General features: G+C 36.7%; 48 protein-coding genes, 3 tRNA genes and 1 pseudogene. 27 read left to right on the top strand and 25 right to left on the bottom strand.

The window, feature by feature from the left end:
* The 6 genes and pseudogenes from ACEYOS_RS06255 to ACEYOS_RS06230 form a co-directional block, all read right to left on the bottom strand.
* Positions 1-117 (bottom strand): annotated as a pseudogene (locus ACEYOS_RS06255) (class II fructose-bisphosphate aldolase); the annotation flags it as partial.
* Between the two features lie 71 nt (positions 118-188).
* Positions 189-1,055, bottom strand: a complete 867-nt coding sequence (locus ACEYOS_RS06250) for an NAD kinase (protein ID WP_373708477.1) — start codon at positions 1,053-1,055, stop codon at positions 189-191.
* 5 nt (positions 1,056-1,060) lie between these two features.
* Entirely contained in the window at positions 1,061-1,714 is a 654-nt protein-coding gene (locus tag ACEYOS_RS06245) for a CBS domain-containing protein (protein ID WP_373708478.1), read from the bottom strand.
* A 136-nt stretch (positions 1,715-1,850) separates the two neighbouring features.
* Positions 1,851-2,765, bottom strand: a complete 915-nt coding sequence (locus ACEYOS_RS06240) for a DMT family transporter (protein ID WP_373708479.1) — start codon at positions 2,763-2,765, stop codon at positions 1,851-1,853.
* Positions 2,755-3,411, bottom strand: coding sequence for a leucyl/phenylalanyl-tRNA--protein transferase (gene aat, locus ACEYOS_RS06235; RefSeq protein WP_373708480.1), 657 nt, complete (start codon positions 3,409-3,411; stop codon positions 2,755-2,757). Before aat ends, ACEYOS_RS06240 begins: the two co-directional genes overlap by 11 nt.
* Before the next feature lie 55 nt (positions 3,412-3,466).
* On the bottom strand, positions 3,467-3,847 hold the full coding sequence (locus ACEYOS_RS06230) for a DUF3127 domain-containing protein (RefSeq protein WP_373708481.1): 381 nt from the start codon (positions 3,845-3,847) through the stop codon (positions 3,467-3,469).
* Positions 3,848-4,006: 159 nt separating this feature from the next.
* Between ACEYOS_RS06230 and ACEYOS_RS06225 the strand changes: the two genes are divergently transcribed.
* From ACEYOS_RS06225 to ACEYOS_RS06210, 4 genes are all read left to right on the top strand, one after another.
* Positions 4,007-4,091: transfer RNA gene (locus ACEYOS_RS06225), tRNA-Leu, on the top strand.
* A gap of 52 nt (positions 4,092-4,143) precedes the next feature.
* A tRNA-Gly gene (locus ACEYOS_RS06220) sits at positions 4,144-4,219 on the top strand.
* A gap of 5 nt (positions 4,220-4,224) precedes the next feature.
* Positions 4,225-4,308 (top strand) — tRNA-Leu (locus ACEYOS_RS06215).
* A gap of 174 nt (positions 4,309-4,482) precedes the next feature.
* Entirely contained in the window at positions 4,483-4,824 is a 342-nt protein-coding gene (locus ACEYOS_RS06210) for a hypothetical protein (protein WP_373707355.1), read from the top strand.
* A gap of 18 nt (positions 4,825-4,842) precedes the next feature.
* Here the strand turns inward: ACEYOS_RS06210 and ACEYOS_RS06205 are convergent, their stop codons facing one another.
* The 4 genes from ACEYOS_RS06205 to ACEYOS_RS06190 all read right to left on the bottom strand — a co-directional run bounded on the left by ACEYOS_RS06205 (position 4,843) and on the right by ACEYOS_RS06190 (position 10,407).
* On the bottom strand, positions 4,843-7,428 hold the full coding sequence (locus tag ACEYOS_RS06205) for a hypothetical protein (protein ID WP_373707354.1): 2,586 nt from the start codon (positions 7,426-7,428) through the stop codon (positions 4,843-4,845).
* Positions 7,429-7,616: 188 nt separating this feature from the next.
* Positions 7,617-9,344 (bottom strand): WG repeat-containing protein, encoded by a 1,728-nt coding sequence (locus ACEYOS_RS06200; protein ID WP_373707353.1) that lies wholly within the window; start codon positions 9,342-9,344, stop codon positions 7,617-7,619.
* Positions 9,345-9,373: 29 nt separating this feature from the next.
* Positions 9,374-10,168 carry a DUF2797 domain-containing protein gene (locus ACEYOS_RS06195; RefSeq protein WP_373707352.1) on the bottom strand — a complete coding sequence of 265 codons (795 nt, stop codon included), beginning with the start codon at positions 10,166-10,168 and terminating at the stop codon, positions 9,374-9,376.
* 74 nt (positions 10,169-10,242) lie between these two features.
* Positions 10,243-10,407, bottom strand: coding sequence for a hypothetical protein (locus ACEYOS_RS06190; protein ID WP_373707351.1), 165 nt, complete (start codon positions 10,405-10,407; stop codon positions 10,243-10,245).
* 321 nt (positions 10,408-10,728) lie between these two features.
* On the opposite strand from ACEYOS_RS06190, the gene ACEYOS_RS06185 reads away from it, so the two are divergent.
* From ACEYOS_RS06185 to msrA, 5 genes are all read left to right on the top strand, one after another.
* Positions 10,729-11,757 carry a GDP-mannose 4,6-dehydratase gene (locus tag ACEYOS_RS06185; protein WP_373707350.1) on the top strand — a complete coding sequence of 343 codons (1,029 nt, stop codon included), beginning with the start codon at positions 10,729-10,731 and terminating at the stop codon, positions 11,755-11,757.
* Positions 11,758-11,853: 96 nt separating this feature from the next.
* Entirely contained in the window at positions 11,854-12,075 is a 222-nt protein-coding gene (locus ACEYOS_RS06180) for a DUF2795 domain-containing protein (protein ID WP_015807225.1), read from the top strand.
* 114 nt (positions 12,076-12,189) lie between these two features.
* Positions 12,190-15,261, top strand: coding sequence for a preprotein translocase subunit SecA (gene secA / locus ACEYOS_RS06175; RefSeq protein WP_373707349.1), 3,072 nt, complete (start codon positions 12,190-12,192; stop codon positions 15,259-15,261).
* 103 nt (positions 15,262-15,364) lie between these two features.
* On the top strand, positions 15,365-16,333 hold the full coding sequence (locus ACEYOS_RS06170) for an ROK family protein (protein ID WP_373707348.1): 969 nt from the start codon (positions 15,365-15,367) through the stop codon (positions 16,331-16,333).
* A 154-nt stretch (positions 16,334-16,487) separates the two neighbouring features.
* Positions 16,488-17,048: a peptide-methionine (S)-S-oxide reductase MsrA gene (gene msrA, locus ACEYOS_RS06165; RefSeq protein ID WP_373707347.1), complete on the top strand. Its 561-nt coding sequence runs from the start codon at positions 16,488-16,490 to the stop codon at positions 17,046-17,048.
* 26 nt (positions 17,049-17,074) lie between these two features.
* On the opposite strand, the gene ACEYOS_RS06160 is transcribed toward msrA, so the two are convergent.
* From ACEYOS_RS06160 to ACEYOS_RS06135, 6 genes are all read right to left on the bottom strand, one after another.
* The gene (locus ACEYOS_RS06160) at positions 17,075-17,635 is read right to left on the bottom strand and encodes a DUF3267 domain-containing protein (protein WP_373707346.1); all 561 of its coding nucleotides are present in this window, start codon (positions 17,633-17,635) and stop codon (positions 17,075-17,077) included.
* Between the two features lie 116 nt (positions 17,636-17,751).
* The gene (locus ACEYOS_RS06155; protein ID WP_373707345.1) at positions 17,752-19,890 is read right to left on the bottom strand and encodes a S46 family peptidase; all 2,139 of its coding nucleotides are present in this window, start codon (positions 19,888-19,890) and stop codon (positions 17,752-17,754) included.
* A 109-nt stretch (positions 19,891-19,999) separates the two neighbouring features.
* Positions 20,000-21,349, bottom strand: a complete 1,350-nt coding sequence (locus ACEYOS_RS06150) for a T9SS type A sorting domain-containing protein (RefSeq protein WP_373707344.1) — start codon at positions 21,347-21,349, stop codon at positions 20,000-20,002.
* Between the two features lie 144 nt (positions 21,350-21,493).
* Complete coding sequence (locus tag ACEYOS_RS06145; protein ID WP_373707343.1) at positions 21,494-21,961, bottom strand: GNAT family N-acetyltransferase; 468 nt, start codon at positions 21,959-21,961, stop codon at positions 21,494-21,496.
* Between the two features lie 25 nt (positions 21,962-21,986).
* Positions 21,987-22,604: a ribosome biogenesis GTP-binding protein YihA/YsxC gene (yihA, locus tag ACEYOS_RS06140; RefSeq protein ID WP_373707342.1), complete on the bottom strand. Its 618-nt coding sequence runs from the start codon at positions 22,602-22,604 to the stop codon at positions 21,987-21,989.
* A gap of 60 nt (positions 22,605-22,664) precedes the next feature.
* Positions 22,665-23,429 carry an alpha/beta fold hydrolase gene (locus ACEYOS_RS06135; protein WP_373707341.1) on the bottom strand — a complete coding sequence of 255 codons (765 nt, stop codon included), beginning with the start codon at positions 23,427-23,429 and terminating at the stop codon, positions 22,665-22,667.
* A 247-nt stretch (positions 23,430-23,676) separates the two neighbouring features.
* On the opposite strand from ACEYOS_RS06135, the gene mraZ reads away from it, so the two are divergent.
* The 17 genes from mraZ to ACEYOS_RS06050 all read left to right on the top strand — a co-directional run bounded on the left by mraZ (position 23,677) and on the right by ACEYOS_RS06050 (position 43,703).
* Entirely contained in the window at positions 23,677-24,147 is a 471-nt protein-coding gene (gene mraZ, locus ACEYOS_RS06130) for a division/cell wall cluster transcriptional repressor MraZ (protein WP_373707340.1), read from the top strand.
* A 43-nt stretch (positions 24,148-24,190) separates the two neighbouring features.
* Positions 24,191-25,084 (top strand): 16S rRNA (cytosine(1402)-N(4))-methyltransferase RsmH, encoded by an 894-nt coding sequence (gene rsmH, locus ACEYOS_RS06125; RefSeq protein ID WP_373707339.1) that lies wholly within the window; start codon positions 24,191-24,193, stop codon positions 25,082-25,084.
* 68 nt (positions 25,085-25,152) lie between these two features.
* Entirely contained in the window at positions 25,153-25,518 is a 366-nt protein-coding gene (locus tag ACEYOS_RS06120) for an FtsL-like putative cell division protein (protein WP_373707338.1), read from the top strand.
* Entirely contained in the window at positions 25,502-27,493 is a 1,992-nt protein-coding gene (locus ACEYOS_RS06115) for a penicillin-binding transpeptidase domain-containing protein (RefSeq protein WP_373707337.1), read from the top strand. The genes ACEYOS_RS06120 and ACEYOS_RS06115 overlap by 17 nt, the downstream gene beginning before the upstream one ends.
* Before the next feature lie 53 nt (positions 27,494-27,546).
* Positions 27,547-29,007, top strand: a complete 1,461-nt coding sequence (locus ACEYOS_RS06110; protein ID WP_373707336.1) for a UDP-N-acetylmuramoyl-L-alanyl-D-glutamate--2,6-diaminopimelate ligase — start codon at positions 27,547-27,549, stop codon at positions 29,005-29,007.
* Between the two features lie 27 nt (positions 29,008-29,034).
* On the top strand, positions 29,035-30,276 hold the full coding sequence (gene mraY, locus ACEYOS_RS06105) for a phospho-N-acetylmuramoyl-pentapeptide-transferase (protein ID WP_373707335.1): 1,242 nt from the start codon (positions 29,035-29,037) through the stop codon (positions 30,274-30,276).
* A gap of 92 nt (positions 30,277-30,368) precedes the next feature.
* Positions 30,369-31,706: a UDP-N-acetylmuramoyl-L-alanine--D-glutamate ligase gene (gene murD, locus ACEYOS_RS06100; protein WP_373707334.1), complete on the top strand. Its 1,338-nt coding sequence runs from the start codon at positions 30,369-30,371 to the stop codon at positions 31,704-31,706.
* Positions 31,707-31,718: 12 nt separating this feature from the next.
* Entirely contained in the window at positions 31,719-32,942 is a 1,224-nt protein-coding gene (locus ACEYOS_RS06095) for an FtsW/RodA/SpoVE family cell cycle protein (RefSeq protein WP_373707333.1), read from the top strand.
* A gap of 58 nt (positions 32,943-33,000) precedes the next feature.
* On the top strand, positions 33,001-34,113 hold the full coding sequence (murG, locus tag ACEYOS_RS06090; RefSeq protein ID WP_373707332.1) for an undecaprenyldiphospho-muramoylpentapeptide beta-N-acetylglucosaminyltransferase: 1,113 nt from the start codon (positions 33,001-33,003) through the stop codon (positions 34,111-34,113).
* Between the two features lies 1 nt (position 34,114).
* Positions 34,115-35,476 (top strand): UDP-N-acetylmuramate--L-alanine ligase, encoded by a 1,362-nt coding sequence (gene murC / locus ACEYOS_RS06085; RefSeq protein WP_373707331.1) that lies wholly within the window; start codon positions 34,115-34,117, stop codon positions 35,474-35,476.
* Entirely contained in the window at positions 35,473-36,426 is a 954-nt protein-coding gene (locus ACEYOS_RS06080; RefSeq protein ID WP_373707330.1) for a cell division protein FtsQ/DivIB, read from the top strand. Before murC ends, ACEYOS_RS06080 begins: the two co-directional genes overlap by 4 nt.
* Before the next feature lie 50 nt (positions 36,427-36,476).
* Positions 36,477-37,850 (top strand): cell division protein FtsA, encoded by a 1,374-nt coding sequence (gene ftsA / locus ACEYOS_RS06075; RefSeq protein WP_373707329.1) that lies wholly within the window; start codon positions 36,477-36,479, stop codon positions 37,848-37,850.
* A 16-nt stretch (positions 37,851-37,866) separates the two neighbouring features.
* Positions 37,867-39,690, top strand: coding sequence for a cell division protein FtsZ (gene ftsZ, locus ACEYOS_RS06070; protein ID WP_373707328.1), 1,824 nt, complete (start codon positions 37,867-37,869; stop codon positions 39,688-39,690).
* A gap of 77 nt (positions 39,691-39,767) precedes the next feature.
* Entirely contained in the window at positions 39,768-40,214 is a 447-nt protein-coding gene (locus ACEYOS_RS06065) for a GatB/YqeY domain-containing protein (protein ID WP_373707327.1), read from the top strand.
* Between the two features lie 104 nt (positions 40,215-40,318).
* On the top strand, positions 40,319-41,575 hold the full coding sequence (locus ACEYOS_RS06060; RefSeq protein ID WP_373707326.1) for a cation:proton antiporter: 1,257 nt from the start codon (positions 40,319-40,321) through the stop codon (positions 41,573-41,575).
* A gap of 97 nt (positions 41,576-41,672) precedes the next feature.
* Entirely contained in the window at positions 41,673-42,083 is a 411-nt protein-coding gene (locus ACEYOS_RS06055; protein ID WP_373707325.1) for a BrxA/BrxB family bacilliredoxin, read from the top strand.
* Between the two features lie 105 nt (positions 42,084-42,188).
* Positions 42,189-43,703, top strand: coding sequence for a GH3 auxin-responsive promoter family protein (locus ACEYOS_RS06050; RefSeq protein WP_373707324.1), 1,515 nt, complete (start codon positions 42,189-42,191; stop codon positions 43,701-43,703).
* 31 nt (positions 43,704-43,734) lie between these two features.
* On the opposite strand, the gene ACEYOS_RS06045 is transcribed toward ACEYOS_RS06050, so the two are convergent.
* The 8 genes from ACEYOS_RS06045 to ACEYOS_RS06010 form a co-directional block, all read right to left on the bottom strand.
* Positions 43,735-44,058: a hypothetical protein gene (locus ACEYOS_RS06045; protein WP_373707323.1), complete on the bottom strand. Its 324-nt coding sequence runs from the start codon at positions 44,056-44,058 to the stop codon at positions 43,735-43,737.
* Positions 44,059-44,096: 38 nt separating this feature from the next.
* Positions 44,097-44,462 (bottom strand): hypothetical protein, encoded by a 366-nt coding sequence (locus ACEYOS_RS06040; RefSeq protein WP_373707322.1) that lies wholly within the window; start codon positions 44,460-44,462, stop codon positions 44,097-44,099.
* 1 nt (position 44,463) lies between these two features.
* On the bottom strand, positions 44,464-45,441 hold the full coding sequence (locus tag ACEYOS_RS06035; protein WP_373707321.1) for an endonuclease/exonuclease/phosphatase family protein: 978 nt from the start codon (positions 45,439-45,441) through the stop codon (positions 44,464-44,466).
* Positions 45,442-45,453: 12 nt separating this feature from the next.
* Complete coding sequence (locus ACEYOS_RS06030) at positions 45,454-46,191, bottom strand: rhomboid family intramembrane serine protease (protein ID WP_373707320.1); 738 nt, start codon at positions 46,189-46,191, stop codon at positions 45,454-45,456.
* A gap of 3 nt (positions 46,192-46,194) precedes the next feature.
* The gene (mutL, locus tag ACEYOS_RS06025; protein WP_373707319.1) at positions 46,195-47,955 is read right to left on the bottom strand and encodes a DNA mismatch repair endonuclease MutL; all 1,761 of its coding nucleotides are present in this window, start codon (positions 47,953-47,955) and stop codon (positions 46,195-46,197) included.
* 36 nt (positions 47,956-47,991) lie between these two features.
* Entirely contained in the window at positions 47,992-48,711 is a 720-nt protein-coding gene (locus ACEYOS_RS06020; RefSeq protein ID WP_373707318.1) for a class I SAM-dependent methyltransferase, read from the bottom strand.
* An 85-nt stretch (positions 48,712-48,796) separates the two neighbouring features.
* The gene (locus tag ACEYOS_RS06015) at positions 48,797-49,438 is read right to left on the bottom strand and encodes a hypothetical protein (protein WP_373707317.1); all 642 of its coding nucleotides are present in this window, start codon (positions 49,436-49,438) and stop codon (positions 48,797-48,799) included.
* 112 nt (positions 49,439-49,550) lie between these two features.
* Positions 49,551-51,770, bottom strand: a complete 2,220-nt coding sequence (locus ACEYOS_RS06010) for a carboxypeptidase-like regulatory domain-containing protein (RefSeq protein WP_373707316.1) — start codon at positions 51,768-51,770, stop codon at positions 49,551-49,553.
* A 151-nt stretch (positions 51,771-51,921) separates the two neighbouring features.
* On the opposite strand from ACEYOS_RS06010, the gene ACEYOS_RS06005 reads away from it, so the two are divergent.
* Positions 51,922-52,425 (top strand): superoxide dismutase family protein, encoded by a 504-nt coding sequence (locus ACEYOS_RS06005; RefSeq protein ID WP_373707315.1) that lies wholly within the window; start codon positions 51,922-51,924, stop codon positions 52,423-52,425.
* Between the two features lie 81 nt (positions 52,426-52,506).
* Here the strand turns inward: ACEYOS_RS06005 and ACEYOS_RS06000 are convergent, their stop codons facing one another.
* Complete coding sequence (locus tag ACEYOS_RS06000; RefSeq protein WP_373707314.1) at positions 52,507-55,026, bottom strand: ATP-dependent Clp protease ATP-binding subunit; 2,520 nt, start codon at positions 55,024-55,026, stop codon at positions 52,507-52,509.
* Between the last annotated feature and the right edge of the window lie 48 nt (positions 55,027-55,074).

Genomic DNA, 55,074 nt, shown 5'->3' with positions numbered 1-55,074 from the left:
ATTGCTTGAACCAATCACATTCACTGCGGGAAGTGCAAATTTATTTTCCTTTGCGTATTGGAAAATGTCTGTAACCATTTGCCCTGTGGCAACTCCTGCTGGAAATTTCTTGCTCATAACTGATATTTTTATAGATTTATTATTTGCTGTTTTAGGAACAGTAAAGTTAAGGATTTTAAGTGAAATATTTAATTTCTTTTATCATTACCCCAAAGCAGTTTTTGACGGATTGTTTCGTAGAAACTCAGGTTAGTCGGATGAATGAGGAGTATTTTAAAATGGGCTTTGCGCAAGATGATTTGTACATCTGTTTCCATGTGAAACAGTCTGGAATCCAGCGAAAGCGAATATTGTGGAACGCGACTCTTTACCTTTAAATGAATTTCTACATCATCATTGACAATGAGTGGACGAACATTTAAATTGTGTGGTGCAATTGGCGTAATAACGAACGTATTGTTACTTGGTGTGATAATCGGACCGCCGCAACTAAGAGAATAAGCGGTAGAACCAGTCGGGGTAGAAATGATAATTCCGTCGCCCCAGAAAGTATTTAAAAATTCACCATTAATATAGGACTCCACCGTAATCATCGCGGTTGTTTCCTTTCTGGAAATGGTGAGGTCATTTAAAGCAAAAGGAAAAAACATCGAATTGTTCGGCGAGATAATTTCAATCACCGATCGTTCACTAATTTTCATGTCTCCTTTAATAATTCCATCGAGTTCTAAAAAAACTTCATCTTTCGTAAAACTTGCTAAGAAACCAAGTCTTCCCGTATTTACACCGACCACAGGAATTTGTAAATCCTGAACAAAAAGCAGGGAATTAACAATCGTTCCATCGCCACCGAAGGTGAAAAACAAATCTACTTTCATTTCGCGCAAATCTTCTTTATGCGCAAAGGTTTCGAAGTTTTTCGAGAACTGCATTGCATTGGCCATTTCCTCATACAACACTGCCTGAACTCCTCTTTTCTCGAGTTCGGAAACAAATTTACTTAGATACAAAAAGGTATCTAAATCATTTTTTTGAGAGTAAATGGCTGCCTTCATCTTTATTAAAATTCCATATATTTTTGAAAAAATCCAAAACGATCTTTCAATAATTCTTCTTTTTCGTCGTCATAATATTTTAGAACGACGTTGTAACCGTATCTTTCAAAGGTTTCATCAATTGAACTTAGGTTTTCGCTGCTTATTTTTAAAGTAATCTGTACATCATCTTCAACAAAAGCACTGATATAACATCCGTAAATCTTTCCATTATTTGACTCGACAATCTTACAGACATCGGTCATCGAATAACTTCTTTTATTAATCTGAACAACCAACAACGCTCCGTTTTCTGAGAACAAAGGATATTTCGCAAACTCGCAGAAAACATCATCGCAGGAAAGATATCCCTGGTATTTTTCCAGTTTAGTAATAATCGGAACGACGTTGCTGTTGAAAGTATGAAAGAGTTTGATTGAATCTAAAATATTTCCATCATCCAGCAAAGCGAATTTTTCAAAATGATGTTCTAAGGTTGCCAAAGTTCCTTCAGCACTTTCCTCTAAGAATTGCTGACTTAACGCGCCCAGATAAAAACCTTTCTTTTTGATAAAGATATGAGAATAACCAAATTCTTTAGCTACCTCATTTGCCTCTTCAATGGAAGCACTGGTATTGAACGCCGGATAGTCTTTAGAAATGTAATCTTTGATAAACATTAGCCAAATTTAGCAAAATATTAAAAGAGAAAGGGTCTTTTTAAAATAAAATAAGATTTACGAAAATAAATTTGGAAACTATAATATTAATTATATATCTTTGTCGCCTTTCATTTTTACTTTTTATTAGATTTATTTAAAACCGCACGACTTTCGGGTCTTGCGGTTTTTCTTTTTTCTCCACTTTCGCTCTTAAGAAAATCAGTCCTGCAAGAATGACAAATGCGCCTACAAACTGCATCGGCGTCAAGGTTTCACCATCTAACATCCCCCAGATTACTGCAACAACAGGCATTAATAAAGTTACCGTAGATGCAAACAATGGCGTAGATATATTAAGCAACCGATAATTCAATATCATCGCTAAGCCAGTTCCGAAGATCGAAAGTAAACTCACAAAGCCTAATCCAATGAATAAATCTTTGTTAGGTTGTAGATCATTAAAGAATCCTGCGATCACCAAAGAGATGAGCGACGGGACAATTAAAACAAATGAAAATACGAAAGCAGAAAGTATTTTTGCAGGAATATCACTGAGTTTAGACTTTACAGTCGTCATTGAAATCGCATAGCCTAAAGTTGCCACGAGAAGTAAAACGATTGGAATTAACTTTAGGTCTCCACCTTCACCACCAGAAAGCGCCAAGATGCAGGCACCCGAAAAACTGATCGCTACGCCGATCAATTGTCTTTTTGTAGTTGAAAATTTCCAAAATAAAAATCCGACAATAATAACAAAAATCGGCATCATCGAATTGACGATACCTGCAATACTACTGCTAACGGCAGTTTCGGCAATCGGAAACAAAAACATCGGAATAAAATTACCGGTGATTGCCGCGAGAATAAGCCACTTCAAATGTTTTTTAGGAAATTTTTTAATGTTACTGATTGCCAGTGGAAGTAAAAGAATTCCGGCAATTAAAACGCGCAAAGCACCCACTTCGTAAGGATTAAAGTGCTCCAGTGATTTTTTAATAAGTATAAATGAAGAACCCCAAATAATGGAGAGCGTTATCAGCAAAACCCATTTTTCTTTTTCAGGATTCATGATTGTTATTGTTTTTTAATCGGTTTAAGTAGTCCTTTTTTGAAATCATGGTTGCCCCTAAACTTTCTAAATGTTCGGAGTGAATCTGACAATCTATTAATTCTAAATTTTCTGTTTGACTTTGGATAAAATGAATAAATCCAGCTTTGGAAGCGTTGCTCACCTTTGCAAACATACTTTCGCCACAAAATATTTTTCCTATTTGAATGCCGTAGAATCCACCAACCAGTTTATTATTTTGCCAAACCTCAATGCTTTTTGCGATTCCTGCTTCGTTAAGTTTTACAATTGAATTTACTAGTTCTTCAGAAAGCCAGGTTCCGTCCTGATCTTTTCGAAACATATCTTTGCATTCTTCGATGACTTCCCGGAAACATTTATTTTCGGTAAAAGTAAAAACCTCATCCCGCATAATTTTCCGCATTGACTTAGAGATTTTTAAATGTTTAGGGAAAAGAACGAATCTGGGATCGGGACACCACCAAAGAATTTCTTCGCCCGGATTATACCATGGAAATAATCCCAGTCGATAAGCGAAATATAATCTTTCGGGTGACAAATCGCCACCAATCGCCATAATGCCCGATTCTGACTCTAACAGATTGGGATCAGGAAAAGAAATTTCGTTGGAGTCCAGCAGTATCATGTGAAAATTAAATCCCGCCGTAAAAGCAGGATTTTATTAATTTTAAATTTCAATATTAGAAAGGTAAATCATCTTCGTCTTCTTCAAAAACATTAGATCCTTGCGCAGGAGCTGCAGTTGAAGATGAAGGAGTGGCTTGAGTTGGCTCATGACCAGTCATTGAATCTACTTTTTCTATTTTCCAACCTGTGATTGAGTTGAAATACTTCACATCTCCTTGTGGAGAAGTCCATTCTCTACCCCCAATATTGATTGAAACCTTCACTTTATCACCTTCATTAAGTTGATTTAGCAAATCTCCTTTATCTTTTAAAAACTCGATGCTAATCGGTTGAGGATACTGTTCTTCGGTCACAATAACCATTTCTCTTTTTTGAAAACCGCTCGGAAACGTCTGAACCTCACCTACTTTCTTTATTATTCCTTGTAATTCCATATATAAATTCGTTAAAGGTGTAAAAGTAATAAAAAGGAACTTAAAAAGAAAGTTCTGGGTCTATTTTTGAAAAATTAAAAAAATTAAAAAAAATAGTTGCTTTAGAAAGAAATTTTCTTTTATATTTGCACTCACAAAAAAAGAGAAGAAGTTCAGTTAGCGGATGTGATGTAATTGGTAGCCATGCCAGACTTAGGATCTGGTGCTGTGAGGCGTGGGGGTTCGAGTCCCTTCATCCGCACCATTTTTTAGAAATATTTGTAGCTTTTACCAGCACGTTTCTAAAAAATATTATTGCGAAAATAGCTCAGCTGGTAGAGCACGACCTTGCCAAGGTCGGGGTCGCGGGTTCGAATCCCGTTTTTCGCTCCACTTTTGCCTTGGTGGTGGAATTGGTAGACACGCAGGACTTAAAATCCTGTGTCCGTAAGGATGTACGGGTTCAAGTCCCGTCCGAGGTACTTTAAACGCTGTTAATCATTTGATTAGCAGCGTTTTTTTTGTTTAATACTTCCGATTTTATTTCAAATTTTATTTTCTTTAAATCTTTTCAGGAAATACAATCATCTTGCTGTAAAGTCCTTTCAATAAATCGATGGTCCTTTTTTTGTTACTCTATTTTCAAATATACTATCATGGACAATCACAATTTAAAGACTTTATCTCAAGTTCTAAACACTTTAATTAAAAGAGGTATTACCAAGGAAATTTGTATGAATGACCAAAATCAGATGATTCTGGGAGACGGTGAGAAAATATATCAGCCAGATGATTTGATTATTGTAAAATCTTATCGTTTTGAAGGAGACAGCAATCCTGACGATAATGCTGTCCTTTATTTATTGCAAGATAAGGATGGAGAATTGGCAACAATTTTAGATTCGTACGGTGCAGAAAGTAATTACAGCGGCGAGGAGTTCGATTTATTTCTGCGTAAAATACCCATACAGGAGAACGACGAACATAATATAGACTAATTCAAAATCCGACTCCTATTAAATGGAGTCGGATTTTTTCTTAAAAAGATTTCTAAAAATCCCTTTCTCTTTTACAACCTCTTTCTTTTCCTGAATTTTCCCCTTCACTGTTTTCACTTTTTCTTTCACTTCGGACTTGGTTTGCTGCAATTCCACTTTGTTTTGTTCCAAGGCAGACTTGGTATTTTCTACAGTGTTTTTAATGGATTGTTCCGTTTTCGGCGCATTCTTTCCAATGAGCGTTTTCTTCAAACCTTGCTCAATTCCTTTCCAAAATAAATTAAAGAATGATTTTGTTTTATCGCGCTGCACTTCTTCAACGATAACTGACTCTGGATAATTCCCCGAATCTGTTTTGACAAATATATTAGCAACTGCTGACAGAATTTTATCTTTTTCGCCCGTTTGTTTCAGAATAGCGATTTTTAGATTTTGATGAACCATTTTCAAAGTTCCATTGATTCCGTGCTGCGTTCCTTTAAAATTGAAAATCAAATCAGATATTAATCCAGTAGCCTGAATTTTTAAATAAGGTTCTATAAAAGGATTAATCCTCGAGGCTGGCAAATCGGCAATATTTCCTGAGATCGTGAATGCATCATTCCTATTCGCTGTATCAAAACTCCATTTAACATTCATGGGTGATGCGTTCATAAATTTACACGTTATCGAAATCGGAACGACCGTTGGTTTGCCTTTCATCTTTCCGGAATTGACATTTTTTACATTCATATTCAAATCGTTGAAGATGAGTTTTCCTGGACCATCACTTTTCTTAGTATCTTCTTCATACTCTAAAACTGAATTCTTAATATCTAAATTCCGGACATACATTGGAAACTTGATGGACCTCAACAATTGAGAATACATCGGCTTATCTGTCAAATCATCTTTAGGAATTTTACTACGGAAAACATTCGCTTCCACATTATTTAAAGTAACATTTTCAACCTCCAGAAATTTCTTTTCCGAAACCAGATCCCATTTACCAGTGGCATTTACCTGATTAATTTTTAAATCATATAAATCCTTTTCCGACGGAATCATTCGAATATATTGTGCTCGTGAAACAGTTGGCTTCATCGCAAAATTAGAGATATGAACCGTATTTTTATTCAATTTTAAAAGCGAGGCGGAGAGATTGTAAAATTTAGTTTTATAATTAAAATTTCTGGTGGTTAAACTATAATTACCGGTTTTGAATGGAATTCCATCTTTGATGGTTTGGTCGTTCATTTCGATTTGCTGAATATTCGCATTCAAATCTTTAAAAACCAAGGGTTGATTTTTACTGTCGATTTCTATATTGGAATTTTTAACAACTACATTTTTTATCTTCAACGGAAATTGAATTCCCTCAAAAGTTGGTTTCTTTTTCTTTGGATTATTAGCGCTTTTAATCTTTCCATTTAACTGATTCACTAAAACCGTTTCAATATCTAAGTTCAATTTATTCTTGAGAAACTCCCATTTATTAATGTTGAGTTGAAGCCGTTGGGCCGTTACATCCAAACTCGTTTTTCCTGGATGAATTGATGTTGGTTTTACCGAAACATTCAGCAAATCTGCAGATTTTGGATTAATTGTTAAACTGGCTACTTTTACATGTTGACTTGCCGAACCATAATTAATATTCTTTCCCTGAATGTCGAAATTTTCATACTGGAAAGGAATATTTCCCTTCGCTGTTTCATCATTCATCACCAACCGCGTAATTTTCATTGTCAGCTGCTCCGCGCCAAACAATGATGTTCCATTGGATTTTAAAATATTGATCTTCGCATTATTAAGTAGTACATTTTCCAGATTGACATCGTAAGTGAAACTCTTTTTCTTTTCATCTGATTTCACATCAGTCGTAAACATCTTAATTTCTGGATTCTCAAATTTTACGTTGGTGAGTGATAGCTTATTTTTTTTAATAAGAATATCTTTAAAGCTCATTTCAGTCGCCTTTACATCAAACAGATTTCGCTTTTTCGGATAATATTTTAGAAAATTCTGATAGGATAAAAGTGGGATCATTGCGAAATTCTTCACGCTCATTTGTCCATCTTCAGTGTAGATCGACTGAGCCGTGAACGCGTAAACATTATCTGGACGGAAAAAGAAATTATTGCCTTTCAGATGATACTTTTCAAAAGCGATTGGCAACTGATCATTCAGAGAATTTTCTTTCATTTGAAGATTTTCAACCGACAAATCCAGGGCTTTCACTGACAAAATTTTCTGTTGCGTATGACGAAATATTTGAATATTTCCGTTGGTGATTACAATGCTTTTAAATTTGGGTGGATCTGCTTTTTTGCCCGTTTTTGTATCAATTGGTTTGGCGAGAATTACATTAAGGTTTGGATTCTTAAGCGTTACATCATCTGTTGTAATGCTTTTTGAAAAAATCAAATCATAAATTCCCAACCTGGAAATAGAGAGCGTATCAACCGTTCCCTGCAAACCTAATTTATCCGTACGATCTGGATTTTGATTATTAACCGTAACGCCTGTCGAGATAATGTTTCCCGTTCCAGCATCTACGTCCAGGGTTTTGTAAGTAATAATATATTCAGAATTATTCTTAATGTATCGTGGCAAGTTACTTTTCAACCAAAAATTAAGGCCAAAATTAACAAGGAGAAAAAGCAACAGCAGAATCCCAAAAATTATTGAAAATAAGCGGATATATTTTTTCTTCATCTATTGTAAAAATTGTATTTCTATCTATTCTTTTGGCGGTGGAGGAGGCGGTATATTTTGACGATTCTCTATCACGAATCTTTCAGATAAACCTGATTTTAAAACTTTTCCTTTGGCATCGATCTGAAAATAAGAATTTCCCTTTCTTGCATAAATTCTGGGTTCATTTTTAGCATATCCATAAAAATCAGTTTCATTAGGATAAACTTCATCATAATAAAATCACAGAGAACCTTTCCGTCTTCAGTTATAATTCCAACCTTATCATTTCTCTTAGCGAAAATCAAACCATTTAAATATCTGAATTGATCATAAATAGGTGGAATTGTGATCTTAAAAGATTCATGGTCAATTAATCCAGTTTTTCCATTCTTTACGATAAATTTAGAATGTCTTGGTCCATATTCTGTCCAGTTTGAAATTTCATCGTATTCTACTGGAAGAATAATCTTATTTTTTAAATCTACAATTCCGAATTTTTTGTTTTTCTGAACGATAAGTTTAAAATGGTCATTAAAAATAGGATCAATTGATTCGTAACCCGACAGCATTGTTTTGTTATTAAGGTCTAAAATTTTTGCTCCATATTCAGTTTTTGCAACAAAGTAATTGGGTGAACTTTTTGGCTTTTCATCCCACTGATCAAAAACAGGATCTAGGGACTGATAAATTATTGGTACTAATTCTACATTATTGAGGTTAATAATCCCAAATCGGTTATTTTTCTTCGCAATTGAATAATCATCTCTATCAAAGTATAAACCTTCATCATAAATAAATGGAATTTTCTCATCTCCTTCTGCGTCAATTAAACCATACTTTCCTTTAAAATTCTGCGACGAAATATAATCTCCCTGAAGAGAAAATGAACTGGAATAATCATCTCTTTTAGCTTCGGCGATCTTCTTCAAATTCTTATTAAATAATCCCTCGATATTTCCTTTTTCAAAAAAATAAAATTCCGGATTAGGATTTCCATTAGAATTAAAATTTTCAATTAAATCATATTGAAGCGAAACACTATATTGACCATCATCTTTGATCATTCCAAATTTCCCCTTATTCATTACAATAGCATTTCTGTTAGAATCAAAAGAAGTTGCAGAATCAAAAACCACATTCGAAAAAGCAGGCTTTAAATCTCTGTTGAGGAAAGAATATTTCCCATTTTGTTTTACAGACGCGGGACCATTTTCAAAAAAAGTAGTTCGGTCATTTTTCCAGGCACGTTGAACGTCGTGATATAAAAAGTCAGAAAGCTGTTTTCCTTTTTTGTCGAAAAAAGCCCATTTATAATTTTTGCGAACAATGACTAAATCATCAAGCTGTTCGCTTTTTACCATTTCATAAATTATCGGAATCACTTCCTGACCTTGCTGGTTAATGAAACCATATTTTTTACCGAGAGAAACTTCGGCTAATCCATTTTTATTAAAATATCCGCCAGTGTCATATTTCAATGGAATTATTAATTCTCCTTTCGGATTGATGTAACCAACTTTATTATTCTTTTCAACACTTGCTAATCCGTTTGAGAAAATATCCATCTTGTAGTAATCACCTTTGATGACGATCTCATTTTTAGAATTGACAAAGAATTCATTATTCCCATTTTTAGAATATGCAATTCCATTCTCAAACGGATTTATAAAATCATAAACAAACGGAATTTTTATTTCTCCTTTATCATCAATGAAGCCCCATTTATTTGGTTGGATCAGTAATACTCTTTTCCAACCGGTTTCTTTATCAATTTCCTGGTATGAAATATTTGCTTTCGACAAATCAACTTTAGATTCCTGCGATTTGGACTCGCAAGAAATCATTAGAAAAGTTAATAAGCACAACAAGTATTTCATCCGATTTCCAATTCAACTACATAACCTTCATGTCCTCTTACATTAATAAAGTTTCCACCTTCGAAAGAAAGGTACTGCCCTTTAATACCATTTAGTATTCCTTCGAATTCAGGTTTCTTATCTAAAGTAAAAGAAGTTATTTTTTCTGGTGCTTCATAAGGATAATCTAACCTTGTAACGTCAGCATTTTCTGAATAGAAATTTTTGAAATCATCTGGAAAATAATTTTTTACTTTTTCCCGAAAATCGGCCAGATCCAAATCATCTTCGAAATCGTCTTCCAGCATTTTTCGCCAGTTGGTTTTATCGTTAAGATGCTCTTTCATGGCAACTTCAATCATTCCGGCTTCATAGCGATTTTCAGTTCTGGCAATTGGCAGCGCAAAAGTGGCTCCTTGGTCGATCCATCTGGTCGGGATTTGAGATTCTCTGGTTACCCCCACTTTTACATCACCAGTGTAAGCAAGATAAACGATATGTGGTTTTAATTGTATGGATTCTTCTACTGCCAGGTCACGTTCACCTACACCTAAATGAGCCGTTGACAATTCCGGGCGAATAATCGATTCACTGGCAAAAGGACTTTCGAAAAAGCATTTTTTGCAAAAACCCATTCGGTAGATCTTCTCATCATTACTGCAACTTACGCACTCGTAGCCAATATGCTTTAATTTAATATTTTTACCAATTAACTGATTCATATTAATTAAATCGTGTGAAAGGTTAAGAAAGTATTGAATAGGCTGCCCGTTTTGCGTCGCCATTTTAAGAATTTGTCCCGTGAATTTCATGCGTAAATATTTGAGTCAAATATAGAAAAAACATCCTGGATGAGGATGTTTTTAAGATGATAAAAGAAAAAATGCTACTTCATCATTTCTTTGTCTTTATTCAGTTTTTCAGCATCTGCTTTTTCAGCTTTGATGGCATTTTGCTCTTCGTCCTGAACTCCAACGGCTGTTTTTACGGTAGCAGAATCATAGCTTAAGTTGGTAGAATCATTCTCTAATAATGGATCTGGAGTTGTCAAACCACTTCGGGATTATCCATTTGGGGCGTTTCAGTTTCGTTCTTACTACATGATGTAATCATAAGAACTGTAGCGGTAATAGCTAGCGCATAATTGATGATTTGGTGTTTCATAACTTTGGTTTTTAGGATAACAAAATTACAAAAAAAACAAACAGAAATAGTATTTAAGTCTATTATAATGAATGACTTAGTTTAATTTAATATCATTCTATCTCGGTATTAAAAGATCAATTTTGATTTTAAAAAAACAGAAAAGATTTAAAAGTTGTACGAACAGATTTTTTATTAAATCCATACCTTAGCGTTTTAAATATACAGAATGAATTATCTTGTCACAGGCGGGTCGGGTTTTATAGGTTCCCATTTGGTAGAACACTTATTGAAAAATGGACATTCTGTCATTAACATTGACAATTTTGATGATTTTTACGATTATCAAATTAAAATTAAGAACACTTTAGAATCTGTTGGTAAAACGCTTGAGTTTTCTTTCCACGAGAAAGAGTTGGATATCCAGAAACTCATCTTTGAAACCTCCTCAAAAAAATACCAACTTTATTACCAGGACATTAGAGATAAAGAGGGTTTACAGACGATTTTTCAAAAACATAAGATCGATTTAATCATTCACCTGGCTGCTTTAGCGGGCGTACGTCCTTCCATTGAGCGTCCCTTAGAATACGAGGAAGTGAATATCAAAGGAACCATGAATCTTTGGGAATTGTGTAAAGATTTTGAAGTTAAAAAATTCATCAACGCTTCCAGCTCCAGCGTGTATGGCAATAATGAGAAAACGCCTTTTTCAGAAGATGATTCCGTCGACCAACCCATCTCACCTTACGCTGCTACAAAGAAATGCGGCGAAATTCTCGGACATGTTTATCATCATTTATATGGAGTTGACATGATCCATTTACGTTTTTTCACTGTTTACGGACCACGACAAAGACCCGATTTAGCGATCCATAAATTCACGAAACTCATTTCTTCAAAACAGGAAATTCCATTTTACGGCGATGGTTCTACGGCGAGAGATTACACTTTCATCGATGATATTATTGAGGGAATGCATAAATCGATCTGCTATATTGAAACTCATGACCAGGTTTATGAAATTATCAATTTAGGCGAAAATGAAGTCATCAATTTGAATGAAATGGTAATGGTTATTGAAAATGAATTAGAAAAAAAATCAGTCAAAAAAAATCTGCCACTCCAAGCCGGGGATGTCCAGAAAACCAATGCAAACATCCACAAAGCCAAAACGTTAATCGGTTATCAGCCACGAACCCATTTCCAAAATGGCATAAAAAAGTTTGTGGAATGGTTTTTGAGAAATGGTTCATGAAAAAAAATTAACAATTAATCAAAGTTTGTTGAAAATCAAAGACAAAAACATCTTTTATGTCGTTGATTTTTATATTTTTGCAAAAAATTATATTATATGTATTGGACATTAGAATTAGCTTCTTACTTAAGCGACGCACCTTGGCCTATGACGAAGGCGGAACTTATTGATTACGCAATTAGAACAGGTGCACCAATGGAGGTGGTAGAAAATCTTCAAGCCATCGAAGACGAAGGAGAGATCTATGAGTCTATTGAAGAGGTTTGGAGTGATTATCCAACCGATGATGATTTCCTCTGGAATGAAGATGAATATTAAAAAACACAGTCGATCGTCGTTTCGACAATCGACTTTTACATTTTAGAAAAATTCTAAAAATTTAAATTTAAAAATGGCCGCATGCTCCCGCGCATAAAGCCTAAAGCAAATACTATGGGATTTATAGACAATGTTCTTAAAGGCTTCCTTGGTGACAAAAATGTAACCGACCTCAAGGAAACAAAAAAAGTTTTAAATAAAATAAAAGCAGTAGAACCGAAAATTGGAGAATTATCCGACGATGGACTAAGGGCTAAGACTGCTGAGTTTAAAGAGAAATTAAAAACTGCAACTGCGAGTATTACGTCACAGATAGAGGAAACCAAAGAACAGATCAAGAATTCTACGAACGTTGATGAGAAAGAAACACTCTTTACAAAAATTGAAGCTTTGAAAAAAGACTCTTATCAAATTGAAGAGAAAGTTCTGAATGAAATTCTCCCTGAAGCATTTGCGCTGATCAAAGAAACCGCTCGCAGACTTGCACAAAACGGAGAAATTCGTGTTACCGCAACTGAGTTAGACCGGGAATTTGCAGCAACCAAAGATTTTATTGAATTAGATGGTGATACTGCCGTTTGGAAAAACCATTGGGATGCAGCTGGAACACCAATTAAATGGGACATGGTTCACTACGATGTTCAGTTCATTGGTGGTGTAGTTTTGCACAGCGGTAAAATTGCGGAGATGGCAACTGGTGAAGGTAAAACTTTAGTAGGAACCTTACCAATTTATTTGAACGCTCTTCCGGGAAGAGGTGTTCACGTAGTAACCGTAAATGATTATCTGGCAAAACGTGACTCCCTTTGGATGGGTCCAATTTATCAGTTTCATGGGATGACGATCGATTGTATTGATAATCACCAACCGAATTCTGACGCCAGAAGAAAAGCATACCAGTCAAGCATTACTTACGGAACCAACAACGAATTTGGTTTTGATTACCTGAGAGACAATATGGTTACTTCACCTTCTGAATTGGTTCAGGGTGAATTAAACTTTGCCATTGTCGATGAGGTAGATTCAGTTTTAGTAGATGATGCAAGAACACCGTTGATTATTTCTGGTCCGGTTCCGCAAGGAGACCGTCAGGAATTTGATACGTTGAAACCTTCCATTGACCGAATTGTAGAAATTCAGAAAAAGACCGTAAGTGCAATTTTCCATGAAGCGAAAAAACTGATCACCAACGGAAATACAAAAGAAGGAGGATTCAAACTTCTTCAAGCATATAGAGGTTTGCCGAAAAACAGACAGCTCATTAAATTCCTTTCTGAAAGTGGGCACAAAGCACTTCTTCAAAAAGTGGAGGGACAATATATGCAGGACAATAACAAAGACATGCCCCTTGCTGACAAGGATCTGTATTTTGTTATTGATGAAAAAAACAATCAGATTGAACTGACCGATAAAGGAGTAGAGTACATGTCTGCTGGAAATGAAGATAAAGATTTCTTCGTTTTAAACGATATCGGAACAGAGATCGCAGAAATAGAAAGACAGAACTTATCGAAAGAAGAAGAGTTCGAAGCGAAAGAAAAAATCTTCAGTGATTTCGCTGTTAAATCAGAACGAATTCATACGCTTAGTCAGTTGTTAAAAGCCTATACATTATTTGAGAAAGATGACGAATATGTAGTGATCGATGGTGAAGTGAAGATCGTAGACGAGCAAACCGGTCGTATCATGGAAGGAAGACGTTATTCTGACGGACTTCACCAGGCGATCGAAGCGAAAGAAAATGTAAAAATTGAAGCTGCTACCCAAACTTTTGCAACCGTTACCCTACAGAACTATTTCCGTATGTATAACAAGTTGGCAGGGATGACAGGTACGGCAGAAACTGAAGCAGGTGAGCTTTGGGAAATTTATAAATTGGATGTAGTGGTAATTCCTACCAACAGACCGATTAGTAGAGATGACAGACAGGATTTAGTTTACAAAACGAATCGTGAAAAATATAACGCAGTTATCGAAGAAGTTGAAAGATTAACCTCTGCCGGAAGACCAGTTTTAGTGGGAACAACCTCAGTAGAAATTTCTCAACTATTATCGAAAGCATTACAGTTGAGAAAAATTCAGCATAATGTATTGAATGCGAAACTTCACGCAAGAGAGGCAGAAATCGTAGCAATGGCTGGTGGTCCTGGAGTGGTAACCATTGCAACCAATATGGCTGGTCGTGGTACGGATATTAAATTGCAAGGAGAAGTTAAGAAAAACGGAGGTTTGGCAATTGTTGGTACAGAAAGACATGACTCGAGACGTGTTGACAGACAGTTAAGAGGTCGTGCCGGAAGACAGGGAGATCCAGGAAGCTCACAGTTCTATGTTTCATTGGAAGACAACTTGATGCGTCTTTTCGGTTCGGAAAGAATCGCGAAAATGATGGACAGAATGGGTCATAAAGAAGGTGAAGTAATTCAACACGGAATGATCTCTAAGTCTATCGAAAGAGCACAGAAAAAAGTTGAGGAGAATAACTTCGGGATCAGAAAAAAATTGTTGGAATATGACGATGTGATGAACAAACAGCGTGATGTTATCTACAAAAGAAGAAAAAACGCCTTGTTCGGTGATCACTTGAAGTATGATATTTCAAATATGATTTTTGACGTATCGGAATCATTGGTTACGAGAGGAAAATTAGAAGGAGACTTTAAAGATTTCGAACATGAGATCATTAAATATTTCACCATGGAAGCTCCGTTTACTGAAAGTGAGTTCAAAACCAAACAGGTTCCAGAATTAACGGATATTCTTTTCAAAGCAGCAACTGAAGATTACAAAATGAAGTTGAATCTCTTGAAAGAAAAGTCATTCCCAATTATAGAGAATGTATTCCAAAACCAAGGTTCAATGTTTAAAATGATTCAGGTTCCTTTCACCGATGGAATTAAAACCATGACCATCGTTACTGACTTGAAAGAAGCTCACGATACTCAATGTGATTCATTGATCAATGATTTCGAGAAAAATATTTCTCTGGCAATTATCGATGAAAACTGGAAATTACACTTACGAGAAATGGATGATCTAAGACGTTCTTCTCAAGGTGCAGTTTACGAGCAGAAAGATCCATTGGTTATTTACAAGCAAGAATCTTTTTACCTTTTCACCGAAATGGTAGAAAAAGTGAACAAAGAAATTATTTCATTCTTGTACAAAGGAGAAATCCCAGCGTAAGAATTCACAAATTATATTTTAAACTTCTTCAATTCGATTGAAGAAGTTTTTTTATTTTATTCCTTATATTTTTTGTAATTTTAGTGACTAAATAATTTCATTAATGGCATTAATAGACCTATCCAAGCAAGTAGCACTCGGCGTTGATATTGGTGGAACCAATACCAAATACGGACTCGTAAATCACCGTGGCGAAATTTTAGAAAAAGGAAAACTCAAAACTGATGATTATCCTCTTGTAGATGATTTTATAAATGCATTGTACGATGAAGTCTCTCCTTTGATCATGAAGCATTGCGGCCAAAGACAATTCGATGGAATTGGAGTCGGTGCACCCAATGCTAATTACTATACAGGAACTATTGAACAAGCTCCAAACCTTCACTGGAAAGGAATTATACCGTTTGCAAAGCTAATGACGGAGAAGTTTGAAGTTCCTTGTAAAATGACCAATGACGCCAATGCTGCAGCTTTAGGAGAAATGATGTTTGGCGCCGCCAGAGGAATGAAAGATTTTATCATGATCACTTTAGGAACCGGCGTTGGTAGTGGAATCATCGCTAACGGCCAATTAATTTACGGACATGATGGCTTTGCTGGAGAGTTGGGCCATACCATCGTAAAACCTGGTGGTAGAAAACATTGGAGCACAGGCTCAGAAGGTTCTTTAGAAGCTTACGCCTCAGCCACTGGAATCACGATCACGGCAAAAAAGATGCGTGCAGAATTTCCGCATTCAATGCTGAACGATTATCCAGAACCAGAGATCGATTCGAAGGTGGTTTATGAATGTGCCATGAAAGGAGATCCTACGGCGATAGAAGTTTTCAGATATACAGGTCAGAAATTAGGAGAAGCTTTGGCCAATTTCGTGATGTTCTCTTCACCTGAAGCGATCTTGCTTTTCGGCGGCGTCATCAAAGCTGGCGATCTTATCATGAAACCAACTAAGCTTCACATGGAAAGAAATCTTTTACCCATCTTTCGAGATAAGGTTAAATTGGTCTTCAGCGAACTCGATGAAGCTGATGCTGCAATTCTCGGAGCAAGCGCTTTGGTTTGGGAAAAGTGACTGGCTTGGTATTCCTAAAAATATAGAACTAAGAAATATTTTTAATCGTCAATGATTTTAAATATAATTTAGTTTTAATCAATTAAAAAGTATTAATTCTTACTCTCATAAATTGATCAATTTCAAGAGAGAAAACTTTAATTAAATATAAAAAATGGACAATCAAAATTTAGAATATATGACTTTCGGTGGCGGATGCTTTTGGTGCGTTGACAGCGTACTTGATCTATTGAAAGGCGTAGAATCGACGACGTCAGGATACGCCGGTGGACATAAAGACAATCCAACTTACGAGGAGGTTTGCACCGGAGAAACAGGTCACGCAGAAGTCGTACAAATGGCTTACGACCCCAAGATCATTTCTTACGAGCAGATGATGGACGTCTTTTATTTCTTACACGATCCGACGCAATTAAACAGACAGGGAAATGATATCGGAACTCAGTATCGCTCAGCTATTTTTTACAAAGATGAAGCTGAAAAAAAGAGAGCCGAAGAAGCGCTGAAACTTTCTGAAGCTTCTGGAAAATACAGTGGGAAATACGTAACTGAAATCACAAAACTGGAGAAATTCTGGCCTGCTGAACAATATCACCAAGGATATTTCGAGGCGAATCCTTCTCAGCCTTTCTGCAGCGCAGTTGTAGGACCGAAGGTTGCCAAATTCAAAAAACATTTTGGAGATTTGGGAATGCTCAGACCCGAAGTTAACTAACATAAAAGCGAAGATTTAACTTCGCTTTATTTTTTTCTAAAAATATAATAACCGGCTTCCGACGGATGATCCTGAACATAATCTTCAGGATTTTCTTTCTTAATAAGCAGGTAAATCATAAGATCTCCGGCTGCTGCGGCGGAAAATATAATTCCCAGTACTAGTAAAAATAAATTACCATTCATCAAACTGATAACCGCAGGAACAATTCCTAAGATAAGTAATGGAGCAAGCAAGGCAATGATGTAATGCTTGATTTTCAAAGGCTCTTTACAGTGACAGTAAGGCGTCAACGTCTTCCAGAGAATCCCAAACTTTATGGGCTTCATTCCTGTGGAAGCATACAGCGCAAAGAAAAACCCATGGATCAGTTCGTGAACGATAATTCCAACCAGCAATGCAAACAAAGGAGTCAACGCTTGTAGAATTAAATTTTCCGAGTCTAATTCTGGAATTTTAAAACCCCAGATCAAAAAATAAGGCACGGCGAAAATCACTAGAAAAAACACCAAATATTTCAAGGCATCAACATTTGCTTTCGCTAAGTCTATTGTTTTTTTCTCCTTAATAAAATCATCAAATTCCATGAATCACTTTAAGTATTTGTTATTACAATCTAATTATGAATAATATAAATCACTTTTAATAAAGATGAAAAAAGGCCGCTGAAAAACTTCAGCGGCCTTTACAATTCTTAATTGAATTATTTTACCAAAACCATTTCACTGATTAAGTGACCTGCATTTCCGTATTTTTCAATAGTCCAAAGAACCATTCTTACATCTACGTTAATTGTTTTCTGCAATTTCGGATCAAAAATAATATCACCGCTCAAAGCTTCGCTATTTCCGTCGAATGCTAATCCTAATAAGTTTCCGTCACCATCAAGAACTGGCGAACCAGAATTTCCTCCTGTGATGTCATTATCAGACAAGAAGTTGACAGGCATGAAGCCTTTTTTATCTTTGTATTGTCCGAAATCTTTTTTCTTAACTAAGTCAAGAAATCTTTGAGGCAATTCAAATTCCTCATCACCTTTTTTATGCTTCGCTACCATTCCGTTGATTTCGGTATAGTAATTATCCTTTTCTTTGATTCCAGCATAATTTCTATCTGTTCTCTCCGGAAGTGTCGTAATCTTACCCGTAGTCAATCTCATGGTAGAGTTTGCATCTGGATAAAACATTGTTTCTGGCTGAGATTTTCTAAGACCATCTAAAAAGATTCTGCTATTTTTAGCTAAAGCGTCATCAATTTTTGAATATTTCTCACCGCTCAATTTCTGATCTTCAACAAAAGCATTGGCCATTTTCATTAAAGGATCTGCATCAATTTTCAATCGGTCAGGATTGTTTACAAAATTCATTACAGATTCTTTGTTAGCAAAAATAGATGCGAACGCCATCGTTGAAAGATTTTTGGCATCTGCAGCAAGTAAGGTTGGAGACCCAACATCTTTACCCACTCTTTGCTGATAAAGCTGAACCATAGAATTCAACATTTCGCCTTCCAGTTTAACGTTTAATTTATCATATACTCTATCAATTTGGTCAGTTACTTTGGTTTTCATTGCAACTTTTCCTGCATCATCCTGATCAGCATACGTTTTCAAAACAGAACCTAATTGATAAGCAATCGGGATATATTTTGCATTTCTCTGCAATTGAGAAGAATAATTTCTTTCTTTATTTCGCTCAGAAGTCTGGCTGATATTCGATTTGATCTCTTGCAAGACCGCTCCGTACATTGCTTCGTTCTCTGGCAATAAAGCCCAGGTTTCAAATTTTCCTTCCAGTTTTCTCTTGTCAGCGATTGTTCCGTTCTTGTTCACGGCATCAATTGTTCCTTGTCTGTTTTTCCAGTAGTTGGCTACTGAAGCGTACTGTGAAGCATAATCAATCTTGGTAGCTTGATCTTTGTCCATGTATTTCTTCATCACATCCATCGCCATTTTTGAAGCTTCTACCCAAGCCGGATAATCCTTAGTAACCATTTGCTCAATTCCGTAAGAAGTTAAAAAACGGTTTGTTCTTCCTGGAAATCCTAAAATCATTGCAAAGTCTCCCGGTTTGTAACCTTTTAAAGAAATAGGAAGAGAATGCTTAGGTTTCATTGGAACGTTGCTTGGGGAATATTCTGCTGGATTACCATTGGCATCTGCGTATACTCTGAACACAGAAAAATCTACAGTATGTCTTGGCCATTCCCAGTTATCTGTATCGCCACCAAATTTCCCTAATGCGTTTGGAGGAGTACCTACCAATCTTACATCTTTAAAATCCTGATATACAAAATAGTAAAATTCATTTCCGTTATAGAAATCTCTTACTACGACCGTATATTTTCCGTTCTCTGAATTTTCAGCCTGGATCAATTTATATTCTGCACTGATGATGTCATTTCTTTCTTCAGCAAACATGTTGTTGTTCAGTTTGGCGTTGATTCTTTTAGAAACATCATCCATTCTCACCATAAATCTTACAGAAAGTCCTTTTGAAGGAAGTTCTTCACTTTTTTTCATTGCCCAGAAACCATTGGTTAAATGATCTTTTTCTGGAGTAGAAAGTGCTGCAATATTACCGTAACCACAGTGGTGGTTGGTGAATAACAAACCTTCTTTAGAAACCATTTCTGCCGTACAGCCGCCACCGAATTGTACGATCGCATCTTTTAAACTGGAATTGTTGACCGAGTAGATTTCTTCGGGTGTTAATTTTAAACCGTCTTTTTTAAGATCGACGCCGTTCAATCTTTTAATCATGCTTAAAAGCCACATTCCCTCATCTGCTTTCAATTGCAGGAAACTCAACATAAACGTGAGTAATAAAAAAATTCTTTTCATTTAATAATTTATTTAAGTTGCTAATTTAAGAAATTCATTTTACTTCTGTCATATCAAAAAAAAATGGATGAGAAAGTTCTCATCCATTCAATAGAAAATAATATGAAGATTATTTTTTCATTAATTTAGTATTCTCAACAGATCCATTTGTATAAAGAACCTGTACGATATAAGTTCCTTTTGCTAAAGAAGATACATTGATTTGTTTTGCTGGTTTTAAGCTCTGCACTCTTTTACCAGAAAGGTCGATAATAGTAATCGCTTGGATTTCTTGTTTAGCAGAAATATTTACAACGTCGCCCGCAGGGTTTGGATAAATTTGTAATCCGGCTTTTACTGCATTGTTTGAAACGCCTAAACTTAGATTACCATTGAATTTTAAAATTCCTTCCAGTCCTGAAGGTCCATCGCTAAACTGTCCTGCCCAACCTGTGGTAGCATTTAAAAAAGCAACTTTTCCTCTTTGCTGTCCAGCGTCGATTGCAGTCCAGGTTAATCCACCATCAGTAGAATATGATGATCCCATCCATTCAGGTTTTCCTGAATTAATACCTGTAGACACGTAGGTATTTGCTGTTCCGGGAACATAAGTGATATCACCAAAATACCAAGGTCCAGTTGGAGTTATTGGATCGAAAGTTGCACCACCATCAGATGTTGAATACAAAGCTGCCTGTGTAGTTAAAACGGCATCTGCACCGTCTACTGTAACTAGAAGACCATTTGTTCCATTCTTAAAGGCAAACGCGCCAGAAGAACCTGAAGTAATTACCCCACCAAAGTCTAACGCTGGACTATAACTTGCTGTCCAGGATGTTCCTCTATCGGTAGAACGTAAAATTTTCCCTAAACTCGTTCCAACCCAAATATTATCACCCACTACTTCTTTCAAACCTACGTAAGTAAAGTCATCGCCATTGTCAGGCGCTGGTGCTCCTGGAACCAATGTCCAAGAACTTCCACCATTGCTGGTTTTATACATTTCGAATTTCCCGTTTAAAGGATCTCCACTTGTCCAGCCATTGTTTGCATCCCAGAAATAAACATGGTTTGCAAATGATCCGGCAACATAACCAATAGTTTGCTGTGTCCATGTAGAACCGCCGTTGGTTGTTTTCCACATTCTATTTGCATTCGTTCCAGCTGCAAATGGTGCAGTTACAACCCAAGCCGTATTTGCATCAAGTGCATCAAGATCTGAAATTAAAGCATTTGATCCAGGACCATTAATTGTAGAAGCGGTCCAGCTTGTCCCACCGTTTGTTGTTCTGGAAACAATCTTCGGATAAGTGCCACCACCTGATCCGTCATAAGCAAATGTCCAAACTGTATTTGCATCCACTAAAGAAATCTCATCAACACCAAAATTTTCAGGAAAATTTGTAGCTTGATCCACCCATGTTTGCGCTTGAGACACCATTGAAACCAGTGCAAAACCCGTTAGTAAAATTTTTTTCATAATATTAAAAGTTAATTGATTTTTTGTAAAAGTATATAATTTACAAATGAAAACCAAAAATAATTGACACTTTTTTAATGAAACGAAGAAAACAATAGGGATCTAGTATTTGAAAGTTTGGAGTTTTTAAAGGAAATTGAGCGATTAATCAGCAGAGCATATTAACGACCTCAGCATTTCAGAATGAGGGATTTCATCCTCCAGATAACTTTTTCCTGTTGCGACAAAACCCAATTCAGTATAAAAGGATAGAAGATAATCTTGCGCGGATATTCTTATAGAATTTGTTCGAAATCTTGCCTCGACTGTAGCGATGGCAAATTTCATCAAGGTTTTTCCTAAATTGATATTTCGGTATTTTTGAGTAGTTAAAACTCTACCGATAGAACTTTCATCATATTTAATTCCTGGCTGAAATATTCTGCAATAAGCTGCAACATTACCATTATGTTCCGCCCATAGATGAACAGCTTTTGGATCATCACCATCAACTTCTGGATAAGGACAGTTTTGCTCTACCACAAAAACATCAATTCTTGCTTTTAGAACAGCGTGCAATTCGTGAGCTGACTGTTCATCAAAGGTTTTAATTTTCCAAATGAAATTTTCCATTTTTAAAAAAGATAAAGAAGGTGCGTTAGAATTTAACGTGATTGTGCATTAAGAATTCATTGGTCTTGGTAATAAAGTCCAGAATTCCCTCGCCCCCGGTTTTCTTCTCGGCAGAAGTAACATAGATTTCAGGTAGATCTTCCCATGTTTTCAAAAGTTCTGTTTTGTAATTTTCAACGTTTGCCGCAATGACAGTAGGCTTCAACTTATCTGCTTTGGTAAACACAATTGAAAAAGGAATACCGTTTTCACCACACCATTCAATAAATTCAATATCGATGGTTTGTGGTGTGTGGCGCGAATCAATTAAAATAAAAAGATTGACCAGGTTTTTTCTGTTGAGAATATAGTTGGTAATTAACTTTTCAAAATCGCGACGCATTGTTTTTGAAACTCTTGCATATCCGTAACCTGGTAAATCGGTTAGAGACCAACTTCCATTAATAACGAAATTATTGATCAATTGGGTTTTCCCAGGAGTTCCAGAAGTTTTCGCCAAATATTTATGATTCATCAAAGCATTGATCAATGATGATTTCCCAACATTTGATCTTCCTATAAATGCATATTCTGGCATCGTTGGTTCAGGACAATCCTGCCATTTATCACTGCTTTTTACAAATTCTGCTGTCTTGATAACCATAATCGGTGTCTTTTTAAAAATATAATTAAATGAAAAATGGAAGGTTAAACTTCCACTCCACTATTTTTTCTGTTTCTTCAGCCAAGAATATAAGAGATCATTAAATTCGGCTGGCTTTTCCATCATCGCTGCATGACCACAATTTTCAATCCAGAACAATTCTGAGTTAGGCAAAGATTTATGCATATCAACGGCTACTTCTGGAGGCGTTACATTATCCTGCTTTCCCCAAATCAAACAAACTGGAATGGTAATTTTAGGTAAATCATTCAACATATTATGTTTAATGGCGCTTCTCGCTAACATTACCGTTTTAATTCCTTTCATTCTATCATTCACCACCGCGAAAACTTCTTCCACCAATTCGTTGGTTGCCACTTTCGGATCAAAGAAAACCTCTTCTGTTTTCTTTCTGATATATTCTTTATCGCTTTTTCTTGGGAAACTGTCGCCAAAAGATTTTTCGTATAAACCGGAGCTACCGGTGAGACATAAATTCGTAACCAAATCAGGTCTTGCCAGTGTGAGAATTAAACCAACATGACCGCCCATAGAATTTCCTACGATCGTTGAAGGTCCACCAACTTTTTCCTCAATAAACTTTGCAACATATTTTGCAATGGTAGTAAGATTGGTGTTTAGGACTGGTAAATCATATATAGGAAGCACAGGAACAAAAACCTTAAATCCTTTTTCTGCAAAGTAATTAACGGTATCATCAAAATTACTTAAACCACCCATTAAACCATGCAATAAAATCACAGGGTTACCTTCTCCAGCTTCTATATAAGCGAACTTCTTGTCCTTTTTTGTTTTAAATATCATAAATAATACGCGATAAGCGTTTGCAAAAATACAAATTAAACGCCAAATGAAATTGATTCGGCATCTTTTATAAAATAAATTTAGGTTTTTTCAACCGAACTACCAACTTCTCTAGCTTAAAATTAAATTCAATTTTTAACTACTTTTTAATCAATACTTTAATATAAAATTCAAAACTTATTAACATTAAGTCAAAAAGTGGGAAAAAGTGGGAGCTTTTGGAAATTTTTATATAAATTTGTCCCAAATGAAGAATTTCATCGGGACATACGAATGCAGAATAGACGATAAAGGTCGGCTGAAACTCCCCTCATCTTTGGTAAAACAGATGGGAGATTTCGGCGATGAATCTTTTGTAGTTAAACGTGCTGTGTTTCAACCATGTCTGGAGGTTTACCCAATGCAAGCGTGGGAACAGTTGATGAGTAAACTCAATAGGCTCAACCGTTTCATCAAGAAAAATGCAGATTTCATTCGAATGTTTACGGCGGGCGTTAAGATCGTAGAACCTGATAATGCAGGACGATTACAAATATCGAAAGACCTTACGCTTTTTGCTCATCTTCGAAAAGAAGTGGTGATCACCAGCGCTGGAGAACTTTTTGAGATTTGGAATAAAGACGAATATGAGAAGGTTATCGCAACCTCCGAAGAGGATTTCGCGAAACTTGCTGAAGAAGTGATGGGTTCCATCAGCTTTGATGAAGAGGAATTATAGACCGTTCGAAGAAATTTAAAACAATATACTAGTACTAATAAAAATGTATCACAATCCTGTTTTGCTGAAGAAGAGTGTCGATGATTTGGTGACAAATCCAGACGGAATCTACATCGACTGTACTTTCGGAGGTGGCGGTCACTCTCGTGAAATACTGAGCAGACTTTCTGAAAAAGGAAAACTGTATGGTTTCGATCAAGATCTGGATGCACTGAAAAATAATATTGACGACCCAAGATTTACGCTTATCAATCAAAACTTTAGATTTTTAGAAAATGCGTTGATGATGTACGGAGTTTCTAAAGCTGATGGAGTCTTAGCTGATTTCGGAGTTTCTTCTCATCAGTTCGATGAAGCAGCACGTGGTTTTTCAACAAGAAGCAATGCGCCGTTAGATATGAGAATGAACGTGATGCAAATGTTGGATGCGAAAAAAGTCATCAATGAATATGAAGAAGATCATATCGCAGATATTTTGTTTCAATATGGTGAAATCAGAGAGTCAAGAAAATTAGCAAGAGAAATCGTTGCTCACAGAAAAGACAAACCAATTGAGACTACTGAAGATCTGAAAAAACTGTTCAGCTACATACCGCAGTTTAAGCAGAATAAAGTCTACGCGCAAATTTTTCAGGCGATTAGAATTGAGGTTAATCAGGAATTAGAAGTGATCAAAGAACTATTAGTTCAGGCACATCGAATCTTAAAACCAGGTGGACGATTGGTTGCCATTTCTTACCATTCTTTAGAAGACCGATTGGTCAAAAGATTTTTAAAAAATGGCATGTTTGAAGGCGAACCAGCAAGAGACATCTATGGAAATTACGCCAAGACATTTGACCTTTTACAAACAAAAGCAGTAGTTCCGGATGGTGAAGAAATAAAAGAAAACTCCCGAGCCAGAAGTGCAAAATTAAGAACAGGAATAAAATTATAAAGGACTGGTAATAAGCAATCAGCAATATAATTACCCATTGCTAATTATTTATTACTCATTTAGAATTTATGGCAAAAAGACCAGCAAACCGCCCACAAAAGAGACTTACTTTTATTGATATTATAAAAGGAAATTTCTTGAATCGTGATGAAGTAAAAATTCATTACCGGTATTTTGTGTTGGTGTTCTTTTTATTAATGATCATGATTTACAGCAACCACTTGGTGAGTACAAAAATCGAACATGTTAATGTTTTAAAAGAACAGACCGAAGAGTTTAAATCCAGAAATGCGTATGCTCAAAGCAGACTCATTAAAGTAAAATTAGAATCAGAATTAGGAAAAGAAATGGTACAGGATTCACTGCTATCATTAGAAAATCATCCACACAAAATATTGATAAAATTAGATAGTTTAGATGGCAGTACAAAATGAATTTGAAAAAAAACGCTCAAACACATTGAGATGGGGCTACCTTTTTACAGGGTTTGCCTTTATTTTGTTTGTGGTGTTTTTGGGTAGAATTCTGGTTTTACAAAACACCAATGTACAGGAAATAAAAGACGATTACATCAATAAAAATTACCGCGAAGCAACTTTAAAAGCCGCGAGAGGAAACCTTTATGCATCAGACGGTTCAATTTTAGCGACCACTGTAATGCGTTACGATGTTTATCTGGATTTTAAAATTATTAAAGACACCGTTTACTCTAACAATATTGGTGCTTTAACCGATTCATTATCTACCATGTTCGGAAAGCCTAGAAGCTATTTCAGAGACCGGTTTGATCAGCAGAAAAAAGCTAAAAACCAATATTACTCTTTGGTAAAAGGTCTTGACTTTGACGATTACGACCGTATTCGCCAGTTTCCGATTTTCAAAAAAGGAAAAAACAGAGGTGGATTTATCGTCGACAGAAACTACAAAAGAGAATTGGCAACCACTCAAATTGGAGCCGGAACCATCGGGATGGATAATGAAATCGCCAAATCTGGTCTGGAAGGAGCTTTTTCAAAATTTCTTACAGGAACTGATGGAACCCGACTCGAACAACGAGTTAACTCCAGCCAATGGAAACCTATCGATTACTGGAAAGTGAACGAACCTATCGATGGTCAGGATGTTTACACCACCATCGACTTAAGAATTCAGGATATTGCTCATTCAGCTTTAGAAAAGCAACTCGTTCATTTCGATGCTGATCACGGATCTGTAGTGGTAATGGAAGTTTCCACCGGAAAGGTAAAAGCGATGGTCAACTTAAGAAGAACAGAACCTGGATTATACGCGGATGCTTACAACTACGCTCTGAAAGATGCTACCGAACCTGGTTCCACCTTCAAAACCGTTTCACTGCTTGCTGCAATGGACGATGGATTTATTGATGAAAACACGACCGTAAATGTTGGGAATGGCGTTTGGACTTACGCTAAACAAAGAATTTCCGATGGTCACGGTGGCGGCACTTATGAAATCTCTGATGTACTGGCGAAATCAAGCAACGTAGGTTCAGCCAAGTTGATTACCAAATTTTATGCAGATAAGCCTCAAGTATTTTTAGATCATTTAAGACGTTGGAAAATGTTCGATAAAATGGATATTGAACTTCCGGGAATCACGAAACCTTACATCGTTACACCAGACGATAAAAGATGGAATGCCGCTACTTTAGCCTCTTTGGCTTACGGATATTCTTCCCGATTCAACCTTTTACAACTGACCACTTTTTACAATGGAATTGCTAACAACGGCGTAATGCTAAAACCGCTTTTCATTGAAAAGATTCTGAAAGACGGACGAACATTATACGAAGCAAAACCACAGGTGATGGTAAAGAAAATGGCTTCTCAGAAATCCATTACTTTAATGACAAATGCTCTGACAAAAGCAGTGGAGAAAGGAACGGCAAAGAGTATTTTCACACCGAATTTAAAAATGGCGGGAAAAACAGGAACAGCCAGATTTGAATATTGGAAACCGGGACCTGCAAAATATCAAGCTAGTTTTGCTGGCTTTTATCCTTCTGACAATCCGAAATATACTTGCATCGTAATGATTAACCAACCGGATAACTCCAAAGGTTTTTATGGTTCAACCGTTTCGGCACCAGTATTTAAAGAGATTGCCGGAAAAACATTTTTGAAAACTCCGCAAAACATTGAAGAATCGATGTTGGTTGACAAAAAAGTCGATTTAAGCAAAATGATTCACGCACCTGTGAAAATTGCGGTTAAACAGAATCAGATGCCTAACGTAACAGGCTTGATTGGTAAAAATATTATTCCACAATTGGAAAATCAAGGCTATCGCGTTGATTATAAAGGGGTAGGGAAAATAAAAGAACAGTTTCCTTTAGAAGGAACTATTATGAATAAAGACCAAAGAATCTATCTGCAATTGCAGAATTAATTGGAAACACAATTGGAGACTTGTCAAGACTTGTCCATACAGAAATGAGCAAAATGAATTTAGAACATATATTAAACAGAATCCCAGTCCTTGAAATTATCGGAAATAAAGACCGAATGATCTCAGAACTGATTTTCGACAGCCGCAGAGCAGTTGAAGACGCACTTTATGTTGCAGTAAAAGGAACTGTTTCTGATGGTCATGATTTTATCGCTTCTTCTATTGAAAAGGGAGCGACTATAATTGTTTGCGAGAATTTACCTATTAAAATATTAGAGGGAATCACTTATGTAAAAGTGAAAGATGCGACAAAAACTTTAGGACATCTTGCTTCTAATTTTTATGGAAATCCTTCTGATGAACTGAACCTCATCGGGATAACCGGAACGAACGGCAAGACTTCGACCACTACTCTTTTGTTTGATATTTTTAAAACTCTGGGTTTTAAATCAGCTTTAATTTCCACCGTAGAATATCGAATTGGTGACGAAGTTATTCCGTCAACACATACAACACCAGATGTTATCCGTTTGAATCAAATTTTAGCACAGGCCGTTGAAGCTGGGTGCGAATATGCTTTCATGGAAGTTTCTTCCCACGGAATTCATCAGCACAGAACGGAAGGTTTGCAATTTAAGGTCGCAGGCTTCACCAATATTACGCACGATCATTTAGATTATCATAAAACGTTTGAGGAATATCTCAAAACCAAAAAGAGATTCTTTGATGACTTGAATTCCGACGCCATCGCCATTACTAACGTTGATGATAAAAACGGAAACGTAATGCTTCAAAACACCAAAGCAAAGAAAAAAACCTACGCTTTGAAAACGATGGCAGATTTTCACGGTAAAATCATAGAAGTTGATTTTAACGGAATGCTGCTCAACTTTAATGGAAAAGAATTCTGGACGACCTTGACGGGGAAATTCAACGCATATAATTTACTTCTTGCTTACTCAGTTGCCGTAGAATGTGGCTTTCATGAAGACGATATTTTACCCGCAATGTCACAATTAACAAGAGTGAATGGACGATTTGAAACTTTAAAATCGGACGGTGGAATTTTCTTCGTGGTCGATTATGCTCATACGCCAGATGCTTTAGAAAATGTGCTTGATTCAATTAATGAGATCAGAACCAAAAACGAAAGATTAATTACTGTATTTGGTTGTGGCGGCGATAGAGACACTACAAAACGTCCCGAAATGGGAAAAATTGCCACCCGTAAATCAACATTAGCAATCATTACTTCTGATAATCCAAGGACGGAAAACCCTGGAGATATTATTAAAGAAATTGAAGCGGGTGTAGAACCACAAAACTTCAGCAAATACACTTCAATTCCAGACCGAAGAGAAGCGATTAAAATGGCCATTAAATTTGCTGAACCAAAAGACATCATTGTGGTAGCAGGCAAAGGACACGAAACGTATCAGGAAATTAATGGCGTGAAAAATCATTTTGATGATAAAGAAACCATTATTGAACTCGCGAGATTGATGTCAAAATAATTAGAATTGAAGCTTAAATAAAACACTATGTTATATTACCTATTTGAATATTTAAACAGCCACGGGATTCACGTTCCGGGAATGGGCATGTTTAAATTTATCTCCTTCCGTGCTGGGATGGCGGTTTTATTGTCGCTCCTGATTGCGTTGGTTTTTGGTAAAAAAATCATCAACTATCTGCGAAATAAACAGATGGGTGAATTGGTACGGGACTTAGGTCTTGATGGGCAAAAACAAAAAGAAGGTACGCCGACGATGGGTGGTTTAATTATCATTTTGGCAACCTTAATCCCTGTTTTATTATTTACAAGAATTTTAAATATTTATATTATTCTATTGATCATTTCTGTTGTTTGGATGGGCGCCATCGGATTTATTGATGATTACTTAAAGAAAATTAAAAAGAACAAAGACGGTCTTAGCGGGAAGTTTAAAGTGATCGGACAAGTTGGTTTAGGCTTGATCGTTGGTGTTACCATGTATTTTCATCCGGACATCACTGTGAAAAGAAAATATGCAGATGCCAAAGAGATCAACCGGAATAACGTAGAAGCTAATTTTATGAAAACGGAGAAATCTACGGTTTCTACGGTTCCTTTTGTAAAGAATAATGAATTCGATTATAGCGGAATCTTATTTTGGATGAGTCCAGAAGATGCGCAAGAATGGGCCTGGATCATCTTTATTCCTATGGTCATTTTTATTGTTACAGCCGTTTCAAATGGTGCAAATATCACCGATGGTCTCGACGGTCTCACCGCCGGCACGAGCGTCGTCATACTCTTAACCTTATCGCTTTTTGCCTATCTCTCGGGGAATATCATTTTTGCCGATTATCTGAATATCATGTTCTTACCCAATATGGGTGAGACAACCATTTTCGCGCTCGCGTTGGTTGGGGCTGTAATTGGGTTTTTCTGGTACAATACGTATCCGGCGCAAGTGTTCATGGGAGATACAGGAAGTTTGATGTTGGGTGGGGTCATCGCCGTTTTGGCAATTATCCTTCGAAAAGAATTACTGATTCCGGTACTGTGCGGGATTTTCCTGATTGAAAATCTATCGGTAATGCTGCAAGTGGGGACTTTTAAATATAGAAAGAGAAAACATGGTTTAGAGTACGCACAGAACAACCGTTTGTTCAAAATGTCGCCTCTTCATCATCATTATCAAAAAGAAGGTTATCACGAAAGTAAAATTGTCAACCGAATGATCATCATAGGAGTATTGTTCGCAATCATTTGTTTAATCACTTTAAAGGTAAGATAAAACCGTTTCGTGAGCGGGATATCATCAAATTGAAATTAAATTTCAAGGCAAAAATAAGAAGGAATTTGTTCTTATTTAATTAAAAACACAATATGAAAATAGTTGTTTTAGGTGGCGGAGAAAGCGGCGTTGGTGCAGCATATTTAGCGAAGAAGAAAGGCTTGAATGTTTTTCTTTCAGATAAAAGTGCGATCAAGTCTGAATATAAAAATCAGCTGATTGAAGCCGAAATTGAATTTGAAGAAGGACAACATGATGAAGCGAGAATTCTGGAGGCTGACTGGGTGATAAAATCTCCTGGGATTCCCAAGAAAGCTGATATTATTTTTAAAATTAATCAGAAAGGAATTCGACTTTCCTCAGAGATTGAATTTGCCGCTGAATTTACCCAGGCGAAAATTATAGCGATCACAGGAAGTAACGGAAAAACGACAACCACTTCTCTTATTTACCATATTTTAAAAAATGACGATCGCAACGTCGGTTTGGCAGGAAATATCGGAACGAGTTTCGCAAAACAGGTCGCCGATGATGATTTCGATTTTTATGTTTTGGAAGTAAGCTCTTTCCAGTTAGATGATATTCAAAATTTTCGTCCGTATATCTCCTTATTGTTGAATTTGAGCCAGGATCATTTAGATCAGTACAACTACAATTATGAAGAATATGCAATGGCAAAATTCAGAATTGCAGAAAATCAGGAGAACGATAATTTTTTCATCTACAATAAAGATGATGAAATGAGTATGAATCTGTTGGAACAACTAGCCATTCGAGCTAAGAAAATCCCTTTTTCATTGAAAGAGAAATTAGGTGAAGGTGGTTACCTTAATAATGATAAAATCACGGTAAAGGTTGAAGACGAGTTTTCGATGAAGATCGCAGAACTTTCTTTGGTCGGGAACCACAACATCGCCAACAGTTTAGCTGCTTCTATCGCCAGTAAAATATTAAAGATCAGTAATGAAAGTATTCGTAATTCATTGATGACCTTTCAGGCAGTGGAACATCGTTTAGAGCAAGTTGCGCAAATTCACGGAGTTACTTATATTAATGATAGTAAGGCGACCAATGTTAATGCAGCCTATTTCGCTTTAGAAAGCATGAATCAGCCAACCGTTTGGATCGTAGGCGGCGTTGACAAAGGAAATGACTATACCGAAATAGAAAATTTAGTAAAGAGAAAAGTTAAAGCCATCGTTTGTTTAGGATTGGACAATCAAAAAATCATCGATTTCTTTAAAGATAAAAAAGACGCAATTTATAGCACGTCAAGTATGGACGAAGCAGTTCGGATTTCAAAATCCCTGGCGGAAGAAGGCAATACCGTTTTGCTTTCACCGTGTTGTGCAAGTTTCGACCTATTCGATAATTATGAAGACCGCGGAAATCAATTTAAAAACCAAGTATTAAAAAAAGCAATCGACTAATCGTAGATTAAAATGCAGGAAAGAGAAACCAAATTTGAATTATTAAAAGGCGACAAAGTCTTGTGGAGCGTGATCTTATTGATTTCGTTCTTCTCGGTATTCCCCGTGTATTCTGCGAGTTCTAATCTGGAATATATCGTGAACAGTGGGACGACGACTTCTCACTTGATGAAGCACACCTTTTTCGTCGTGCTCGGTTTAGCTGTAATGCGTGGTGTCGGTGTTTTCAAATATGAATACCTCGGAAAACTGAGCAGTATTCTTTTAGCAATTACCGTAATACTTCTGGGTTTAACAATGGTTACCGGGCAAACAATTGACGGTGCATCTGCCTCGCGTTGGTTAAAAATCCCTGGCACACCGATATCTTTCCAACCCTCTTCTTTCGCTTATTTAATGCTGGTCATTTACCTCTGCAGATATTTAACAAAGACGATTAAAAGAGAAAGATTGCCGATTGAAAATATATTTTACATTTTCGGACCGGTTCTACTGGTGTTTGGATTGGTGGCAAAAGACAATGGTTCTACGGCTTTAATGATATTAATGGTTTCATTGATTGTCATGGTTATTGGTCAACTCAACAAAAAATATATCGTTGGATTCATGGCGCTTTCATCTGTGGTGATCGGACTTTTCATGTTTGTCGCTTTAAAAACTGATCTCATAGAAAACAACCGTGTTCACACTTGGATGAGTCGTGTAGAAACTTTTACGAAAAAAGAAAGCCAGGTTGAAGATGAAGTAGATAAGGCAAAAAACTATCAGGTGATGCAAGCCAAAGCAGCGATCGTTCACGGTGGAATTACCGGAATGGGTCCTGGAAAAAGTGCTTTAAAACAAATGCTGCCTCAATCTGCCTCGGATTTTATCTTTGCCATTATTGTTGAAGAATACGGCTTTATTGGAGCAACAGTATTAATCGCTCTTTATTTAATAATGATCATTCGAATTGTAATGATCGCCAGTAAGATGCCGGCCTTCTTTGGGAGTTTGCTGGTACTGAGTCTCGGGACCATGATCTTTGTGCAGCTCTCCGTTAATATTGCGGTCGCCATTAATCTGATTCCAGTGACGGGACAACCTTTGCCTTTGATCAGTTACGGTGGAACATCGATGTTGGTCACCTATATTCAGTTGGGATTGATCTTAAACGTAAGCTCGAGGATCCAGGTGTATGATGAAGAAGGAATGGGCAAAAAACAAAGTATTGAAGAAATAAATGATATCGCATAAAGTCCTGAAGGGACGATTTAACGAAGCATAGGATTTCAACCCTATGGAAATAATAAAGATGAGTAAAAAATTAAAAATTCTAATGAGCGGCGGCGGAACCGGAGGACATATCTTCCCGGCAATTGCCATTGCGCAGGAAATTCAAAAGAGATTCCCGCACGCAGAATTTTTGTTCATCGGAGCCAATGGTAAAATGGAAATGGAAAAAGTTCCACAATCAGGCTTCAAAATTATGGGTTTAAATATCGCCGGATTCGACCGTGGGAATTTGTTGAAAAATTTCAAGTTGCCCTTTAAATTACTATCGAGTCTTACAAAAGCGAGAACGACAATTAAAGAATTCCAACCGGATTTCGCTATCGGAACGGGAGGATTCGCAAGCGGACCTGCGCTTTACATGGCTGCCAACTTAGGAGTTCCAATCTTTGTTCAGGAACAGAATTCTTTGCCCGGAAAAACCAATACTTTCTTGTCCAGAAAAGCGAAAGCAGTTTTCACGGCATATCCGAATATGGACCATTTCTTTCCGAAAACGAAAACTTTCTTTTTAGGAAACCCGATTCGCAAGACGATTATTACTGATTTAATTGAAAAGGATTCAGCAAAAGAACAGTTAGGTTTAGATAAAAATAAACTAACCATTCTTTCAGTTGGTGGCTCTTTAGGTTCACGTACATTGAACAATGGTTGGAAAGAAAACATAGAAAAATTAGCAGCAAAAGATTTCCAGTTGATTTGGCAAACCGGTAAACTGGATTATAAAAGTTTGAATGAAGATGTTAAAATCTCAGGTCAGCCTCAGATTCAATTAAAGGAATTTATTGCCGATATGGCTTTGGCTTACTCCGCGGCAGATGTTATTGTGTCAAGAGCTGGGGCAATTGCGATTTCAGAATTAACAATGGCGCAGAAACCGGTTTTATTGGTTCCATTTCCTTTTGCAGCAGAAGATCATCAAACAAAAAATGCGATGGCTTTGGTAGAGAAGAACGCAGCCAGAATGGTAAAAGACACCGAAATGTCAGAGAAATTTTGGACTACTTTAATGGAAATTTGTGAAAGCGAAAAATTGAGAGATGAAATGAGCGAGAATTTAAAATACTTCGCAAAACCTTCAGCCACAGAACAAATTGTAGATGAAATTTTATCATCCTTAAATATCAAAGCATAAGATGAAAGCTTTAACAACATATCAAAACTTCTACTTCGTAGGAATCGGCGGCATCGGAATGAGTGCATTAGCACGTTATTTCAACGCGTCTGGGAAAAGTGTTTTGGGTTATGATAAAATGCACACCAAGTTGACGAAAGCTTTGGTAGAAGAAGGAATTGATATTCAGTTTGAAGACATCGTTAATGATAAAATTAAAAATTTAACGCCGGAAAATACTTTGGTGATTTATACGCCAGCGATTAAAAAACTGGATATTCTTAATCACTTTAATGATCAAAATTTTGATGTTTTAAAGAGAGCGAAAGTTCTTGGAATGATTACCGAAAATACCGATTGTATCGCGATTGCAGGAACTCACGGAAAAACGACCACCTCATCTCTGGTAGCGCATTTGTGTGAAGAAGCGAATCTTCCTTTCTCTTGTTTCTTGGGTGGAATCGCGGAGAACTTTAAATCGAATTTCCATTTTAATGGAAATGATATTTCAGTGGTTGAAGCCGATGAATATGACAGAAGTTTCCTTACGCTTTCTCCAGACTGGGCGGTGATCACGTCTACCGACGCTGATCATTTGGATATATATGGTGATGATGCGACGATTCAAAAAGGATTTCGTGATTTTGCAGATCTCGTTCCAGAAGGTCAACAGCTTTTTGTGCGAAAAGGAATCAACATCGGACGGGAAACAAAAACCTACGCGGTGAATGAAGAAGCTGATTATTACTCCGATAACATTAGAGAAATTGGCGATAAAATTCATTTTGATTTCCACACACCAACGGAAGAATTTGATGATTTCGTTTGGGAAATCCCAGGAATACACAATGTTGAGAATGCGACCGCAGCAATTGCGTTATTAAATAATTTCGGCGTTGATTTCGAAACTTTGAAAAGAGGAATTGCCAGTTTTAAAGGAATTAAAAGACGATACACGAAACATAATTTCGACAGCGGAAAAATTTATATCGATGATTATGCACATCATCCGACGGAACTAAATGCTGTGATCGGATCGATCAAAACTTTTTATCCACACAAGAAATTGTTGGTAGTTTTTCAACCTCATCTTTTCAGCAGAACAAAAGATTTTGCGGACGGATTTGTAGAAAGTTTAGATAAAGCTGATGAATTAATTCTGTTGGATATTTATCCGGCCCGAGAATTACAGGAAAATTTTGAAGGGATCACATCAGAGTGGTTAGCAGAAAAAATAAAATTAGATCAAAAGGTAGTTTCCACTTTGGATGACGCCTTTAATAAAATTAAAGAAAAAGACTTCGATGTATTATTGACTGTTGGTGCAGGAAACATCGACACTTTATATGACGGAATTGTAGAATGGCTCTCAGATAAGAAATGAAAAATAAATTCAGAATATTAAAAATTTTAAGCACTGTAATTATCTTCGGATTTCTGCTGAGTTTCTCCTTGAAAAGATTTAACGAGAAGCCGATGGAAAAAGTGACGATCAAATTGGCTCAGACGAAAGATCCGGTCTATTTCATCGACGAGAAAGATGTAAAGGAAATGGTAAAAAAGTCGAATCCAACCAAAAAGATTGGAGACATCAATATTCCTGAATTAGAAAAAAAATTAAATCAACTTCCAGCCGTTGACAGCGCAAACGTTTATTTAAACTTGAATGGAAATCTGAATTTAGATATAAAGCAAAGAGTTCCGGCTTTTCGTTTAAATAAAGACGATCGCGATTTTTATGTAGATGAAAAAGGAACTGAATTTCCGATTTCTAAAAACTATTCTTTCCCGTGCATGTTGGTGATGGGAAATGTGAAAAAATCAGAATATGTGAAGTTAGCAGAATTGATTTCAAAAATAAATAAGGATGAATTCAGTAAAAAATATTTCATCGGCATTGCTAAAAAGCAAGGCAACTACGAACTTCTCACCAGCGAAGGATATTTCAAAGTTGAAATTGGTGATTTAGAAAAAATAGATCTTAAAGTAAAAGGATTTAAAGCTTTCGTTGAAAAATATTTGATTCACCAGAATCCAGAAAAGTACACTAAGGTTTCTGTGAAGTACGACAATCAGATCGTCACCACTCTGAATCCTCACTTTAAAGAAAATGACAGCATCATTGCAGTGGGTAAAAAGGAATTGGCAAAGTTGCCAGCTATTAATCAAAGAAAAGAAGAAGCGCTGAAAAAAGCCTCATCACAGCTGAAAGCAGAACCTAAAAAGGTGGTGAAAAAAGTAGAGCCAAAGAAACCAGCTAAGGCAAAGACCGTTGAAAAGCCAGCTCCAAAAAAGCCGGAAAGCAAAGCAAAGGCAAAAGTAAAAATAGAATAAAGCACAGGATTTAATCCTTTGAAAATGATAAAAAATCAAATCGACATATAATGGAAAATAACGAGTACTCAGTAGGCCTCGACATCGGTACCACGAAAATTGTGGCCATTGTCGGACGGCGAAACACCCACGGAAAAATTGAAATTCTCGGCGTAGGAACTGCAAAAAGTTTAGGAGTTCACAAAGGTATTGTGAACAATATTTCCCAAACCATTCAGTCCATCAAAGCTGCCGTATCACAAGCACAGTCAAGTTCTGGCGTTCCCATTCACAAAGTAACGGTGGGAATCGCTGGCAAACATATTCGTTCGCTGCAACACTCCGATTATATTATGCGGGAAAATCCGGATCAATATATTACGGATGACGATATCGAAAAATTAAAAGATCAGGTTAAGCAATTGGTCATGCTGCCTGGTGAAGAAATCATTCATGTTCTTCCGCAAGAATATAAAGTAGATTCTCAGGGCGAAATTCAGGAACCAGTTGGAATGCACGGAACCCGCTTAGAAGCTAACTTCCATGTGGTCGTTGGTCAAATGGGAAGCATTAGAAATATTGCAAGATGCGTTCGTGAGGCTGGCTTAGAAATGGAAGCTTTGACTCTTGAACCATTGGCATCATCTGAAGCAGTTTTAACTAAAGAAGAAAAAGAAGCTGGTGTTGCGATCATCGATATCGGTGGTGGTACAACAGATATCGCTATTTTCAAAGACAATATTATTCGCCACACTTGCGTCATTCCTTACGGTGGCGGAATCATTACTGACGATATTAAAGAAGGCTGTTCTATTATTGAAAAGCATGCAGAAAAACTGAAAGTGAATTTCGGATCTGCCGTTCCCGAATTGGAGAAAGATACCACATTCGTGACCATTCCAGGTTTACACGGAAGACCAGATAAAGAAATTTCATTAAAAACTTTAGCGCAAATCGTAAGTGCCAGAGTGGAGGAGATTTTGGAAATGGTGAATACAGAATTGAAAGCGTACGGCGCCTTTGAACAAAAGAAAAAATTAATTGCAGGAATCGTTTTGACAGGTGGAGGTTCAAATCTTCGTCATCTTCGTCAGTTGGCCAATTACACCACAGGATTCGACAGCAGAATTGGTTTTGCCAATGAATATGTGACCAACGATAAAAGCCAGCATTTAAAAGGCCCGGAATATGCAACTGCTATTGGTTTGCTCATGGAAAGTTTGAAAATCCGCGATAAAAAAACTACACCTGAGCATGTAGCCGAAAAACCTGAAGTTCTACAGAAGTCCAACGATGTTTTGACCGGAGATGAAATGGTAGCCAAAGATGAAGTGGTTATTAAAGAAGCTTTGATGGAAGAAGCGGCAGAAAAAAGACGGAACAAACTGACCATTGGTCAAAAAATAATGGAAAGCGTAAAAAAATTCTTTGAAGAAGTTGAATAATTAAAAAACCAAGACTATGGAAAATATAAACACCCCTGGATTTTCATTTGATCTACCAAAAGGAAATTCATCAATAATTAAAGTAATCGGCGTAGGAGGCGGTGGAAACAACGCACTGAAGCACATGTATGAAAGAGGGATCTATGGTGTAGATTTCGTGATCTGCAACACCGATTCTCAAACCTTAGATAATAACCCTGTTGCCAATAAAGTACAATTGGGCTTAACCATTACAGAAGGACTTGGCGCTGGAGCTGATCCTGAAGTTGGCGAAAAAGCCGCCATCGAAAGTATTGAAGATATTAAAGCGGCGATGGGACAAAATACCAAAATGGTTTTCATTACTGCCGGAATGGGCGGTGGAACCGGAACTGGTGCTGCTCCTGTAATTGCCAAAGTGGCGAAAGATATGGGAATCCTTACCGTAGGAATCGTTACCGTACCTTTTAGTTTTGAAGGAAAAAGAAGATTGGATCAAGCGGAATTAGGTTTAGACAAGCTTAGAAATAACGTAGATTCACTCATTGTTATTAATAATGATAAATTACGTCAGCAATACGGAAATCTTGGTTTTAAATCAGGCTTTTCTAAAGCGGATGAAGTATTAACCAATGCTGCCAAAGGAATGGCAGAAGTTATTACCGGATATTTCGATGTGAATATTGACTTCCGTGATGCGAAATCTGTTTTGGCAAATTCTGGAACAGCACTAATGTCGAACGGAGTTGCTTCAGGTGAAAATAAAGCCGAAGAAGCAGTGAAAAAAGCTTTGGATTCGCCATTGTTAAATGACAACAAAATTACAGGAGCGAAAAATGTACTATTGCTGATCAGAAGTGGTAACGAAGAAGTGACCATGGATGAAATCGGAGTGATCATGGATCATATCCAACAGGAAGCGGGTAATACTGCAGATATTATTTTCGGAGTTGGAACTGATGAAGAGTTAGGCGATGCAGTAAGTGTATTGGTTATCGCAACTGGCTTCTCAAAAGATTACCAAAAAAGCACCGGCATAACTGAAAAAGTAAATTTCACTTTGTCAGATTCAATCGAGCCAGCTAAGAAAAGAGAAAACATTTTTAAATCTAATGTTGAAAATCAGGAGACTCCAAAAAGTCATTCTCCGTCGAAAAATCTTTTTATTTTAGATGATGAAGATGATTTTCCTACAAACGAATTTCAGGTTAAGACCGTAGAGAAAAAACGGGTTATCGAGAGAGAAACTCCAACTGAAAATCATCGGTTTGTAGAAGAAACTCCATCTTTTGAAAGTTTCCATCAGGAAGAAGAAACACCAGAATTTGATCTGTTTACTTACGACGATGATCTTAGTGAAGAACCAACTTCACAATCTTTTACGTTTGAAACAGAACATAAAAAAGAAGAATTTCCGATTAGCAACAAACCAACCTTTACGGAAGAAAAACCAATGGAATTCAGTTTTTTCGTAAACGAACCGATTGAGGAGCCGAAAGTTGAAATACCGCAACCCAAAGCAATCATCAAAGAAGAACCGGTTCAACAACCCGTAGCCAAGGTAGAAGAGAAAGTTGCAGAACCAAAAGCATTCGACATAGAAGATGATTTTACTTTCATCAATAAAACGCCAACCAGCGACAAAGTGGTAGAGAGAAGAAATAAATTGAAACAGTTTAATTCAAGATATCAAAACTTCGAACCGGAAAACGAGTTTGAATCAATTCCAGCATTCCGTAGAAAAAACATTTCCATCGGACATGAAAATGCTTCAGACCAAAAAATCAGTAATTACCTTACCGAAAGCGATGGGAAAATGCAGGTTCGAGAAAACCGTTTTTTGAATAAAGACGTAGATTAAAATTAATGTGACGATGCGATGATTTGCTAATCTTCAATGAGCCAATCGTCAAATCATTTAATCACCAAATCAAAATTATGAGTTTAGAAATTATCATCAGCGACGCGATCAAAGACGCGATGCGAGCGAAAGATAAAGTAGCCTTAGATGCGTTGCGTGCAGTAAAGTCTCAAATTTTATTGTTGAAAACAGAGGCAAAAGGAGCCGAAGTTTCTGCAGAACAGGAAATTGCAATTTTGCAAAGAATGATCAAACAGCGAAAAGATTCTTACGACCAGTTTACCGCTCAAAACCGAAGCGATTTAGCTGAAGTGGAAGAAGCACAAAGTAAAGTGATTGAGAAGTATTTGCCGCAGCAAATGACCAGCGAAGAACTGGAAGAAGCGATGAAAAACATCATCGCAGAAACTGGTGCAACCAGCGCCAAAGATTTAGGAAAAGTAATGGGAATGGCTGGAAAAGCCCTTGCCGGAAAAAGCGACGGAAAGAGTATTTCTGATATGGCGAAAAAATTACTTTCTTAAATTATTAGTTAGGATATACAACCTTTGCATATCGATTTGATTGAAACCCGGAATATTTAATATTTCGGGTTTTTTATTTTCCTACATTTGACTAAATTTTTTATATGCAGATTTATCATTACTTCACGGTCATCATCATTCTGGCTGCCGCTTTTGGATATTTCAACAAGAGATTTCTGAAACTTCCCAGGACCATCGGCGTAATGATTATTGCGCTTTTAACTTCTTTGGGAATCGTTTTGACAGCCTCTTCTTTCCCCGACTTATTTGTGCAGACCAAAGAAATGATCTTGTCGATCGACTTCTACACAATTTTGATGGAAATCATGTTGAGCTTCTTATTATTCGCTGGATCTATTCATATCAGGCTGAATGACATTAAGTCTGAACGCGTTCCGATTATCGCTTTTTCAACAATTGGGGTTTTGCTCTCGACTTTCATCGTGGGTGGTTTAATGTATTTACTTTTACAGGCGTTCGGCTTAGATATTCCTTTCATTAACTGCTTACTCTTTGGAGCGTTAATTTCTCCTACAGATCCTATTGCGGTAATGGGAATTTTAAAAACCGCCAATATTCCAAAATCTTTAGAGACAAAAATTTCGGGCGAGAGTTTATTTAATGATGGAGTTGCCGTTGTTTTATTTGTGGCTATTTTTGAGATCTCTAAAGTAGGTCTTGAGAATATGGGCTTTGCAGATATTACCCTGCTTTTTCTTCGAGAAGCAGGTGGCGGTATCATATTAGGAACTATTCTCGGTAGCGTTGGAACTTATATTTTAAAAACCATTGATGATTATTCTGTAGAGGTGATGGTTACTTTAGCCATGGTGATGGGTGGATATTGGCTGGCTTCATCACTTCACATTAGCGGACCATTAGCAATGGTCGTAGCTGGTATCTTTATCGGAAATCGCGGTCGAGAAGTTGGGATGAGTAGTATTACAGAAGAATATATCGACAAGTTTTGGGAAATGCTGGATGAAATTTTAAATGCCGTTTTATTCCTTTTAATTGGTTTAGAATTACTCGTTATTAATTTTGAAAATATTTACATTCTCATTGGCGTGATCGCAATATTTGTAGTTCTTTTTGCGCGCTTTGTTTCGGTTGGTATTCCCTTCTTTTTACTAAAACGGCGGGTAAAGTTTGAAACCAATTCTTTTCCAATTCTAGTTTGGGGCGGACTCCGCGGTGGTATTTCAGTCGCCTTGGCTTTGGCTTTACCTCGGGAAAGTTCCGGTGATATGTTTGTTGCAATTACCTACATTATCGTTCTGTTCTCTATTATTTTTCAGGGATTAACCATTGGCAATCTTGCCAAAAAACTGACAATAAAGTCAGCCAATAAGTCTCAATAGATAATTGGTATTGTTTTGATAGCTTTAATAGGAAAGAGGTTTGTTTTAAAAGAATTAATTTTGCAAATCTATAGTTTAACTCATAAAATAAAAAAATATGTATCCAGATGATCTAGTAATGCCAATGAAGCATGAACTAACCGATAAAGGTTTTCAAGATTTAACTTCTGCTGAAGCGGTAAACACAGCCATCAAAAAAGAAGGAACTACTCTTTTGATGATTAACTCTGTTTGTGGATGTGCAGCCGGAGCAGCAAGACCAGGCGCGGTTTTCTCTTTGACAGGAGATAAGAAACCAACAAATCTTGTAACTGTTTTTGCAGGTTACGATAAAGAAGCGGTTGACGAAGCGCGTAAGCATTTGGCACCTTTCCCACCAAGTTCTCCATGTATCGCTCTTTTCAAAGACGGTGAATTGGTTCACATGCTAGAAAGACACCACATCGAAGGAAATCCTGCTGGAGCAATTGCTGCAAACTTGCAAGGAGCTTACGAAGAATATTGCTAAGATCTAGATTTTAGTAAAAATAGAAATTCCGCTTTTCAGAAGGCGGAATTTTTTTGTGATCCATAGCATAATACCTTTCAGTAGAAAAATATTATATTTGTGTCTATGGCAACGAAAGCACTTTTCAATACGGTAGTCAATTGGTTTATCAAACAAAGGATTGATCAGATTCAGAATTTTATGGACCATCCGATTGAAACCCAAAACGGGGTGCTCTTTTCTCAACTCTACTACGCGGAGAATACAGATTACGGTAAGATCCACGGTTTCAGTTCTATCTCAAGTTATGAAGATTTTACCAAAAACGTTCCCATCGTTACTTACGAAGATTTCGAACCTTATATTGAAAAAGCAAGACAGGGACAACGTGACGTTTCGTGGCCGGGTTTGGTTAAGAATTTTGCAAAGTCTTCTGGAACTACCAACGCAAAAAGTAAATTCATTCCTATAACTGATGAAAGTTTGGAGTTATGCCACATGAAAGCGGGTAAAGACCTCATCTCTATTTACGCCAATAATCATCCTGACAATCAACTCTTTATTAATAAAAATTTACGATTGGGTGGAAGCGCTGATTTCTATGAAAATTTTAATACAAAGTTTGGAGACTTATCTGCGATCTTAATTGATAATCTTCCGTTTTGGGTAGAAATTACAACGACGCCAAGTAAAAAAGTTTCGCTCATGTCAGAATGGGAAACCAAACTTAATGCGATAATTTCCGAAGTTACCAATGAAGAAGTAGGCAGTTTAACTGGAGTCCCAAGTTGGATGATGGTTCTTTTACAAAGAGTTTTAACCGAAAAGGGACATGATAGTATATCTGAATTATGGCCTAATTTGGAAGTGTTCTTCCATGGCGGAATCAGTTTTAAACCTTATCGCGAACAGTATAAAAAAATCATCGGAAAAGATATTAATTACTACGAAATCTATAACGCTTCCGAAGGTTTCTTTGCAATTCAGGACCAACATCGAAGTGAAGAAATGCTTTTAATGTTGGATTATGGAATTTTCTATGAATTTATTCCGATGGATAAATTTGACCCAGATAACCTGGAGGCAATTTCTTTGGAAGAAGTAGAGATCGGTAAAAACTACGCGATGGTGATTACCACAAACAGCGGGCTTTGGCGATATCTAATTGGTGATACGGTTCGATTCACGTCATTGCAACCGTTCCGGATTAAAGTTTCTGGACGCACGAAACATTACATCAATGCATTTGGCGAAGAATTGATGATTGACAATGTAGAAACTGCGCTTTCAAAAGCTTGTGAAGCAACCGATTGCTCTATTCTGGATTTTACCGGCGCACCTGTTTTTATGCAGCAGGGACAAAGTGGCGCCCATGAATGGATCATCGAATTTACCGAAGAGCCAACAGACTTAGAAAGATTTGCCGAAGTTTTTGATAACCATTTGAAATCTGTGAACTCAGATTATGAGGCAAAAAGATATAATAATATGACGTTGAAAAAACCAATTATTCACGTTGCGAAACCTCAGCTTTTTTATCAATGGATGTCGGAAAGAGGCAAGCTTGGTGGTCAGAATAAGGTCCCAAGATTGAGCAACGATCGCGAATACATTGAGCCTTTACTACAAATGAATGCCTAAAAAAATCTGCTGAATGTCAGCAGATTCTTATTTACTTTTTCTCTAGATCTTCTTTTAATTTCTCCGCGCCTTTCTCTACTTTGTCCGCTCCTTTGGCGGCAGCATCTTTTACGTCTTCGCCTGCCTGCTTAAAAGTTTGACCCGCATCTTTCGCGGCGGCATCCAGTTTTTCTTTCGCATCATCCACCGTCGCATTAATTCTCACCGAATCCAAAGTGGTCGTGCGTTCTTTTTCCGTCGTTGTGGTAGTTACTGTTCCATCGGGATTTTCAACCTTTTGTACGTTCACTTCTGATTTCGTACAGCTCATCAATCCTAAAGAGATCACTGCTGCTCCTAAAAAATATTGTTTCATAATTTTGTATTTAAAGATATCTCAAATTTAGAATAAAATTAAGGATTTACGGTAGGTTCTGTTTTAGGACTAACCGATTTTTCCTTCGCTTTATCTAATGCTGCTTTGGCTTTTTCCGCTGCTTTATTTTCCTCAGTCAGCTTTTCTGTTTTAGCTTTATTAAGCAAATTCTCTTCCTCCGTTTTTAATTTAATCTTATTTAAAGAATCCTGATATCTTAGGGAAGACATTTTAATTTTTCTGGCAATGTCAACAGATGTTGCGCCTTGAGAAAAGGAATCAATGGCGGTCGTATCGTATGGAGTGCCAATATTACTTTCTTCTGCAGCAAAACTTTGTTTGGGTATTTTCTTGCCACAGGAAATAACGAGCAAAAGAATCAATAAGAAAGAAGTTGTTCTCATTTTAATCAATTTTAAATTCAGCGACTACCGGAAAGTGATCAGATAGTTTTACAGAGCGATCCACCCGATAACTGATGGGTTTTATTTCCTTTGAAGTAAAGATATAATCAATCCTGATCGGAAATTTATAATCATGAAAACTGGTTGAACTTCCACGACCGACTTCTAAAAAGGGATCAATTAAACCTCTTCTCAGTTCATAATATTCATAAGAATTAGGAACAGAATTGAAATCTCCCGCAAGAATCACAGGATAGGGTGAATCATCGATGGCTTTTCGAATATCGACAATTTCCTTCTGATGTATTTTAAAAGTAGGCACCAGCTTACGAAGCACATCCTTCACTTTAGCTTTATTCTCTTGAAAATCCTCTACTGGTTTGACCTCCTGTTTATCGAAGGAAAAAGGATTGAGATAAATATTGACCACCCGAATTATTTGTCCATTAAATTTAATATCAGCATAGAAAGCATTGCCGTTACTGAAGGTCGCTAATTTTTCTTTCTTAACGATTTCCGTTTTTGAATTAAGAGTCAGGATCGCAAATTCATCAATTTTATGCGGATATCCCTCAATATCTAAATTCCTGATTGCCTCTTGTCCAAGAATAATATCGGCGTCCGTCTTTTGTAAATAATCAATCACTTTTTGTTTTCCATAACTGCCAAAATGCATATTCATGGCAACAATTTTTAGATTGGGTTTCTCAGCAACTTTAGCATTATAATTAATCCATCTTTTGATCGGTGTGAACATCATTAAAGTCATCACGATGAACAACACCGCTCTCTTTTTCCACGCTATCACCCACAAAAGACACAGCATAAAATTCAAAATCATCAATACCGGAAAGGCTAAAGACAGTAAATTTAAATACGGAAAAACGCTCGGCGATACATAATCATTTAACAAAGTCGCGCTAAGTAAAACAATGATGCATAAATGAATTAGGACTAAAGCAAATCTGAAAAGTTTCACAAAAAGGATATTTTAATTAATTCGATACTGATCTTTTTTCCAATATTTCGCAAGTAGAAAACCAATCAACGCTCCACCAACGTGAGCAAGATGTGCGATACCGCCACCTCCTACTTTACCGGTAACACCAAGAACTATAGATCCAATGACAATGACGGGCAAAACATACTTTACTTTTACGGGAATTGGGATAAACATAATGCCAATTTCAGCATTCGGGTATAAAGTCGCAAAGGCAGCAATAACGCCAAATATTGCTCCAGATGCTCCGACCATTGGCGTGGTGAGTATGGATTGAAATTCTTGTAAAAGTCCTTGTTGAGCAACAATTGCCGAGGCACTTCCTTTAAAAGATGCACTGGCTCCCGATAAATAGGCATTAGTATTAAATCCGAAACCTTCCAATGCGGACTGAATCTGCTGAACTTCAACAAAATTCCAGAGATTATAGAGAAAGAAAGCACCGAGACCGCTGACGAAATACAGAATGATATATTTCTTGTCTCCTAATGTTCTTTCCAGGACCGGCCCGAAACTATAAAGCGTAAACATGTTGAACAAGATATGCATGTAACCACCGTGCATAAACATGTGGGTAACAATTTGCCAAGACTTAAAATAGGGTGAAAAAGGATAAAAGGCAGCAAATTTCATAAAAATTGCGTCGTTGTTCAGCAGAAGCATGATACCAAAGACTACCACATTAATGATGATAATATTTCTGGTGATCGGTGTTATATTTTGAAACATATTTTAAAATTTATTTTTTAAGTCGTCTAAGGGAATTTCGATGAAGCATCTTTTCCCTGATGGTAAGAATTCTGGAAAACCCAACCCGGTGAAATCTTTGATCACCAACTCAGCATCCATTTTATAGAGGAAATCAAAACGCGATTTGCTTTGAATTTTACTCCATTGATTATTATAAAAACCGAGGAATTCATCTTCGGTTCGATATTCTAATATTTCAAAAAGATTTTCAAGGAATTTGATCACTTGCGTTTCTTTCAACCCTTGAGGTACAGCATCAATTCTCAAAACATTATCATTGGCGATCACCATTTCAAAACCGAGTTCGGGCAAGTATTTTTTGATGGACCGAAATTTATTTTTCTCAATCTCATTCATGTGATATTCTAATGAAAAAAGAAGCGTATGCTTTTCATTGGTTCGTTTTTTCTTACCGTTTCTTTCACTAACAATCAAGCGATGCATCCTGCCTAAGTCGAGCATCAGCGTTTTTCCGTTTTTATTGAAGAGCCAATATCCATTTGGCAAACGCATTAAATCTTCATCAAAATCTTCCTCTTCAAAAAGGTTTATTTTAGAAGGTTCAGCTTGAATATTTTGCTGATACATTTCGGTCATCGCCACCTTTTCGCCAGCGGAAACCGTTTCTTCCCGGAAAGGATTATAATCGCGATCGACTACAATCTCTGGTACTTTAAAACTGCCACTTGTGCTTTTCTGATTTAAAAAAGCGTCCATTCCAGAATCGCGATCGAAATCTAAACTCGGGGAAACATTGTAAATTCCTAAAGACCTTTTAATCGTGGACCGAACCAAAGCAAAAATTAAGTTTTCATCTTCAAATTTAACTTCCGTTTTTTGCGGGTGAATATTGACATCGATTTTTTCTGCATCTAATTCTAAAAAGAGAAAGAACGTCGGAATATATCCTGGTAAAAGCAATCCTTCGAACGCTTCCTGAACGGCTTTATTGAAATAAGGACTTCTAAAAAATCTTCCATTCACAAAGAAAAATTGTTCGCCTCTGGTTTTTTTTGCGCCTTCTGGTTTTGCGACAAATCCGTTCAGTTGAATCCAACCTAAATCTTCTTTAATTGGAATTAAAAGTGGTTGTAATTTTCGTCCGAAAACATCTACAATTCTTTGTAAGATACTGGCTTTTCTCAATCTAAAGATAATATCATCATTGTGGAAAAGTTCGAAATCTACATTTTCATGAGCTAAGGCAATTCGCTGAAATTCATCAATAATATGACGAAATTCTATATTGTTATTTTTTAAAAATTTTCTTCTGGCAGGAACATTATAGAATAAATTCTTCACCGAAAAGTTAGAACCCTCTGCCGTTTGAATCGGCTCCTGAAATTGAAATCCACCACCTTCAATGTAGATATTAGTTCCAATTTTGGCATCATGCGTTTTGGTTTTCAATTCTACTTCTGCCACGGCCGCGATGGAAGCCAAAGCCTCACCACGAAATCCTTTGGTAGAAATTCTAAAAATATCTTCGGTTGTACTGATCTTTGAAGTGGCATGGCGTTCGAAAGCGAATCTGGCGTCGGTGTCACTCATGCCGCTGCCATTGTCAACCACCTGAATTAAGTTTCGTCCAGCATCCCGAATAATTAACTCAATTTTTGTAGCACCAGCATCGATGGAGTTTTCTACCAATTCTTTAACAATAGAGGCAGGCCGCTGCACCACTTCACCGGCGGCGATTTGGTTGGCAACATGATCTGGCAAAAGTTTTATAATGTCTGACATTTTAATAATATAGTCAAATAAAGGGTTGTTTAGCAATTATTGATATTTAATTGCATCGATTTTAGAGGTTACTTTTTTCAAGACTTTTTCTGAAAGATTTCGCTGATCAGAAAGATGGCTGAGTTTAAATTCTCTTTTTTTACGTACCACCATAAAGTGATAATCTTCTACTTCCCAAATACCATACTTTTCAAAAAAGACCAATTCCAAATGATGCTTCTCAAAATGCTGTAACAAAGGAAACAAATGGACTTCCTGATCGATGACCTGCAAACTTTCGGGATGATTCATTCTCGCGTAACCAATATATTGAGGATTAGGAATATTAATAGCAATCACCGTTTTGTCTGTACAAATTTGCGCCAGATTTTCAAATAATACATCGTGTTGGTCTAACGGAATATGTTCAATAACATCCATTAAAATGATAAAATCAAAATCTGAATTTCTGGGTTGGTATGATACGACGTCTGCTACTTGAAACTGAATGTTTTCTTTCGATTTCAATTCATTTTGAGCAATTGCGATACTTTTTTCACTTAAATCTACGGCTTCAATTAATCCAATGGAAACTTGTTTTGACAGTAGCTTTGTGAAGATGCCTACCCCACAACCTAATTCCAAGATTTTTGAATTTGATTGTAAGCCTAATTTACTAAGTCTTTTATATAAAGAAATCAAACGTTCATTGGCGCCGGTTTTAACTTGTTTCGTCGAAAATTCATCGTAAAAGTCAGCAATCTCGTCTTTTTTCATGCTGTAAAATTAGTGAAATTATTCTTTGCCTCAAATGAAAATAACCTCTAGAAATTCCGGAGGTTATTTTAGTTAAATCGTTAAATTATGGTTTATTGGTCAGGAAATAATCAACCTCGCCTCTTCCCCAATTTGGATCTAAAGTGGTTTTCGGTTGGTACGCTGCGAACTGATCTTTTGCTTTTAGAAACAACTCGAGACCTCTTGTTTTACTGCCACCAAATTGCTCTGGCGTGTAGTAAGCGTCTTCGGCCTGCAATAAAGTAATTCTTGGGTTTTTAGGATCTAATTTAGCAGCTTTTGACAGGGCATCTGCACCCAACATTCCTTCGCTCATAAATCTGGCTTGTGGATCGACCATCATTTTTAAACCATGAATCATTTTTTGTAAAATCAGTATTTCAGCATTGTCTTTACTGAGCTCAGAAGCTTTGTCTAAAGAAGTCTGCGCCTCCATGGCAATCGCATCAAGTTGATCAAGTTTTCCGGTACGCATTAAGTTTCTGCCTTTCTCTATCGAAGTATGCGCAGCGTAATAATAAGGAAGCCATTGTGTTTTTTCCTTGTCACCAATTCTGGTGAAATCATTGGACAAAGCAGTGAAGTCTTCTGGCGTTTTCAATTGATCGATTTGCGTAATCTTTTCAGTCATTACTTTATCAAAAGTGGTTTGAGCGAAGATGCTAACGGTTGCTAGTAAGAGCATTGTTAAAAATAATTTTTTCATGATTTTAAATTGTATGAGTTGGTTTTCTAATTTGATGATTCAAAGATAATTCGGAAAAAAAGGGAATGAAATTTTTTCTGACTGAAAGGTCAGTTCTGTTTTCTGAACCGTCTTAAAGATTACTATTAATTGCATCCTGCGTTCTGTCGATCCCGAAATTGATGAAGCAGCCGATGAAGACAAAAGTACTGGCAGACGGCAAAATCGGCTGACTTCTTAAGCCATCATTTGAAAATTGATAACCGTAAATATTCTTTTGTCCTAATATATTGTTAACTGATAAGACGAGAATCGTAAATGCCTTTGCATCTTTCTTACCCAGGTGTGGAAGGTAATTTAAACTAAAATTTAAGGCATTATAATCTTTCAGTTTTCCTTGATTGTTTAAGTAATAATCTCCGTTGCTATTGGTCATGAAATTATAATACGGCCTTCCAGAAGCATAAGTGTAAGAAAGATTAAAGCCTGTTTTCCAATCGGTTACGAATTTTTTAGCAACGACAGAAAGCGTATGTTTAGCAGCAAAATTGGGAAATAAGCTCTGATCATAGTTTTGAAAATTCCTTTTTGAATCTAAGTAGGAATAAGAAATCCAGTAGTCGATATCTTTAATTGATTTTTTATCTCGCCAAAACACCTCGATACCTTTTGCATAACCATCGCCATTATTATTAATCGCAACTGGACGATAATCTAAAACTTTGGTTTTAATTAAATCACTGTAGTTTTTGTAAAATGCTTCGAGTCGAAAACTTCTTCCTTCCTCGGATTTTTGAACTTGCAGGATATATTGTTCGGCTTTTTGATAATTTAAAGGATTGGTACCGAAATATTTCTGTTCTGGATTTTGGTAAAAAGTTCCGTACGCCATGGAACTGGTCCAGCTTTTTGAGATTCGATAAGCCATGGCAAATCTTGGCGCAAAGTTCCACCGATTGATTTCAGAGGAATATTCTGATCGTAAACCAATTTTAGCAGAGAGATGATTGCTAAATCCTAGATCGGTTTCACCAAAGACCGACGTAACTTTATCTTTGGATTCATAAGGATTAGTGGAAAATGCAAGATCTGTTTTTTCAGTTGCCTGGTTAAATTCAATTCCGGCTCTAACTGCGGAAATCCGATTGATTTTTCTTTCCAGAATTCCTTTTGCATTAAAGTAATTTCCCTTAATGTTGATTGAATTAGGATTAATTTCTACATCTTGAAAAGTATCACTGAGATCGATAAAATTTGAATTAAAAGTGTAAGAACTTCCAATATTTAAAAGATATTCTCCAAACTTCTGTCTGAAAGATAAGTTGTGAAAAGTGTTTTTTCCCTTTAAAGAAGTATTGTCAAAATCGATATTGGGTTCTAAACTTTCTGATTGCAAACCGATTTTGTTGGTGTCGAAACTTCCATAATATTTAAGAATTCCACCCTTTTTATTTTTAATTCTAAAGTTAAAGTTAGTGCCGAAACTTTCGGGAGCTTTGGTAAAATCATTATTAAACTTTATTAATTTCGTCATCCACCCCAGATTTGAATAAGATCCAAAAATTCCGAAAGACTTTGATTTCTCCTCATTTACATTTTGAAATCCAGCGGTTAAAAACAAGGGTGAAATTCCGATATCAATTGAATTTCTCTCGGGAAAGTCGATGCTTTCTAAAACCAAAACCGAGGACAAAGCCTGCCCGTAAACTGCAGAATATCCACCACTTGAAAATACATTCCCTTTAAATAAAGAGGTATTCAACCGATCCATCGATTTAATTCCAGGAATAGAATTTCCGAAAAAATTGTTGACCAGATTTCCATCCATGAAAAATTTCGTTTCATCGCCAGTTCCGCCACGAACAAATAAACCTTCGGTCTCGCCGATTTTCTGAACTCCGGGTAGCGTTTCTAAAGCGGCGGAAACTTGTCCGTTCGCGCCCGCAGTCGTGTAAATATCAATAGGAGTTAAAAGTGTTGTTGCTCTTTTTCTATCACTGGCTTCAATAGAACCTGCAGAAATAACAACGGCATCAATTTCTGAGATCTGTTCTTTCAAAGTTGAATTGACCGTGAGATTTTCGTTTCCAATAATTATTGATTTCTCAATTTCCACAAACTTTGGATTTGAAAAAACCAAGATCTGTGTGTTTTTCTCAGAGGTTTTAAAGGAATAATTTCCATTCTCATCAGTTGTGGCGCCGTCATAGGAATCTTTTAAAGTGACTGAAATATCTTTAGTTCCTTTATTTTTAAAGTTAACTTTACCAGAAATAGTGATCTGAGCATTAGAAAAAATACCGATCAGAAACAATACCAGAAGAAGTACTTTAGAAATAATGAAAGTTTGCATGGTGATAATTTTTACACCACAAATGTATTACGGAATGAGATTTGCTGAAATTTAAATTACCTGAACGGTAAAAATTCACGACTGAACTGTTAAAATGCAGAAAGTGAAATTTTCTTAACTTTACAATTACATTAATTAAAATAAAATTATTATGAAAATCGCAACCCTTTCTATGTTGGTATGCAGCGCTCTTTTTGCTGTATCATGTACCACAACAAAGTCATACGTCGTTAACGCTAAAAGTGGAACCAACACTCAAGGAACTGCTCAGTTTACGCAAAGTGGCAAAACAGTTTCGATGGATTTAAATGTTTACAAACTAACTCCAGGAATTCACGCTGTTCATATACATGAAAAAGGAGATTGCTCCGCAGCCGACGGAAGTTCAGCTGGTGGACACTGGAATCCTACCGCAGAAAAACACGGAAAATGGGAACATGGTGAGTTTCATATGGGAGATATCGGTAATTTAGTAGCAGACAAAGACGGAACAGCTAGACTGGTTTTCAAAACCGATAACTGGAAAATGGGCGGAAATGATGCTACCAAAAATATTATGGGAAAATCGATTATCATTCATGCTGATGCAGATGATTTCAAGACGCAACCAACCGGAAATGCTGGAGGTAGAGTTGGATGTATTGAGATCAAATAAGCTTACTATTCTTTTACTAAAAATAAAAACCGTCCCGTCAATATTTGACGGGACGGTTTTGTTATAAATTGTGTTGAAAGATTATTTCGCTTTCGCTTTCGCTTTAACGGGTTCGCCTTCCAGACCGTCCTTGGCTTCGTTGAGTTTTAAAACTACGGTGCCGCCTTCGGTTAAAATTTTGTTCACTAACATTTCTGCCAGTAAATCTTCAATGTATTTTTGAATCGCGCGTTTCAGAGGTCTCGCTCCAAAATCTTTATCCCAACCTTTCTCAGCAATAAATTCTTTGGCTTCATCGGTAAGCTCCACTTTGTAGTTTAACTTTTCAAGTCTGCTGTATAATTTAGCCAATTCAAGATCGATGATTTTCGCAATATCTTCTTTTTCTAAATTATTAAAGATCACGATGTCATCAATTCTATTTAAAAATTCTGGTGCAAAGGCTTTCTTCAAGGCATTTTCAATCGTGCTTCGCGCTCTTGCATCCGTATTGGTTTTTTTGGCAGTAGTGCCAAATCCAACACCGTCACCGAAATCTTTTAAATCACGCGTTCCGATATTCGAGGTTAAAATGATGATCGTATTTCTAAAATCAATTTTTCTACCTAAAGAATCGGTTACAAAACCTTCATCTAAAATTTGCAGTAAGATATTGAAAACATCCGGATGCGCTTTTTCGATTTCATCTAAAAGAACTACTGCATAAGGTTTTCTTCGCACTGCTTCGGTTAACTGACCACCTTCTTCATAACCAACATATCCTGGAGGCGCGCCGACTAATCGGGAAACTGCAAATTTCTCCATGTATTCACTCATGTCAATTCTAATCAAGGCTTCATCAGAATCAAAAAGTTCACGAGCCATTACTTTCGCAAGCTCTGTTTTACCAACACCAGTTGTTCCTAAGAAAATAAAAGTACCGATTGGTCGGTTTGGATCTTTCAATCCTGCTCTATTTCTTTGGATGGCTTTCACCACTTTTTTCACAGCCTCTTTTTGACCAACAACTTTTCCGTTCAGCATTTCGTCCATTAGAGCTAATTTGTCCAGCTCATTTTTACCTACTTTGGTAACCGGAATTCCACTCATCATGGAAACTACTTCGGCAACGCTTTCTTCAGAAACGATTTCTTTTTTCTCTTTAACTTCCTTATCCCATTCCGTTTGCGCTACATTTAATTCCATTTGCAAGCGCTCTTCTTCATCTTTCAATTTACGGGCTTCCAGATAATCCTGCTTTTTAACAGCGGCCTGTTTCAATTCCTTAATTTCTTCGATGCTTTTTTCATGCTCAATGATCTCTGTCGGAACTTTCATGTTTTTAATGTATACTCTTGATCCAGCTTCATCCATTGCATCGATTGCTTTATCTGGTAAGAAACGATCGGTAATATATCTTGCAGTTAAATTAACACAAGCTAAAATGGCTTCGTCGGTGTAAGTTACATTATGGTGATCTTCGTATTTGTCTTTAATCTGATTTAGAATTTGTACGGTTTCTTCCACGGTAGTTGGTTCAACCATTACCTTTTGAAACCGTCTTTCTAGCGCTCCATCTTTTTCGATATACTGTCTGTATTCATCAAGAGTTGTGGCACCAATACATTGAATTTCACCTCTCGCTAATGCTGGTTTGAACATATTGGAAGCATCTAAACTTCCAGTTGAACTTCCCGCGCCTACAATCGTATGTAATTCATCGATGAATAAAATGACATCTCGGTTTTTCTCCAGTTCAGTCATGATGGCTTTCATTCGCTCTTCAAACTGACCACGGTATTTGGTTCCGGCCACCAAACTCGCCAGATCTAAAGTAATCACTCGCTTTCCGTAAAGAACGCGCGATACTTTTTTCTGTTGAATTCTTAAAGCCAAACCTTCCGCAATCGCTGATTTACCAACACCTGGCTCCCCAATTAAAAGTGGATTATTTTTCTTTCTTCTCGATAAAATTTGCGAAACGCGTTCGATTTCTTTTTCACGACCAATCACTGGATCGAGTTTCCCTTCGCGAGCAAGCGTCGTAAGATCACGTCCGAAATTATCTAAGGTCGGAGTTTTACTTTTTCCAGTCCCGATATTTCCAGTTGGCTTTCTCATCTGACCGAATTCTTCACGTTCTTCATCATCGTCGTACGCACTCATTTTCGGATCTTGCCCCGAATTTTTAAGCATCGTTTGATATTCCTTGGTCACTCTTTCATAGTCGATTTCGTACGAACTAAGGATACTCGTCGTAGGATCTTCTGATTTATAAAGAATACCGAGCAATAGATGTACGGTGTTGACCTCTGAACTTTGATATTGTCTGCATTCTAATTCTGATCTTTTAATGGCCTGATCAGCCATTTTGGTAAAAGATATTTTTTCACTTTCTACAGAAAATGGATTTAGACTGGCTACGGACATTGTTTCGATTTTTCTTTTGATTTGGGTTAAATCGGCTCCCAAATTATGCATGATCTCCTTGGCAGAGTTATCTGTTTTAATCATTCCCAACAGGAAATGTTCTGTATTTAGAAACTCACTGTGCAAGCGTCTTGCTTCGTTCTTACTGTGTTTGAAAACTTGGTCCAAACCATTTGAAAATTGACTATCCATATTGTTGTTTCTCGTCGTTTAATTAAAGATATATAAAAATCTTTGAAT

Source organism: Kaistella sp., from assembly GCF_041824135.1.
Classification (GTDB): Bacteria; Bacteroidota; Bacteroidia; order Flavobacteriales; family Weeksellaceae; genus Kaistella.
This window is presented reverse-complemented; position numbering and strand designations above follow the sequence as displayed.

Coding starts and splice junctions, on each gene's coding strand:
- ACEYOS_RS06250 (WP_373708477.1), bottom strand. CDS start 1,055: ATGAAGGCAGCCATTTACTCTCAAAAAAATGATTTAGATACCTTTTTG.
- ACEYOS_RS06245 (WP_373708478.1), bottom strand. CDS start 1,714: ATGTTTATCAAAGATTACATTTCTAAAGACTATCCGGCGTTCAATACC.
- ACEYOS_RS06240 (WP_373708479.1), bottom strand. CDS start 2,765: ATGAATCCTGAAAAAGAAAAATGGGTTTTGCTGATAACGCTCTCCATT.
- aat (WP_373708480.1), bottom strand. CDS start 3,411: ATGATACTGCTGGACTCCAACGAAATTTCTTTTCCTGATCCCAATCTG.
- ACEYOS_RS06230 (WP_373708481.1), bottom strand. CDS start 3,847: ATGGAATTACAAGGAATAATAAAGAAAGTAGGTGAGGTTCAGACGTTT.
- ACEYOS_RS06210 (WP_373707355.1), top strand. CDS start 4,483: ATGGACAATCACAATTTAAAGACTTTATCTCAAGTTCTAAACACTTTA.
- ACEYOS_RS06200 (WP_373707353.1), bottom strand. CDS start 9,344: ATGATTTCTTGCGAGTCCAAATCGCAGGAATCTAAAGTTGATTTGTCG.
- ACEYOS_RS06195 (WP_373707352.1), bottom strand. CDS start 10,168: ATGAAATTCACGGGACAAATTCTTAAAATGGCGACGCAAAACGGGCAG.
- ACEYOS_RS06185 (WP_373707350.1), top strand. CDS start 10,729: ATGAATTATCTTGTCACAGGCGGGTCGGGTTTTATAGGTTCCCATTTG.
- ACEYOS_RS06180 (WP_015807225.1), top strand. CDS start 11,854: ATGTATTGGACATTAGAATTAGCTTCTTACTTAAGCGACGCACCTTGG.
- secA (WP_373707349.1), top strand. CDS start 12,190: ATGGGATTTATAGACAATGTTCTTAAAGGCTTCCTTGGTGACAAAAAT.
- ACEYOS_RS06170 (WP_373707348.1), top strand. CDS start 15,365: ATGGCATTAATAGACCTATCCAAGCAAGTAGCACTCGGCGTTGATATT.
- msrA (WP_373707347.1), top strand. CDS start 16,488: ATGGACAATCAAAATTTAGAATATATGACTTTCGGTGGCGGATGCTTT.
- ACEYOS_RS06160 (WP_373707346.1), bottom strand. CDS start 17,635: ATGGAATTTGATGATTTTATTAAGGAGAAAAAAACAATAGACTTAGCG.
- ACEYOS_RS06155 (WP_373707345.1), bottom strand. CDS start 19,890: ATGAAAAGAATTTTTTTATTACTCACGTTTATGTTGAGTTTCCTGCAA.
- ACEYOS_RS06150 (WP_373707344.1), bottom strand. CDS start 21,349: ATGAAAAAAATTTTACTAACGGGTTTTGCACTGGTTTCAATGGTGTCT.
- ACEYOS_RS06145 (WP_373707343.1), bottom strand. CDS start 21,961: ATGGAAAATTTCATTTGGAAAATTAAAACCTTTGATGAACAGTCAGCT.
- yihA (WP_373707342.1), bottom strand. CDS start 22,604: ATGGTTATCAAGACAGCAGAATTTGTAAAAAGCAGTGATAAATGGCAG.
- ACEYOS_RS06135 (WP_373707341.1), bottom strand. CDS start 23,429: ATGATATTTAAAACAAAAAAGGACAAGAAGTTCGCTTATATAGAAGCT.
- mraZ (WP_373707340.1), top strand. CDS start 23,677: ATGAAGAATTTCATCGGGACATACGAATGCAGAATAGACGATAAAGGT.
- rsmH (WP_373707339.1), top strand. CDS start 24,191: ATGTATCACAATCCTGTTTTGCTGAAGAAGAGTGTCGATGATTTGGTG.
- ACEYOS_RS06120 (WP_373707338.1), top strand. CDS start 25,153: ATGGCAAAAAGACCAGCAAACCGCCCACAAAAGAGACTTACTTTTATT.
- ACEYOS_RS06115 (WP_373707337.1), top strand. CDS start 25,502: ATGGCAGTACAAAATGAATTTGAAAAAAAACGCTCAAACACATTGAGA.
- ACEYOS_RS06110 (WP_373707336.1), top strand. CDS start 27,547: ATGAATTTAGAACATATATTAAACAGAATCCCAGTCCTTGAAATTATC.
- mraY (WP_373707335.1), top strand. CDS start 29,035: ATGTTATATTACCTATTTGAATATTTAAACAGCCACGGGATTCACGTT.
- murD (WP_373707334.1), top strand. CDS start 30,369: ATGAAAATAGTTGTTTTAGGTGGCGGAGAAAGCGGCGTTGGTGCAGCA.
- ACEYOS_RS06095 (WP_373707333.1), top strand. CDS start 31,719: ATGCAGGAAAGAGAAACCAAATTTGAATTATTAAAAGGCGACAAAGTC.
- murG (WP_373707332.1), top strand. CDS start 33,001: ATGAGTAAAAAATTAAAAATTCTAATGAGCGGCGGCGGAACCGGAGGA.
- murC (WP_373707331.1), top strand. CDS start 34,115: ATGAAAGCTTTAACAACATATCAAAACTTCTACTTCGTAGGAATCGGC.
- ACEYOS_RS06080 (WP_373707330.1), top strand. CDS start 35,473: ATGAAAAATAAATTCAGAATATTAAAAATTTTAAGCACTGTAATTATC.
- ftsA (WP_373707329.1), top strand. CDS start 36,477: ATGGAAAATAACGAGTACTCAGTAGGCCTCGACATCGGTACCACGAAA.
- ftsZ (WP_373707328.1), top strand. CDS start 37,867: ATGGAAAATATAAACACCCCTGGATTTTCATTTGATCTACCAAAAGGA.
- ACEYOS_RS06065 (WP_373707327.1), top strand. CDS start 39,768: ATGAGTTTAGAAATTATCATCAGCGACGCGATCAAAGACGCGATGCGA.
- ACEYOS_RS06060 (WP_373707326.1), top strand. CDS start 40,319: ATGCAGATTTATCATTACTTCACGGTCATCATCATTCTGGCTGCCGCT.
- ACEYOS_RS06055 (WP_373707325.1), top strand. CDS start 41,673: ATGTATCCAGATGATCTAGTAATGCCAATGAAGCATGAACTAACCGAT.
- ACEYOS_RS06050 (WP_373707324.1), top strand. CDS start 42,189: ATGGCAACGAAAGCACTTTTCAATACGGTAGTCAATTGGTTTATCAAA.
- ACEYOS_RS06045 (WP_373707323.1), bottom strand. CDS start 44,058: ATGAAACAATATTTTTTAGGAGCAGCAGTGATCTCTTTAGGATTGATG.
- ACEYOS_RS06040 (WP_373707322.1), bottom strand. CDS start 44,462: ATGAGAACAACTTCTTTCTTATTGATTCTTTTGCTCGTTATTTCCTGT.
- ACEYOS_RS06030 (WP_373707320.1), bottom strand. CDS start 46,191: ATGTTTCAAAATATAACACCGATCACCAGAAATATTATCATCATTAAT.
- mutL (WP_373707319.1), bottom strand. CDS start 47,955: ATGTCAGACATTATAAAACTTTTGCCAGATCATGTTGCCAACCAAATC.
- ACEYOS_RS06020 (WP_373707318.1), bottom strand. CDS start 48,711: ATGAAAAAAGACGAGATTGCTGACTTTTACGATGAATTTTCGACGAAA.
- ACEYOS_RS06015 (WP_373707317.1), bottom strand. CDS start 49,438: ATGAAAAAATTATTTTTAACAATGCTCTTACTAGCAACCGTTAGCATC.
- ACEYOS_RS06010 (WP_373707316.1), bottom strand. CDS start 51,770: ATGCAAACTTTCATTATTTCTAAAGTACTTCTTCTGGTATTGTTTCTG.
- ACEYOS_RS06005 (WP_373707315.1), top strand. CDS start 51,922: ATGAAAATCGCAACCCTTTCTATGTTGGTATGCAGCGCTCTTTTTGCT.
- ACEYOS_RS06000 (WP_373707314.1), bottom strand. CDS start 55,026: ATGGATAGTCAATTTTCAAATGGTTTGGACCAAGTTTTCAAACACAGT.